Raw genomic sequence first — 57,212 nt, 5'->3', positions numbered from 1 at the left:
TTTGAATATGCTTTAAAAGCAAGAAACTTTATTAAAGAAAAAAGCGGTCTTTAATTTCCATTGTAAAAGATTTTACGTCTTTTATGTGTTTATGAAAGGAAAGGAGGAGAGGAAATGAAGCCAACCATTTATAGTGTGGCTGAAGAAGCAGGTGTATCAATTTCTACCGTATCAAAAGTCATCAATCAAACCGGTCATATTAGTGAAAGAACAAGACAAAAAGTAATTGAGGTTATGGCGCAGTTGAATTACCATCCAAGCGTCGTAGCATCTGCTTTAACAGGAAAACCCACTAAAACGATTGGGCTTCTCGTACCTGACATCTCCAACCCTTTTTTTGCCGATTTGGCAAGAAGCATAGAAGACCGAAGTCATGAGCGAGGTTTCCATGTTGTAATGTGCAATACCGATAACGATGCGGAAAAAGAGAAAAAATATCTATCGCTGTTAATACGTCAGAGAATCGACGGTTTAATTGTAGCTTCTGCTTTTCGCAATGCTAATCTTTTAAAAAATATGCTTAAGCAAGATATACCGATTAGCGTTATTGCTTCAGAAATTCCTCACATATCCGTTAATACAGTGACAGTGGATGACTACAAAGGGAGCTATTTAGCGACTGATTATTTGCTGTCTTTGCATCATAAAAAAATTGCGATTATTACAGAAAATGCAAAAAGTAATCACGCCCGTTTAGATGCTTTTCGAGAAGTTATGCAAGAAAATGGAATCATCGTGCCGCCTCAGCACGTTATTACGACCGAAGCAAGTATTCAAAAAGGATATGAAAGTGCTAAGCAAATTTTTTCAATGAAGGAGAAAGTGACGGCTATTTTTGCTTGTAACGATTTACTGGCTATCGGCGTTATGCAAGCCGCAAAGGAACTCAAAATTGATGTGCCGCAAGACTTATCAGTGATTGGCTTTGATAATACGGTTCTTTCTACTACCATCACGCCCATGTTGACAACGGTAGCACAGCCGACAAAAGAAATGGCTGTAAACGTAGTGGATTTGCTGGTTAGAGAAATGAAATATCCAGCGATGCATAAAGAACATTTGCTTCTTGAGCCAAAATTGATTGTTCGGAAATCAACGGCTCCGTTACGAAGGGAAGCCACAGCATCTACAAATAATTGAACACAATCAAGAATATTGCCGTTAATAAAAAATCCTCATAGTCACATATTCAAAAGAATTTAGAGAGTCTATGAAGAAAAAATGAGTAATTAGTAAATTCTTATTGCGCTACTACATAAAGGAGGAATTTAAGCATGTTAGGTAAATTAGGTGAATTAAATAAAGGATACAACGTACTTACAGAAATGACCGGTCAGCACAAAGATATGCTGATGGATATTGGGATTTATAAAATGGCCCAAGGAAAAGAGGAAACTTTACTAGACAGTAGCAGTGAAACGGCTATTCTTTTACTAGAAGGAAAGGTAAAGCTAGAGTGGGAAGGCCATTCGAAAGAAATTCAGCGCCAGTCCCTATTTGAAGAAGAGCCTTGGTGTTTGCACGTTTCAAAAAATGTGGAGGTTAAAATTACCGGGCTTGCCGATAGTGAAGTGCTAATTCAAAAAACGGATAATGAAAAAGAGTTTTCATCAAAATTATATACGCCTGAAGATTGTCAAAACACAGTGGCTGGTGAAGGAGTATGGGAAGGTACTGCTCAGCGTGTAATTCGAACAATTTTTGACTACAATAACGCTCCTTACTCTAACCTTGTTATTGGAGAAGTTATTTCTTATCCAGGAAGATGGTCGAGTTATCCGCCTCATCATCATGACCAGCCCGAAGTGTATTACTATCGTTTTGACAAGCCCCAAGGATTTGGCTGCGCAATGGTTGGAGAAGATGCGTACCGTGTAGTTGATAATAGTTTTATTACAATTCCTGGTGAATTGGATCATCCTCAAGCAACGGCTCCTGGCTATGCGATGTACTTCTGCTGGATGATTCGCCATCTCGACAATAATCCGTGGACAGACCGTATTATGGAAGAAGAGCATAAGTGGTTATTAGAACCGGATGCAAAAATTTGGCCTGAAAAATAAAGAAAGATCTTTATACGAAATGGGTTTCAAATGTTGAAAAACCTCGAATGAAAAATAATTATGCGTAAAATAATAGTTTATTTTTGTAAAATATGTTTTTATATGTTAAAATGTAGCTTGTATTAATATTCAGGCGATGATATCGCTCTTTGCTGCAGATTCCTTTTTAGGAGTCTCTTTTTTTTGGAAACTGAAGCAAAAGATACAGACGATTCGTATATAAATTAAAAGGAAAAGGAGATAAGCGTAAGCCGCTTATCTCCTTTTCTTTTTAGCGTTATCTAACGCTAAGTTCTTTTTCACTACTTTTTCTAAAGCAACTTCCACGTGAACATTTTTTTCATCGATGTCATTCACAAGCACGACGGTTCCTTTTCGTCCTTTAATCTTTAAATCATCACCCGTAGAAGGAATGTTTTCCCTCAGCTGGCTTAATAGAAGCTTTCTGTTTTCAAAAAAGTGGACAGCCACCATTTTATCTCACCTAATTTCATATGATATGTGTGATACAAAGATGTGTATATGAAATCCTTCCTATACATTATGTCGTCAGGGGTGGTTTTAGAACACATTGAATAGACAATTGTTGCATCGATATATGAAATAAATAGGAGGGCATAGTTATAAATCTCCTATCCTTGGACATACTTATACTACTAATCTAAAAAGGGGTGTGGATGAAAATGAAGGTGGCTATAGGATTAAGTGTATTTACGGTCGTTACAGGAGCAATTGCGTTAGGGTCGGTTTACTTTTTAGCAGGTATCTTTTCGTTTTTCTTAACGGTTTTTTCATAAAAAAATCCACCAAGAGGTGGATTTTTTTATTTAGCAGCGGCTTTTGTTTCATGAGGCGAATTGCCGATAAATCCAAATTTTCCGCCGACAACTTCTTTTACTTCGTGGATGACAATAAAAGAATTCGGGTCAATTTGCTGGATTTTCTTTTTAATTTTTAATAACTCGTTCTTTTTAATAACAACGTAAATAATACGTTTATCTTTGTTGGCGTAGTAGCCATATCCGTAAAAGATGGTAGCTGCATTTCCAAATTCACTGGTGATGACTTGTGCTATGTCTTTGTATTGATCAGACATAATCGTCATTGCTTTTTTGTTGTGGAAACCTTCAATAACGACATCTACGATTTTGGCACAAAGATAGACGAATATAAAAGTATAGAGTGTGTTGTTGACGCCAATAGCAAAAACCGATGCTAAAATAATGACGCTGTCCATATAGAACATGCTTTTAGAAATATTATAGCCTTTTGTATAGTTTAATAAATAAGCTAAAAGAGTTGTTCCACCGGTAGATCCATCTGCGATAAAAATGAGAGCAAGTCCTGTTCCCATTAGTAAAGCCCCGAATACAATTCCTAAAATCATGTCGTGAACGTGAAAAGGAATATAGCTGACTAGACCGAGGAAAACGGACGTCATGACGGCTCCTAGAATCGTATAAAGAATCGTTTTTTTGGTTAGAAATTTATAGGCTAAGGCAATAAATATAAGGTTTACAAGAAATGTGCTGATACTTGTAGGGATATGAAATAAATAATATAAAACAAGAGCAATACCAACTGTACTGCCGTCACCTAATTTATTTGGAATGACGAAAAAATCAATGGATGCAGCAACTAAAAGTGCTCCAACAATAATTAAGATGATGTCTTTATAGATTGTTTTCAATATACAAACCTCCTTGATTATTAGGATATTTTCACGTGGAATCTTGTTTTTACTAGTGTTTCACAAATAATGAAATAAAAAACGTCTTAGAAATTGTCTAGTTATAAAACTGATCAACTTCTAAGACGAAGAATTACGATACGTGTATAGGTCTTGATCCTGCTTTTCTATGCTTCGATGTCACCGATTATATAAACCCCTGACCGCTATGTCAACGCTGTGAGAGATGTTCAACTTTTCAAAAAATAGAAGGCGGTTTCCTACATAAAAAAAGAATCCTTTGCGATGGCGCAAAGGATTTTCAAATTTATTGGAATAGGGGGAATACGTTATTAGGATTACCATTTTCATAAATTAATATACCTTTATTTTTTAAAAAAATTTATTTGTTAATGACGATTGAAAGTTTGTAATTCACATGCTGATTTAGCTCTGTCAAAAAATCATTTAGTTCTTCATTTGAATGAAATTTGCATTCTAATAAGTAGCAGCCATCGCCGCTGATTTTAAAGTTGTTGATAACGTACTCCTGCTGACTTTCTAAAAATGTAAGGTAGGGGTGATGATGAATGCTCTGCGTATAGATATTTAAAAATGCATGGATGATGTAGCCGAGTTTTCGTTCATCAATGTTAATTGTATAGTCTTTGATAATGCCTTCATCTTCTAACTTTAATACTCTAGCAGAAGCGGCTTGTCCGGTTAAATGCACTTTTTCTCCTAGTTCTTTCATCTTTATACGTCCATTTTTTGATAGCTCTTCTAGTATGCGCTTATCTGTATTGTCTAACATCGCTACAAATCCTTTCGTATTTCAAATCAAAAGGGTTAACTACTTGATGTCACCTATGTATACTGATACGTCTTTTATTTTATACTAAAGAAAAGTAAGAAAAAAGAGCAGTCAATATGCAAGATATAGAAACCGGCAGTAGTTTGTAAACAGCTAGATTGACGAAAGCTTAAGCTTGCTGTATGATTCTTTGAGTGTTTACGTGGTTCGTAACCATCCCACGTTAAAAAACTAAGGAGAGAATAGTAAGATGAATATAAGAACACTTTGCGTCAACGGTCTTTTAGCTGCTATGTATATTGCTGTCAGCATGTTAATTCAGCCGTTTGGCTTCACCAATATCCAATTTCGTATATCGGAAATGTTCAATCACTTAATTGTGTTTAATAAAAAGTACGTGTACGGCATTGTGCTAGGAGTATTTCTGACGAATTTGTTTTTTTCACCAATGGTCGCTTATGATCTGGTGTTTGGGGTAGGACAATCCGTGCTATCATTACTCATTACCATTTTTTCTATGCGCTACATTAAAAATATGTGGGCTCGTATGCTTGTTAATACACTTGTATTTACGTTCACGATGTTTATTATTGCGTTTGAACTGCACTTAGCATTTGATTTACCATTTTTCTTTACATGGTTAACAACGGCTGTTGGTGAGTTCATTGTTATGCTTGTAGGAGCACCAATTATGGCGGCAATTAATAAACGTGTACAATTTAACAAGCTAGTTGAATAAAAAAGATGCGGCTGTGATAAATCTCACAGCCACATCTTTTTTTCTTTGTTATTCTATAGGTGTAGTGATAAACCCCTTATTTATTGAAGAGCTTTTCACGCATGGACAAATTACCCATATCTAGCATGTAAAAAGAGCAGATCGCGTTTGCGTTCTGCTCTTTTTGCTTAAGACAATAGGAAGTATCCGGTTAGATTATTTTGAAACAAGGAGTGACAAATCTCACAGCGCATTCTTTTTTCTTTTGTTACGATATACATATAGTTGGCAAACTCCTTATCGAAAAGTTTTTCGCACAACAACACATTACCTATGCGTAGCAATTAAAAAAGCAGACCGATGACGGTTTGCTTTTTTAATTGTATTTTTACCATTAAATAACTTTTTTGAGTTATGATTGTAAAATAACCTTTGTTACTAGAGAGGGGATTGTTTTTTGAATAGAAAGTTAGGAATTCTTGTTTTATTAGCGTTAGTCATCTTATTTGCCGGGTGTTCAAAAGAAGAAGACAACGTTCCTTTAAGAGAACTAGAAAAGATAAGTATTAACGTAATCAAAGAACAAAAAATGAAGCAAGGGATTTCATATGAAATGGAATTAGTAAACAAGAGCGATTTGACCATCAAACAAAATAATGTATTTTTATCGTATCCTTTAAAAATGAAAAACGGTTATTCTGATAATAAATTTAAGGTGTTAGCAGAAGGAAATAAATTAAATATCAAGCCAAAACAAAAGGTTAAGTTAACGGCATTTCTTCCTTATAAAGGAACTAATAAAGCAGCGTTAGCTATTGATGAGCCTGACGTAAAGTGCATAGGGTATTGGAATAAGCTTGATGACTACCATCAATTTTCTTTTGGAGGATCCTTGAAGCAAGAATAATATATAACTATTTGTTAAATGGTGGAACTGAGCGTAAGGGATTGATAAAGGTGGTGAATGAACAGTGAGTGTAGACACCGATAGATTGATTAGCTTCTTTATTTTATGGGGAACACCCGCTGTTTTTAGTATAGTAGATTACTTTAAACTGAGTAAAACTGAAAAAAAAGAAGCTATAAGAGACTTAACATCTGTAAAATCTATTGTAACAACAGGATTTATATTGACCGGAGGAGTTATGGCGAGTTTAGGCAAGCTGCAAGCTGTTATCTCTGCTGCCTCTGCACGTTATAGGTACTTTTATTTTAGTCATTGGTGGTGTCGTGGGCGCTATTGAAGCATGGAAGATAGAAAGAAAAGTATTGTTATCCTTGTTTTAATAGTATCTATGATTGCTCTTACATTTATAATATAAATTCTGCATGTAACAAAAGCTGCTCAAATTGTGAGCAGCTCTTATCAGTTTCTTACTTATTGTGTTTCAAGCTGCTGGTCTTTTTTCTTTAACGTAAGAGCGAGCAGGAACGAAACGACGGCGAAAGCGATGGCTACATAATAGACGGTATGAACCCCGCTTGTCATACTTTTTATTTGTAACAGCGTTTTATTCGTTTCATTTGATTGTTGAATAAAGTGCTGAGAAGCCATGGTCATAATACTTGTATACAAAGCGGGTCCAATCGCGCCTGAAACTTGGTTAATCGTATTTGAAATAGCTGAACCGTGAGCATGAAGCGGTTTTGGTACTTGATTTAAAGCAAGCGTCATCACGGGCCCGATGCTTAAACCTACGCCAATTGTAAAGGCTGCGTATAAGATGGCTGCAGTCCTCGTGCTTGTTCCGCTTGAAATAGTAGTGAACAAACTTAAGATAATTGTTAAAAGGACTAAGCCCGTTAAAAGCAGCGGTTTAAATCCAATTTTGTCAAACAAACGTCCTCCCACCATAGCTGTTAGAGCCAGCGTTACGCCGCCTGGAAGCATAAGAAACCCTGTTTGCAAAGGAGACAGTCCCGCAGCCGTTTGGAAATATAGCGGCAAAATTAACATCATTGAAAACTGAATCATCATAATAAGAAACATTAAGAAAATCGATCTTGAAAACACAGACGATCTAAAAGGCTTCATATTAATCATAGGAGAATTCAGCTTGCTTTGCTGTCTGACAAATAAAGCAAGAGCTATGACGCCAATTATGAGCGTAAGCCATACGATAGGATTACTCCATCCCGTCTCTTCACCAGCTGCGCTAAATCCATAAACAACTCCTCCAAACCCAATTGTAGAAAGAATCACAGATGGGATATGAATTGTTGGTTTAGATGTTTCAGAAACGTTACTGAGCTTGAAAAGAGCAAATAGGAAAATAAGCGCCGCTGCAATTAAAAGACCTAGAAATATAATTCGCCACGAATAATATTGAATAATTAATCCTGAAAGAACCGGTCCTATTGCCGGTGCAAATAAAATAGCTACGCTAAAAATCCCCATTACGGTGCCGCGTTTGCTAACAGGCACGAGTGTTAACATTGTGCTCATCACAAGAGGTAAAATAATGCCTGTCCCTAATGCTTGAATCATACGGCCCACAAAAAGCAGAGAAAACCATGGAGTGATAAATCCAATGAAGGACCCAATTAAGTAAAAGCTCATAGCCGTCACAAACAGCTGTCTTAATGTGAATCGTTGAATTAAGAAAGCAGACACCGGAACAGAGATGCCGATTACAAGCATATATCCGGTAGTTAACCACTGAGCTGAGCTCGTTCTAATGTGAAAATCTGAAATGATACTTGGCAAGGCCACGTTCATTACCGTTTCACTAATTAAGCATAAAAAATTTCCTAGAATCAAAATGAAAAGGATAAGCTTACTTTGTGTACTCATTTTTTCTTCTGTTTGTGTCATAAGTGACCTCCTTTTACTAAATTAATTTTTGTTTGCAAACAGCTTACCAATTTGGTCAGCTGCAATTTGCATAGGGACTGTACTATTTTTAGTTAATGAAAGAGTATAAGCACCTTCAATCCAAGACTGTATAGCTGAACCTAGCTGTCTTGCTTCCTCTTGTTCATAACCTGAACAAACTAACTTATCTGCATAAACTTGCTCCCACTCGTTATACACGTCTTCACAGGCCATACGAAGCGTTTCGTTTGATGACCATACTTCACTCGACATAGCAGCGAGAGAGATATCCGCTTCATTTTCCACTTGTTCAAACATTCGATCAGCCATCATTTTTATATGATATTGAATAGCTGCCGCGGCATCTTCATGAGAAGCGAGGGATTTTTCGATATAAGCTTTGACTCTTTCTCCCGTTTTTTGAATAGCTTCTTTTGCTAACTGTTGTTTTCCATCCGGAAAATAATAATAAATAGATCCTCTCGGAGCGCTGCTTTCTTTTGTAATTTGACTTAGACTGGTGGCGTGATAGCCTTTTTTGCGAAAAAGTTTAGCAGCTGCGCTTAAAATTTTTTCTTTTGAATTGGTTGGTTCCATGAAAACAGCTCCCTGATATAATTACTAGTTGATCGGTCAGTATAATGGTAGCAACTCTATACTGATCAGTCAATCCAGACGTCTAGGTCTTGTATATAAGTGAAGATTGATGCAAGCTTCACAGGTGTAAGCATTGATTGAAATGTTAAGAATAAGGTTACAAAGTATTTTGGAGCTATACTTCTATTACTGTTAAAAAAATATGATTAAGTAATGAAATTAAAAGCAGACGAGAAGCGTATAGCATGTTACGATAGGGACGGTATAGAAATTGGCATATGTCTGTTTCTAATAGAAGAGACAAATTTTAAAATTTTTAAATGTAAGGTTGTGATTCACCTGAGACTGAATAAATTTATTAGCGAATCTGGAAAGGCGTCAAGACGCGGGGCAGATAAGTTAATTAGTGAAGGAAGAGTAACCGTTAATGGAAAGGTTGCAAAAGTCGGAGATCAAGTTAAGCCTGGCGATGATATTCGAGTAAGCGGCCAACAGCTTCGGATTGCTCGAAATAATGTATATATTGCGCTTAATAAACCAGTCGGCATTACAAGTACGAGTGAAAAAAAAGTAAAGGGAAACATCATTGATTTAGTCAATCACCCTTTGCGTATTCACCACGTTGGACGACTTGATAAGGATTCAGACGGCTTAATTTTACTTACAAATGACGGCGATATTATTAATGAAATTTTACGTGCAGAAAACAAGCATGAAAAAGAATATATTGTTGCAGTAGATAAGCCAATTACACCAGAGTTTATCAAAAACATGTCTGAGGGAGTAAAAATTTTAGGCACAAAAACGCTTCCTTGTGAAGTGACACAGCTGTCTAAGTATGAGTTTCAAATTATTTTAACACAGGGTTTAAATCGTCAAATTCGCCGTATGTGTGAAGTGCTCGGATATGAAGTATACCGCCTTCAGCGTACGCGTATTATGAATATCCATTTAAACAACTTACCTGTTGGGCAATGGAGAGATTTAACGAAAAAAGAGCGTACGCAGCTATTCAAAGAATTAGACTATGAACCTAAAGAGTGGTAAATAAAAAGACACCAGCCTGTTAGACTGGTGTCTTTTTTATTCGCATACAACTACTTGTCTAGAAAATACGCTTTTGCGCGCTACGCAGCGATCTGAAATAGAAAAGCCAGCTTCATGAATCATATGGTCAATCGTATCTACTGTAATCACGACTACTTTATCCGCAAAGCGGCGAGCGTGTTTTAAAATAGAAAGCTGATCTTCAGGCGTCGCGTGGGTGTAGAGATTGTAAGGCATGTCGATGATAGCTACATCATAGTGAGTTGTAACATCTGAAATCGGTCCAGTTTTGACATCACCGCTTAAGCCGAAATGCGCAATATTTTCACGAGATCCGTCGGTCACAAGTGGATTGATATCGCGTCCTACAATATCAATGCCCATTGAAAGGGCTTCTACAAGGACTGTACCGATACCGCAGCATGGATCAATCGCTTTGATTCCTTCAGGGTTTGGAACGGCAATGTTAGCTACAGCTCTTGCAAGGCGGGTACTGAGTGCTGTAGAGTATTCACGCGGTTTCTTCAAATGATGCAGCCATACCGCTTCGCTTTTTTGATATTTCCCAAAATACCAGCGTCCTTCAAATGGAACAATGCCAAACAAATGGTCAGGGTTATGCAAGTCTGCTTCTGCTACAAAATGCCAACCCACATCACGTTCAATAGCACGCTGACCTTTATAACTTATTTTTTGATCTTTTTCCAAGTCATTAATTTTCATGAAAATGAGTTTAAATGTTTTGTCTCCAAGGTCAATATCTTCTACTTGTTTACAAATATCTGCAAGGTCATCTGATTCATACATAATATCTAATCGCTCTTTGATAAAAGGGCTTCTGCTTGGATCAATTTTAACGGCACTTTTTATGATAGGTTTCTCAGTTTCAATTTCAAAAAGAGAGCGTCTCTCTAATTGACATAGTGAGAGTTCCTCTTCGCTGCATGCGTATGTGTAAATATACTGAGGCAGCTGCGTATGGTTATTCAATATCGTATCATCCTTTATCGTATCTAATTATCCTTCTTCTCAAACAATAGCGAGAAAAGAAGAGAAAAGCAACGAATTTAAATATATTTGCCCGTGAATACTAAATTGAAGCGCTACATAGTCCACTTATTTGACAAAACATGCTAAAATAACTGGTGATAACCTGCATGTGCTGCTGTCTATACAAAAGAACTGGATCAAGGTTTCTCAAAAATCATTTACACACTGCTGACATTTTGATGAATAGGAGAGGCTACGTGATGTCTAAAAGTGATCATGAAAAGCAACAGATGAGTCGGGCTGATATGAAAAAACAAGCCAAAACATCCTCGCAAAACCTTGTGATGAACGTACTCATTGCCATTGTATCTGTATGTATTTTAGCTCTTATTATAAATGTTTTTGTACTAATGAAATGAGCCGTTATGCTGCTCATTTCTTTTTATTAGGTTCAGCTTTTATTGAAGCGTTTGAGGTCTCTTTCACTAGAGAGCACATTGTGAATAGCATATCTTTTTTTAACAAATGATAGTTGTGATATGATGAAGCAATAATACATTAGACAAAAAGCTGGAGGTTACTTAGTATGCCATTACTTAGATTTGATTTAATAGAAGGAAGAGATGAAAAAGAGTTAAAAACATTACTAGACGCTGCTCACCGAGCGATGCTAGAAGCCTTTGGCGTCCCGGAGCGCGACCGTTATCAAATTGTACATCAGCATCCTGCTCATGAAATGATTATTGAAGATACAGGTCTTGGCTTTGAGAGAAGCAAGGATTTGGTTATTATAAGTGTAACGAGTAAACAGCGGACAGAAGAGCAAAAGCAAGCTCTTTACAGATTAATTGTAAAAGAGCTTGGAGAGAGCTGCGGCATTCAGCCAAACGACATTATGATTTCGATTGTTGAAAACGGTAATGCTGACTGGAGCTTTGGCATGGGAGAAGCTCAATTCTTAACTGGGAAATTATAAAACGGTTTATTATCTAGAGAAGCCCTTATTTCTAAGGGCTTTTTCTCATTTTGTCTATAAAAATATTATTCTCTTAGTCACATCTTACTCAAAATTAAATACAGACATCTGTCAAATGAATGATACAATAAGCTTATATGCCATTTTGAGTGGAAAAACCATAAAAGAGTTCGGCGTACTAATTTTAGAACAACAATAAATTTACATAAAGATGTAAAGATTTAAAGGTTAAAAGAGAAGTGTATAAAATCTGTAAAACAAAAGAACAGTTACGCGTTAAACATAGGAGTAAAAGGTTCTTCACGTGTTTTTTCGGATAATAAGAGAAAGTAATTTTGATCATTGAGGAGGAACTTAGAATGTTTGGATTTGATGCAGATGTATCGCCACTAGTGCGAATTAAAGTAATTGGGGTCGGCGGTGGAGGAAATAACACCGTTAACCGTATGATTGAACACGGTGTACAAGGAGTAGAATTTATCGCCGTTAATACGGATGCTCAGGCGCTTAACTTATCTAAAGCAGATGTGAAAATGCAGATTGGTGCGGCCTTAACGCGAGGATTAGGTGCAGGAGCTAATCCAGAAGTGGGAAGAGAAGCAGCCGAAGAAAGCAGAGAACAAATTCAAGAAGTACTGCAAGGCGCAGATATGGTATTCGTAACAGCTGGCATGGGCGGAGGAACCGGTACTGGAGCAGCTCCGGTTATTGCCCAAATTGCTCGTGAACTAAATGCTTTAACAATTGGAGTAGTCACTCGCCCGTTCAAGTTTGAAGGAAATAAACGTACGAAGCAAGCAGTAGGCGGTATTACTGCGATGAATGAATCGGTAGATACCCTTATTGTGATTCCAAACGACCGCTTGCTTGAAATTGTCGATAAAAAGACGCCTATGCTTGAAGCATTCCGTGAAGCAGATAATGTTCTTCGCCAAGGTATTCAAGGTATTTCAGATTTAATCGCTGTTCCGGGGCTGATTAACCTTGACTTTGCTGATGTAAAAACCATCATGTCTAATCAAGGATTTGCGCTTATGGGTATCGGACGAGCTTCCGGATCAGACCGGGCAATTGAAGCAGCGAAAAAAGCGATTTCTAGTCCGCTGCTAGATGCATCGATTGATGGAGCAAGAGGCGTGCTGTTGAACATTACGAGCGGCAGCAGCTTGAGTCTTTACGAAGTACAGGAAGCAGCAGATATTGTCACGTCTGCTTCTGATCAGGACTTAAATATGATTTTTGGGTCCGTGATCAATGAAGATTTAAAGGACGAAATGATGGTAACCGTTATTGCCACTGGATTTGATGATGAAGATGTTTCACCATCAGCTTCTACTTCTAGAGTTTCAAGAGCACGCTACTAAATTAAATAACCAGCTTTTATGGTGGCAATTGTTTTTCAATTGCCTTAAAAGGGAATCCGGTGCAAATCCGGAGCGGTCCCGCCACTGTAACAAGGAGCCTTATGTCAAAAAAGCCACTGTCTATTTAGAGACGGGAAGGCGGTATAAGGCAGTGACTTGAAGCCAGGAGACCTGCCATAAATCGCAGCACACAATAACCTACGAGGATAGGGAGGTGTTTTGGCAGAACCAAAAATAGGATAAACAAGGGATACGTTTATCTGAATTTGTTGTGAAGACAAGCACTTCTTTTTAGAAGTGCTTTTTTGTGTATTAAAATAGAAGGTGGAAAAATCAATGATAAATAATAAAAAACTCGTATCTATGATATTTCTTGTGTTACTTTGCCTCACTGCTTGCGCTCCTAATGAAGAGAGCATAAGTATAAAAGAAAGAAAGAAAACGGATAAAAGTGTGACGTTTTTATTTAATTTTACATCTGCAACGCTTGATCCTCATACGGATGATAATTATACAGCAGTTCGTGCGGGAGTAGGGGAGACGCTTGTTAAAATCAGCAATGATTTAAAAATAAAGCCCTGGCTTGCTGAAAAGTGGGAAACGAAAGATAACGGTCTTACGTGGACATTTACGATAAGAAAGAACATTACGTTTCAAAATGGCAAAGCGCTAGATGCAAATGCCGTTAAGTCTTCTCTTCAAAGAACGATAGATCAAAGTTATGCGATGAAAAACGCTTTAAATATTAAAGAAATGAAAGCGAACGGTCATGCGCTGACAATTACATTAAAAGAACCAATGCCTAAATTTCCTTCTGAGTTAGTGCATCCAAACACAGCTATTATAGATGTTGATGTTTCTAGTATAGCTAAGAAGCCCATTGGCACAGGGCCATTTCACGTTTTGACTTTCGATCAAGGAAATCAAGTGAAGTTAGAAAGATATGAACATTATTGGAATGGGAAAGTAAAATTGAAAAATGCGATCTTTGCATTTAACGAAGATGCTAATGCGCGAGTTGCGGCTCTTCAGTCCGGGACAGCCGATATTATTTATCGCCCGCCTTTAGAAAGCTTGAGCACTTTACAAGCGAATTCGTCTTTCAAAGTAAGTGGAGTACCTAGTGTGCGTACTCATTTATTGCTTTATAACCAAACCAATGACGCATTAAAAGACGAAACTGTAAGAAAAGCTATCGATACCTTACTGAACCGGAAAGAAATTGTCAGCAGCATAATGAACAATCAAGCGGCAGCGGCTCGAGGTCCATTTTTACCCCAATTTCCTTTTGCTGATAATACTGCTAGTGAGACAAAAGGAATAGCATATGCTAAAAAATATTTAGAGAAAGCAGGCTATCAACTCAAAAATGGCAAAGTAATCAAAAATGGAAAGCCATTATCCCTCTCTCTTGTCACATACAGCTCATTGCCAGAACTTCCTTTGATTGCTCAGCTTATACAGTCTAATGCGAAAGAGTTAGGAATTAATATTAAGATTCACCTAGTTGAAGACAGCGATGAATATGTAATGGCAAAAGATGATTGGGATTTAGCATTGTACAGCCTTATCACAGCACCTAGAGGGGATGCCAGCTATTATTTAAGCACGAACTATTTGCCGGGCGGTGGTTTAAATGCCAGCCGGATTAATGACGATACGCTAACAAAAATGATAGAACAGTTAAATTCAACAGTAGATGACGCAAAACGAGATCAGCTAGCCAAGCAAGCAACCGCTTTGATTAATGGGGAAATGCTGACGTCATCGATTGTACATCCAAACATTGTTGTTGCTTATAATCAAAAAGTGAAAAACTGGACAACAAATCCAAGCGAGTATTATATGCTGACTCAGCATTTAGACGTAACGCCATAGTCAATATTGTTGTTCCTATAGGAAAAAGAGAAAGGATACAATGATAGATAAAAGGATGTGACAGTAAACGTGCAAGAAGTACAAATGTATCAAATTAAAGAAGTAAAAGAAAAGGATGCTGAAGTGATTCAGTTTGTCATGAATATGCGGAATGAGCTATTTCCTATGCTGGAAAAAAATCAGCTTTCTGTGGATTTGCTTCATTTTAATGAACATTATGTTCAAGCGAAAGGCGCTGCTTTTTTTGCAGCTGTCACGGAAAATCAACAAGTAATTGGAACAATTGGTTTATACGCTTACGATGGAAGGTTTCATGCATTAAAAAAGCGATATGAACATAAAACTGCAGCCGAGATTGTAAAATGCTATGTCGATCCAGCATACCGGCGTCTAGGCATTGGACAGCAGCTGTTAAAGGCAGTGGAACAATTTGCTCAAAATCATTTTTATGACACGTTGTATCTGCATACTCATCCTTTTTTACCGGGGGCTATCCCATTCTGGATTTCACAAGGTTTTATCGAAAGGCTTGCTGAACAGGATGAGCCATGGAATACGCTGCATATGGACAGAAAAATACAACCGGTCGTAATGTAACGATATTATACAGTAATTACCATGGGATCTAGATAAGAGCTAATGCTATAATGAACGTACTTACATTTATAGCCTGTAGGGCAAGTCCTTACAGAAAAGAACCACGTTTCGAATTGGCTGAAACGTGGTTTTTTTCTATGAAAAACAAATAACAAAATATTTTTGAAAATATATATGAAATCGCTTTCAAAATAATGAAATATATTATATAATTACTAGTGTTGTGTTGTACTTTGTTAGTGTTAAATCAATATCCTACATGTGTGAGCCGATTGCCTTATGGTAGTCGGCTTCCTTTTTTATGGTAGGACTCTAAAGGGAAATAGCATTTGTTAAAATGGCTGTAATTGTCATGACAATAGTTGTCCCAAAGGCCCACTTGAAAAGAAACTTTTGATGCTCGCCGAAATCTACTTCAACCAATTAATTTATATTATAGCATTAGAATTAATGTTAAAGTTTGGAATTTTTAAATAAGATAGCTTCAACCTAAAACTAAAAAAGCCGCCTTATAGGCGACTGGTTTAAGCTAGGTCAGCTGTTATGGACTGCTTTTGAAGGTGATCAGACAGCAGGCTGTAAGCAATAATTTTCTTTTTATACTGTTTTACGACATCGACATGATCATCATAACTGTATACGCATAATCGAACATCTTTTTTTCCTTTTTTCGTATCGATAACCAGTGGAGTTTCACTGTCTTCTAGGTGTTTATAATAGTCCTTATTTCCTTCATGGACATAATATTGTTTTAAAAATGTTGCTTTATTAAAATAATCAATCACTTGCATTTTGTCTTTGCCTTCTAAATGTTTCCCATCAACTGTGACAGTAACGTTTTGATCATCAAGTGTTGGGTGTAATTGAAATTTAGTCATAAGCCATTTGACCACTGGAGTTGGAAGACACGTTACTAATATTTTGAGTGCACTTACAAGAATGATGGAAAGTAATACAATCCACGTCATAGTTAATCATCTCCGCTATAGTTTAAATGAAATAAGATTACATACTTATTTTACCACAGAGAACATGAGTACTTTTTGTACATTATGTGAACCTTCCTTAGTGAAAAGATGTATATGAAATGCGTTTATTTATGCACATTTAGGGAAATATAGAATTATAACAAATACTACATATAAAAAAGGAGAAAAAATTATGTTGTGGACGATTATTGGACTTTTATTTATTTTTTGGTTATTAGGATTAGTTTTTCATATTGGCGGCGGCATCATTCACATTCTTCTTGTCATTGCAGTGATTGTGCTAATCGTAAAACTTGTGAAACGAATTTAGATATAAAAGGCCTTTCCTTAGGGAAAGGCCTTTTATGTGGAGAGATTATAAAAACAAGACGTATTTTGATATAAAAAATCATATGCTTCCGTTCCAGAAACTCCTTTGAGACGTGCTATTTCCTCAACGGACTGATGTATCATTGATGGAACCGTTGTCTGGTTTTGAAAAGGTCCTTCAAATGGCCACGGACCATCTGTTTCGACCATCAAGTAGTCAAGAGGGTATTCCATGGCAAGCGCTTGGATTTTAGGCTTATATACAATATCAGGTGTAACTGAAATATAGTAACCGTTGTTTTTCATTCGTTCAACGGTTTTTTTAGCTCCTTTGAACCAGTGGAAGTGAGCTTTAGACACGGAATGTTTTTCTAGTAAGTCACACACAATTTCAGCGTCTTCATATACAGCGTGAAGAATTAACGGTTTTCCCCACTTTTTTGAATGAATAATAAAAGCTTCAAGCAGCTCCAAATAGGGCTCTAGAGAAAGAGTATAGGTCTGATTTAAGTAATAAGGTAGACCAACCTCACCAACAGCTATCATTTCTTCATTGTTTTGATCAATCCAGGCAAACAGCTCCGCTAATTCATTTGGAGAAGGCAGTATTTGTTCAGGATGAAATCCGTAGGCGGGTTTCACACAGGAATACAATTGGCTGATTTTTTGATTAAGTTGGCAAGACTGTAATGTGGAAGATACAGAAATAAGCGCTTGTAACGAAGGATCCTTCTCTATTATGTCCTTCCAGCTTTTCGGTTCATATTGATCGAGGTGAATATGAGCGTCAATGATTTGTTTCATAAGTATCGCTCCTTTCAGCCCAATTTGTTTAGAAATAATACGTAAGAAAATGTATGCTTCTGTTAGGCTTCCATCTTATTTTTTATGTGTTTTTTGTTCCCCCATTTAGTAATAGATGAAAACGTATAAACAATAAGAGCTAACCAAATAAAACTAAAAGCAATAACATGAGCTTTTGTTAGCGATTCATGGTATAGAATTACTCCTGCTAGCAGAGATAAGGTTGGTGAAATATATTGAAGAATACCAAGCATTGATAATGATACTTTTTTAGCACTTTTTGTGAATAATAAGAGTGGTAGAGCTGTGACCATTCCACTTCCCATTAATAAAAGACTTGTTGAAAAAGAATCAAAAAACTGCAAGTGTGATTGAAACGTGAGGTAGCCTATGTATGCTAATGAAATAGGGGAGATGACCATCGTTTCAAGAGTTAATCCGATTGTCGAATCAGCTTTAATCTTTTTCTTTGCCAAACCATATAATCCGAAAGTAAGAGCTAAACTAAGCGAAATCCAAGGAACAACACCATAATGAAGACTGAGTGTTAATACGCCGATCCCTGCTAGTATAAATGCAAAAATTTGAGCTCCGCTTAATCTCTCTTTTAAGACAATAACACCTAATAAAACACTTGTTAGGGGATTAATATATTGTCCAAGGCTCGCTTCTACTATTTTTCCATCAATGACAGCCCACATAAAAATGCCCCAATTTGCACTAATAAGTACAGACGCAGTAAAAAGGGACCAGAATAAGGATGGTTTTTTCATTATTTCTTTTACAAACGTAATGTATGTACGCCATTTCTTTGTTATCAATAAAAGAATAAGCATAAAAATAAAAGACCAAAAAACGCGCTGAGCTAAAAGCTCCCCTGGTGCTACGGGGTGAACCAGCTTCCAATAAATTGGCGTAAGCCCCCACATAAGATAAGAAAGGACTGCATACGTTACACCATCTTTGTCATGATTTAAGTTCATTTAAAACCTTCTTTCTAACATGAGATAAATTTGGTAGTAAGAGTGATAGATTAACATAAAAAAACAGCATAAACGATTATATCACAGAGAAAAACGATTCTTCACATGTTGAATGGCTCAAAAAAGCGCTATGCGCAAGGTCATTGCTTTTCCATGTCTAAAATAAAATCAAATTGCATGTTTCTAACAAGGTAAGTGCTTACACAAGTGTGCATGATAAGCGCTCCTTCAGCTTATATTCAAGTGGTTATGAAAAACAGTTGATTTCCCCATTAGAAACTGTCAAGCTTAAGGAAGAAAAAAATCTTAGAGGAAAGAATATATAGGTGACGAATATGATCGAAATAAAAGTGTCTGCGATAAGCGACGGAGAATTTAATAGAGGTGTATTTGCTAAGCAAGATATTAAAAAAGGAACGCTTATTCACGAAGCTCCTGTTATCGCTTATCCTAATAAAGAGCATGATTTTATTGAGAAAACAACACTAGCGGATTATGCTTTTGAATATGGAGTGAATCATACGGCTATTCTTTTGGGATACGGTATGCTGTTTAATCACTCGTATACACCCAATGCTACGTATGAAATTAATTTTGACAATCATACCTTTGATTTTTATGCATATACGGATATCCAAGCAGGAGAAGAAATTCTCATCAACTATAATGGAGATGAAGATGATCAAGAGCTCCTTTGGTTTGATCGTGAAGATGAAGAAGAACAAAAGTAAAAAGTTAAGCCCATCGAAAATCGATGGGCTTTTTATTATGCTTTTTTATCTGGATACATAGTAGAATTCAAACGGATGAATTGATAAATATGCGTAATAATAACTTTTAAAACGGCATATCCAGGGACGGCTAAAATAATACCGATGATTCCGAATAAGTTTCCGGCGGTTAGAATGACAAAAATGACTGTAATCGGGTGAATGTCTAGGCTTCTTCCCATAATTTGCGGAGATATTACTTTACCTTCAAGCAATTGAACAACTGCCCAGACAATGGCTAGTTTTACAAGCATGAAAGGAGAGGTAATAAACGCAATAATAATTGCTGGTATGATGGCGATAATAGGACCAAGGTAAGGCACAACATTGGTTACCATGGCGATAATCGCTAAAAGTAATGCATAGTCTAATCCAATAATCAGATAGCCAATGAAAAGCAGTACACCTATACAAATTGCAACGAAAATTTGCCCACGAATATATGCGCTTAGTGCATGATTCATATCGGCTAAAATAAACTTAGCCTCAGAACGAGAACGATTTGGAAGCAGCTTCACAATGTAATTAGGAAGATTTTTTCCATCTTTCAACAAGTAAAAAAGAATAAAGGGTAAAACGGCAACCGATAATATTATTTCTGTGATGGTTCCGACAAAATTAACGATACCGCTTGAAAATCCAGAAACATATTTACTCAAGTGTTTGGAAGCATCTTTTGAAAGCTTGTCTAGGTCCGTGTTGGCCGACTGAAGACCCTGCTCGACATATCGGTTATTTGAAAGATTCGTCACCGCATGCTGAACGTCATGCGTCAGCTCTGGGATATTATCAATAAGACGGTCAACTTGATTTTTTAGAGGCGGAATAACCGATGAAATAATAATGGCTAATGCGCCGATAATCACTATGTATAAAACAAGAATGGAAATAATTCGTTTTACACCTTTTCGTTCTAAAAAGTCAACAAGCGGATTAAATAAATAAAAGCAAATTCCTGCTAAGATAATCGGCAGTGCGATTGTTTTAATAAAAATAGAGATAGGAATTAAAATAAATCCGATTTTTGATAACGAAAAAATAGTCATGCTGAGAATAAAAATAATAATTGTATATACAACAAATTTATTATTTAAGATTTTTTCTCGGAAAAAAGTTCCTTTCTGAGGTCTAGGTTCCAAGCTGTTCAACTCCTTTAAAAAATAAATGTATAGTTATCATACCCTGATTTAGACTAATTTAAGAGGGTTTTTTACAAAGAAGTGTGCATACTAGTAGAAAATCTTCTAGAAAGAAGGGGTGAAATCATTGAAAGAACAAAAACCGTATGATGATTTCTCTACAGTAGAAAAAAGCCACGAGTATATAACCGCTGAAGAATTTCCAGACGGTCCTTTCGGCTCTCCTGTTAATCAAAAACTTGGGAAATCTACTTCATGGGAAGAAGGGCAGCGAACGTATAGCGCATTTAATTATGAAAACAAAAATCTTCATGAAAAAGCGCAAAGATTATTTCCAGGCGCGCATCCTGTACATGATAACCCAGAGGAACATGAACAAAATCCAAGTTAATGTCTTTATTATGCTCTGAATATATTGCCCTATCTTTTTGCTGAATTATGTTGACAATAAGCAATTTAGCCTGTAATATAAAACGTAACTTATCACTGTTTCTACAGGATTCGACAAAATTTGATTTACTTAAACTTGTGATCTCAACTTCTATTTACAGCTATTAGAGCGCTGTAAGTAGAAGTTTTATTTATGTTATCGATAAAAAAGAAAAAAGCAGGTCTGCTCAAGCAGGCCTGCTTTTTTTATTATTGAACAGCGTCAAATTTATTTACTTTCCACTGAGAATTAGATTTATAGAATGTGACAGTGCGTTTTACGCTGCCGCCATCTACAGTTGGAACTGTGAATTCATAAGAGCGAACTGTTGCTGTTTGATACACAAGCTTTGTTTTTGCTTTTGACCACTCTAACATGCTGAATCCGTCGCCGATTGGATGTGCAAGTTTGCCGTTATATGTGATATAGCCGTAATTTGTTAATCCTTTTTCTACTGCACTATTTGTAAATGTCTCAGATAAGTAGCTTGATAGCTCAGCTTTTGTATCAAATTCAGGGCAAAGATACACGTACTCAGTTCCTTTATATTCAAATGTACGTTCTGTACATGGTTTGTTTTTATAACCGTGCAGAGCACTCCAGAAATGATTGCTGGCACTAGCTGCAATTTTGACAGCATTTGCATCCGTTAGTGTTGTAGATGTTGTTTGTGCTGTAACTCCAGTGCTTAGTGTAAAGAAAATAGCGATTGATGATAAAACTAGTCCAATTCTTTTCATTTCTAACTCACTCCTAATTAATTAACCTTATTTATGTAACAATTATGTGTTTTATATTTCTTTTGTTACATTTATATTACAATAAATCTGTAACAAAAGAAAGTGTTTTGTCTTTTTTTTCTTAAATTTTTTTAGTTTTTTACTAGTTTCTAAAATAGATATAGTAAGGGAATTACCAGTTAAATGTTGATTTATCAACGTTTTCAGGCGTTTCTTTCTACTTTTTAATCTTTTTGTTACAAAAAAATTGTTTGTAACAAAACTGTAATAAAAGAAGCTTAATACCTTTACGATACAGAAAAATAAAGATAAAACGGTGAAAAAGTGAATGTGAAAACTGTTTTTTTTCCTTTTTTAGGCATATTCCTTTTACCATTTTCAGCTTTTTAGTAGGGTAGATTAAGAGGAGGCGAAATGATGAAAGGCATTATACATAGTGAAAAAAGTGGAATAGCAGGCATGAAGTACAGAGATCTTCAGGAGATGCACCCTCAAAGAGGAGAAATTCAGAATAAAAAAATCCCCAGCGCTAACTGGGGACTTTTTTATATAATCAAACGTTTGTTTAAATGAAAGAAACAAGGTAATAACAGGATTTTTAGCAGTTTTTTATCATAACCACCAAGCTAACAAAAAGGTAACAAATCCCCCTAGTATCAAAAATCCCATGCTGTATTTGAGCGTGTATTTGAACAGTTCACTTTCTTTTCCAGCCAGTCCCACTGCTCCGGCAGCGACGGCAATTGATTGAGGAGAAAGCATTTTAGCCATCACTCCGCCGGCAGTATTGGCCGCTACAAGAATAATTGGCAAAACATTAATTTGCTGAGCTGTAGTTAGCTGCAAGTTGCCGAACAGCGCATTATTTGATACGACAGACCCCGTTAGAAATACGCCGATCCAGCCAAGAAATGGAGATAAAAATGGAAAATAAGCAGCTGATGTAGCGAGCGCTAATCCAAGTGTAGAAGACTGTCCTGAATAATTTGAAATAAAAGCAAAAGCAATGACCATCATAATAGTAATAATAGGTCTTGATAATTCTTTTACGGTTTCTAAAAGAGTGGTCCATGCCACTTTTGGCGATACGTTAAGCAAGAAAACTGAAAGGATACAAGCAATAAGAATTGCTGTACCTGTTGCTGCAAATACGTCTATTTTTAAGACAGCAGCGTAAGGCGTAGGATCCTTTACTAAAGGCGCTGCTTTAATTACGTGATTGTGTAAAAATGGGACGTTAATAAGCAGGTTCATATGTTCAAGCATCGTTTTGACAAAAGAAATGCTCCAAGCCGTAACGAGTATCGTTAATAGAATAAAAGGAGACCAAGCCTTTAAAATCTGTTTTGGTGACAGGCTGAAGCTTTTAGCTGCTGCCGGGCTTGTTCGTTTAATATAAAAAGCAAGAGCAAGCAAACTCACAATAGAAGATGTGATATTTGGAAGTTCAGGGCCGATGTATGTAACAGTTAAATACTGTGTCAGTGCATAGGAAACGGCTGTGATGCTCGTTGCTTTCCATACGTCTTTTAATCCTTTTATCCCATCCATAATAAAGACAAGTAAAAAAGGGATAAGAAAAGAAATAATCGGAAGCTGCGTGCCAAGAAAATGAGCAATTTCTTTTGGATCTATGCCAGATACTTGTCCTGCAACAATGACAGGAATCCCCATGGCGCCAAACGCTCCTGAAGCTGTATTAGCAATTAAACATAGCGCCGCTGCTTTTAACGGTTTGAACCCAAGTCCAACTAGAAGCGCTGCTGTAATGGCAATTGGAGCTCCAAATCCCGCTGCCCCTTCTAAAAAAGCATTAAAAGAAAAAGCAACAAGCAGCATTTGCAAGCGGGGGTCATCGGTTATTGAAATAATAGATTGTCTGATGGTAGTAAACTGTCCGCTTTTGACAGTTAGCTTATATAAGAACACCGCTCCGATAATAATATAGCTGATGGGCCAAAGTGCATACAGAAACCCATAGCCTGTGGCTCCTAAAACCATTGAGGCAGGCATATCATAAAAATAAATAGCAATAATCATAGAAAGAAGCACCGTAATACCGGCAGCAATGTGTCCTTTTAATTTCAAAAGAGTTAAAGCAATAAAGAAAAAGATAATGGGAATGAGTGCAATTAGTGCAGAAAGCCAAATATTATCTAACGGATTATATACCTGAGTCCACGTCATATTCATACACCTCTACTACATATTTAAAACAAGGTAGCGGGGGAGTCCCCCGCAAAAATCTTTAGATGTTACACAAAAGCTCTGTCGCGAGTTTGCTTAAGAATGCTAGCAGAGTGCTCGAGCTGCTGCTGTTCGTGAGGAGTTAAATTCAATTCAATAATTTGACGCACGCCGTTTTTATTAATGATAGCTGGTACGCCGATATACACATCAGAAATACCGTATTGTCCTTCTAATAAAGCAGATACTGTTAAAATAGAATTTTCATCATCTAAAATAGCCTTGGTAATGCGTACAAGCCCCATTGCAATTCCGTAATAAGTCGCTCCTTTTCGATTAATAATATGGTAAGCCGCATCGCGGGTTTGTTCGAATAGATGCTGCATATCCGGTTCTTTTTCAATAGCGGCAGTATTGATAAAATGTTCGAGCTTCACACCGCCAATTTGCGCGTGGCTCCAAACAGGAAATTCCGTATCTCCATGTTCCCCCATAATATAAGCGTGGACGTTGCGAGAATCTACTTCGAAATAGTCGCTTAACAAGTAGCGGAAGCGAGCTGTGTCAAGAATCGTTCCTGAACCAATTACCCGTTCGTTTGGTAATCCTGATACTTTTTGTGTAACGTGTGCGAGAATATCAACTGGATTTGTTGCCACTAAAATGATGCCGTCAAATCCGCTGTTCATAATATCTTTTACAATGCATTCGAAAATTTTAACGTTTTTTTCAACTAGATCTAAGCGTGTTTCCCCTGGAGCTTGATTAGCGCCTGCTGTAATAACTGCTAAATCAGCGTCAGCACAGTCTTTATAATCTCCAGCCCAGATTTTCATCGGTGTGGCAAATGGCATTCCATGATTGATATCACGTGCTTCACCTTCTGCTTTTTCTTTGTTCATATCGATTAACACTAATTCATTGGCAATACCTTGATTCACCATTGAAAAAGCGTAGCTTGAGCCAACAAAACCAGTTCCGATAACGGCAACTTTTCGTGTTTTTGGTGTAAATTGTGTTTTCATTTGTATCATCCTTTGAATTTAATTTTGTGATGTTTTTCACAATGTTAGTGTAACAAGAATAAATAGCTTCAGCTGTGATAAAAATCACACCTTTAAAAAATAGTAAACAATTTTACAGGGTGATTTAAAAAAATGTCCTTCTACATGAAGTGCCACATTTAGAAAGATCTTAAACGTTTAAAGTGTTGAGTAAAGGCAACTTGTTTTGCAGAAAGCTAAAGAGTTTAACATTCTCTATTTGTATGTTAGCAGCCAATAATGTTTCTATAGACCCACACGAAATCCATTTGTTACACTAAGTTTGCTTATTTTGAATAAAGGAGTGGAAAGGATGGAGAACTACTATGAGCAAGCCCAAAAAGGTGCTTGGGTTAGTATCTTATCATATATCTTTTTATCAGCATGTAAACTTATCATTGCGGGTGTCACCGCTTCCTCTGCATTAAAAGCCGACGGTCTTAATAATGTTACAGATATTATTGCATCAATTGCCGTCTTAGTCGGCTTAAAAATCTCTAAAAAACCTCGTGATAATGATCATCCCTATGGACATTCCAGAGCGGAACATATCTCTTCACTTATTGCTTCTTTTATCATGATGGTCATCGGACTAGAAGTATTGGTCGATGCGGGTCAGTCATTATTTATGGACAAATCTGAAGCGCCTAATTTACTGGCTGCTTGGGTAGGTCTTGGAGCGGCTGCTGTTATGGGTGGTGTCTACCGATATAATATTAAGCTTGCTAAAAAACTTGATAGCCAGTCCTTATATGCGGTTGCTAAAGATAATTTGTCCGATGCACTTGTGAGTATAGGGGCTGTTGTGGGAATTTTCGGCTCACAGTTCGGCCTGCCCTGGCTGGACGTGGTAGCTGCTTTTGCTGTGGGAATTATTATTTGTAAAACAGCCATCGAGATTTTTAAAGAAGCGGCTCATTCCTTAACAGACGGATTCGACGAAGAGAAGTTAGGGCACTACAAAGAAAGCATCGAGCTTGTAGAAGGTGTAAAAGAAGTAGAAGATGTGAAAGCGCGCAAGCTTGGTAATCAAGTCGTGATTGATGTAACTGTTAAAGTAGATCCCCATTTAAATGTTATCAAAAGCCATGAAATTGCTGATCAAATTGAACATATGATGAACGATGAGCATCAAATTAAAGATACGCTTGTTCATATTGAACCTGATGCATACGAAAAGCAAAAATAAGACCAGCACGTTCTTTCGTTATGAAAGGATGCGCTGGTTTTATTTTGCGGGAATTTGAAATAAATCACAAAAACTTCTTCAAAAATGAAAATGAAAAGCCGTTATTAGTAATATAAAGATTTTTGTAGAAGGGTGAGGGAATGAAGAGGTTAAGTGCAAAGCTCGTAGTATTTTTTAGTATTTTTATAGCTATTTTATTATTAGTTGTTTCAGGGGCTGTTTATCAATTTACCAAAACGCAAATAGAAAAAGATGTAGAAGTACAGTCTCAAAGTCAAGTGAAAGAGTTAAAAGAAACGATTCATACGTACTTAGACATGTATAGTCGTTCTTTGCTGACGTATAGTGAAAACGATGTAATTGTTAATTTTGTTAAGCAGGAAGGAGATCAAACAAACCAAGAGAAAAATCCGTATTTTACATGGAACACAGTTCAAAAAGAGTTTACACAGTTTAAAGAAAAGTATCCAAACCTAGCACTTGAATACATAGGCACTAAAAATAAAGGAATGTATTCTGTTCCTAAACAAGAGTTTGGTTCAAACTATGATCCGACTTCAAGGGTATGGTACAAACAAGCAGTAGAATCACCTGAAGAGGTTATTTATACGGATCCATATGAAGATGCAGCAACAAAAAAGACGGTCGTGACAATTGCAAAGGCTATTTTAGATCCAGATACTAAAAATGTGCTGGGCGTTATAGCTACTGATTTAGACTTAGATGCATTAAAAAACATGGTAGGTAAAGCAGAAGTAAATCACGGTGGGTATGCATTTTTATTTGATCAAAATGGCACAGCGCTCGTTCATCCAACAGAAGCTGGGAAAAATTTAATGAATCAGCCATTTATGAAAAAAATGTACGAAGCAGACCGGAATAGAGATTTCATGAAGTATACCTTTCAAGGTGAAGAGAGAGTGATGGCATATGATACTCTCGAAGGGACGAATTGGAAGATAGGAAATGCCTTTATTTATAATGAAATGCTCTCAAGCGCTCATCATTTACTGACTGTTATTGTCTGGATTGCGTTAATTGGCATCTTATTATCAGTGGTGTTAACCATCTTTTTCTCAAGAATCATTACTAATCCGATTCGCCGCTTGAAAAATGAAGTAGCCAAAGTAACAGCTGGCGATTTAACGGTTCAGGTGAAGACGAAGTCAAAAGATGAAATTGGTGAGCTTACTCATTTATTTAATGATATGGTAGCCAAAATGAAAACATTGATCGGCACGGTTCAGACGTCTGTTGAGACAGTGAAAACGTCTGTTGAAGACTTGAGCGCCGTATCTGAAGAAGCAACTGCATCCAGTGAGGAAATTGGCCGGGCTATCCATGAGATTGCGAGCGGTGCCACGCAGCAAGCTTCTGATGCTGACTCTACTAATCATAAAACGATGAGTTTATCTTCGCAAATTGAAGAAGTCATTGAACAAAACGCACAGATTAATAAAATGACGATTGAAGCTGTAAGCATCAATGAAAAAGGTTTAAAACAGATGCAGCTCCTTCGCAACCAAACCACTGAATCGTCTCAAACGATTCACGCTGTTCAAGCTGTAATGGAAGAATTAACAAATAAGATGAAAAAAATTGAATCTATTATTTTCACGATTAATAGTATTTCAGATCAGACAAATTTACTTGCATTAAATGCTAGTATTGAAGCAGCTCGTGCAGGAGAACATGGCAAAGGATTTGCGGTAGTAGCTGAAGAAGTGCGAAAACTTGCTGAACAGTCCTCTCAGGCCACTGAACAAGTTCGCCATACGATCGGAGCGATTCAAGGGGAAGTCGCTGCTGCGCGTGAAGAATGCAACCGTACAGAAGAGCTTTCAAAGTCTCAAGACTTTGTGGTAGGAGATACAGAACGAGCTTTTCATGAAATTGCAACTACGATTGAACAAGTAGCAGCGGCTGTCGAACATGTGACAAGCAGCATGGACAGTATCGATGAGCATAAGGAAGACGTGGTAGCGGCAATTCAAAGCATAGCAGCTATTGCACAGCAATCAGCAGCGGGAACTGAAGAAATTACCGCTTCTACAGAAGAACAAATTAGAGCTATTTCTACTGTTTCTCAATCAGCTGAACATCTGCAAGAGATTAGTGAAGAATTGGCGAACTTGATTCGTCAGTTTAAAATTCAATAGAAAAAAAGAGGCTAGGACAAAAGTATTTTAGTTAAAGGAAAATCCGAACGATGAATTGAGATTCTTGATAAAGAATTCAACTCGTTCGGATTTTTTTATTGATATGGTGAACGCAGGTTTCATGTATGTTGCTGCTTCTAGCTGGTGATTGGAGGGCAAGACGAAGACTCCGGCCGCCCGCGGAAAGCGAAGTCTTGCACGGAAATCAGCAGCGGTGTCTCAAGCGACCCATATGAGCATATTTCTCCTATTTGTTTGCCTTTAGCTGGTTGTGTCTTAATCTCTCTTTTATGTTTAATAGGAAAGCAACTTGCTGTAAGGCAAAAAGACTTGCTGAGTTGGAGGTGCAACAGCTGACACGCGCTGATGTGTAAACGGATGTATAAAAGAAAGCTTAATGGCGTGTAAAGCTTGCTGCTGCTCTTTTAATCTCTTTCCTCCATAAAGCGTATCGCCAAGTAATGGATAGCCGATGTGACTCATATGAACACGAATTTGGTGAGTGCGTCCGGTTTCGAGCGAAAGTTCAATAAGCGTTTCGTTTTTTGCCGTATTGCGTTTTAACACCCGATAACGTGTTTTGGCAGCTTGTCCCGTTCTAGATACTCTTCTTCTTGTAGCATGATGACGATCGCGTCCAATGGGTTCATTGACGATTCCGTCCTCTTTTTTTATGATTCCTTGGACGAGGGCAATATAAGTCCGATTAATTTTACGTTCAGCCAGCAGCTGATCAAACACAGAGCTTGCTACAAAATGCTTCGTGAATAAGATAGCACCTGATGTATCGCTGTCCAAACGGTGAACGTGTCTAGGCTTTGTTTTGAGGCCTATTTTTTGAAAATAAGCAGCTACAGCATTTAAAAGAGTTTTTTGGTCTTGCTCTGATGAAGGATGAGTATCTAGGTTTATTGGTTTGTTTACGATTAGTACGTGCTCATCTTCAAACAAAATCTCTATATCAACATTGTAAGGTGTTATTTCATTAGGCTCTGCTTCAAAAAAAGGGAGTGACATTTTATCATGTTCCTTAAGCGTGTTTCTCCATGGTAAAGGCTCACCGTTTATAAGGACATTTTTATTCATCCGAAACTGATGCAACGTTTTTTTAGGAATACGCCATTTCGTTTTTAAATAATCTTCAATTGTTTGCCCTGCATCATTTTTTGCGATTTTATCTTCTAGCCATTGGCCGTGTATACTCATATTTAATCCCTTCCTTACATACTAGTAAATATCCTTTAATCTTTTAAAAGAACTTGTAAATAATTAGGAGGAAATAACTACCTGAAGTTCTCGTTTTATGTTTATGTTATGCTAAATAAAGAGACATAAGTTAAGAGAAAAAAGGGGGGGTAACCATGAAAATTGCCCAAGCAGCTCCGCCAGAAATGGAGAATTACATAGAAGAGTTGACTGAACAGCTTCGCTATGACTTGTTACCTCGGTATGTATCTGTAGATAAGCTTAATCCTGATGAATTATTAAACCCAGATTATTGTACAGACCATTTATATAATGGCTTACTCGATGAAGCATTGCAAGTCATTAGTAGCCTTCAGACAATAATTGCCGTGATTGAAGCGATTCAACATCGGCCGATTGAAGAAAGCGACTGCGAGCAATTCGAAAAAAATATTTCAATTTTAAAAAAATACGGGTTCTTATTTCCTGTTTCCATTGAGTGTTTTGCAAAAGAAAACAATTTGATTACGTATTCGTATGAATCGTTTTATAATTCATACATAAATTGAAAAGAAAAAAGCATGATTATCCCATGCTTTTTTCTTTTTTTTTTTATGAATTTCGGCTTTCAATTGGATAAAAAAAGAACTTGTGATATCGTTAAGCTCGTATAAAGTTCTTATAGAAATATGAAATCAAATACTATCGTTTTTCATATAACAAATAAATTGAAATAATACAGATGTATAACGAACTGTAAATTATGTAAATCATACTAAATAATGTTATGATTAGACAGGCCGTATAAAGAAGAGCATTTATCTTTCATAAGATTACAAAACGTTTCAATCTTATTACATATGTTTAAAATTAGCCTAAATGGTTTCTTTTTACGCCTATATCATATACAATGCCCCCTAGATGATTTTTTCGAATAGCTAATAATCGTTTGGGATTATGAAAGGAGATTAATCATGAAAAAACTGATGTATACATTGCTCATTGGGTTAATTGCTGCAGCTTTAACAGCATGCGGTTCAAACGATGATGCAAAGCAATCAAAAAGTGATGATCAGAAAACTGCACAAACTGAGAAGCAAAAAGAGGCTCAGGAAAAGCAGGAAAAGCAAGCAAAAGAAATGCAGAAGAAATTAGATAAACAAAAAGTAGATGAGAAGAAAACCGTAGCAGTTGTAAACGGTAAAAAAGTTTCTGGTGAAGAATATAATGCAGCCCTGGCTACATCACAAAATCAGTACCAACAAATGGGACAAGACCCAACATCTAAAGAAGCAGCTAAACAAGTAAAGCAGCAAACAATTGACAATTTAGTAGGTCAAACGCTGCTATTGCAAGAAGCTGAAAACAAAGGCTATAAAGCAACTGATGAAGAAGTAAATAAAAAGTTAAAAGAAACGAAAAAGCAGTTCAAAACAGATAAACAGTTTAAAGCGGCTTTAAAAGATGCAGGACTAACTCAATCACAATTAAAGTCTGAGCTGGCTGACAGCATTAAATATCAGCAGTACGTAGATAAAGACATCCAAACACCAGAAGTAACAGATAAAGAAATTCAAGATTATTACGATCAATTTGCAAAACAAAGCCAAAGTCAAGCAAGCGGCGGTAAAGAACAATCTCAAATGCCAAAGCTTGAAGACGTAAAGCCACAAATTAAGCAGCAGCTTGAACAACAAAAGAAACAAGAAGCATTGGAGAAAAAAGTTGAAGAACTTAAGAAAAATGCAAAAGTTGAAGTGAAGCTTTAAATACAAATGAAACGGCTCTTTAAAGGGCCGTTTTTTTGTTATGTACATTTATTGTTTCTTGTCAGTAAAAAGGGGTGCGTGAAAGATTTTATTGTATTTTGACTTATAAGGTAAAAAGTGTTCTGATGGTTTGCCTTTCATCCTATACTTTTCTTATATAGATATAAGAGAAATTGGGGGAGTCGATAAATGAAAAAGGTGGCTGTTTTTTTTGTTGGGCTTGTTTTTTTACTCGCGGGGATGGGTCTGACAGGCAATGCGTCTGCGGCGTCAAATCAACTTATTATTATTAACAAATCTACTAACACCCTTGCTTTTTATGATAGAGGAAAATTAGTAAGGACGTTCAAAGTTGCGACGGGGAGGCAGATGAGTTATACACCAGAAGGTACCTTTAGCATTGTGAATAAAATTAAAAACCGGCCTTATTATAAAGACAACATTCGGGGAGGAGATCCTAGGAATCCGCTAGGTGATCGCTGGCTAGGATTAAATGCGCGCGGAACATATGGAACGACGTATGCTATTCATGGAAATAATAATCCAAGTTCTATCGGGACTTACGCAAGTTCTGGGTGCATTCGTATGTATGATGAAGAGGTACGCTGGCTGTTTGACCGTGTTCAAACCGGTACAAAAGTGGTTATTGGTCAATTCCATTCTCAAAGTTTTGATTCAATCGCTGTTAAAAACAAATACAAAATAAGCAGTGCTCCAGTCGCCCAGAATCTTTGTAAAACGAAAAAGCTCTCAAAAGGCCAAATTGGTTTTGTAACGATTCAATCACCGATGGTTTTATTGAAGGAAAAAAAAGGAAAATGGGTAAAGATTCGTACGTTAAATCGCGGTGAACGCTATAATGTATATAAAATAGATGGCATTAAAGTCTCTTTAGGGCCAGGATTTATTGAAAATTATCCTAATAAAAAAACATCCATAAAATTAAATATTTGCAAATAGAAAATACCGTTCATATAGCTGACTATATGAACGGTATTTTTTGAATTTTTAATAATGTTTATTATAATAAAAAACAGGGAAACTAATTGCCTAATGAAGAGAGAGAAAGGGTTGTTTGAGCGTATGTCTACAATAGATTTATCAAAATTCGAGAAAAAAATGATTATTCGTAACATCAAACCGGACGATATAGATGAAATTTTAGCACTTCAAAAGCTATCATTCCCGGGAATGGATCCGTGGAAAAAAGAACAGCTTGAAAGTCACCTGGCCATTTTTCCAGAAGGACAAATATGTGCAGAGTACGACGGGGAAATTATCGGATCTTGTTCAAGCTTGATTGTGAACTTTGATGAGTACGATGATCAGCATACGTGGGACGATATTACAGACGAAGGATACATTACAAATCATAACCCGGAAGGCTACAATCTGTATGGAATTGAAGTAATGGTTCATCCAAAGTATCGCGGCATGAAAATAGGACGCCGCTTATATGAAGCGCGTAAAGATTTAGCACGTGAATTGAACCTGAAAAGTATCATCATTGGAGGAAGAATTCCTAATTACCATAAGCATTCAGCTGAAATGTCGCCTAGAGAATATGTAGAGCAAGTTATTCATCATAAAATTTATGATCCAGTGCTATCTTTTCAGCTAATGAACGGATTTACGCTTATGCGTATAAACCCTGGTTATCTTCCTGATGATCTAGCTTCTAATAAGTATGCAACGTTAATGGAATGGAACAACGTAGATTACGTTCGCCGTTCAAAACGCCATTTTAAAACATCATTCCCAGTGCGTATTTGTGTTGTTCAGTACATGATGAAACAGATCAATTCATTTGAAGAGTTTGCAACACAGGTAGAATATTATACAGATGTTGCTTATGATGCAAAAGCCGACTTCTGCGTATTCCCGGAAATTTTCACAACTCAGCTAATGTCTTTCTTGAATGAAAAGATCCCAAGCAAAGCGGTTCAGCGCGTAGCAGAATATACGGAAGAGTACATTGAGCTATTTACTAACTTAGCGGTTAAATATAACGTAAATATTATTGGAGGATCCCACTTTGTCGAAGAAGATAATGGAGATATCTTTAATATTGCCTATCTATTCCGCCGAGATGGAACAATTGAAAAGCAGTACAAAGTGCATATTACACCTAATGAAAGAAAATGGTGGGGAATTAGCCCAGGAGATAAAGTTGAAGTGTTTGATACAGATTGCGGTAAAATTGCGATCCAAATTTGCTATGACATTGAATTTCCGGAGCTTGCCCGTATTGCTACCGATAAAGGTGCAAATATTATTTTTACACCATTCTGTACGGAAGACCGTCAAGGTTATCTGCGCGTAAGATACTGCTCTCAGGCGCGCGCGATCGAAAACCAAATTTATACGGTTATCGCAGGTACAGTTGGAAACTTGCCTGAAACAGAAAACATGGATATTCAGTATGCTCAGTCTGCTATTTTTGCACCGTCTGACTTTGAATTTGCACGAGACGGTATTGTAGGAGAATGTAATCCTAATATTGAAATGGTAGTTATTGGAGATGTAGATTTAGAAATTCTTCGTCGCCAGCGTCAATCGGGAACGGTTCGTCAATTAAAAGACCGACGCCATGACGTTTACAATATTAAATATAAAAAATAACGCAGTTTCTAAAAACATCATGCAAATGCATGGTGTTTTTTATTTCAACTTTTGCCATAATAAAAACTATTACAATGAATTTTGTGGACTAACCATGGAAAAGAGGGGAAAACATGAGTTTTCATGGACAATCGGTATTACCCGCTGTTCGAGATATGAAGCAATTGGAAAAATTTTTAGTAAGTAATTATGAGTACGGAGTTCTTTTAGACAATCAAGTGGGCATGCTAAAAGGAATTATGAAAGAGGTCCATAAGCATGAAAAGAAGCTAATCATTCATTTAGATTTAATTCATGGCTTAAAGCACGATGAGTATGCGGTTGATTTTTTGTGTCAGGAGTTTAAGCCTGCGGGAATTATTTCGACAAGAACAAACGTTATTTTAAAAGCTAAACAAAGAGGGATTTATGCCATTCAACGGGTCTTTTTATTGGACAGCACAGCTTTGAAGAAAAGCTATGAGTTAATGAAGAAAGTAAAACCGGATTATATTGAGCTTCTTCCTGGAATTGTGCCCACTTTAATCCAAGAAGTTAAAGCTGAAACGGGCATTCCGGTGTTAGCTGGAGGCTTAATACGAACGGCAGAAGAAGTTCATAATGCTTTAGAAGCCGGGGCTTCTGCTGTTACAACATCAAATAGAGAACTGTGGAGTATTTCAACTTAAAAAAACTGTTTGACAACGCTTTCATCATCTAGTAAACTTCTAGATAAGTTAATAGATGTGAGGGAGAATAGGAGATCCACGGTATAGCCTTTTAATGATTTTATTAGGGGGATGTATTGTGGATTTTCTTATTTTCTTGTCATTTTAATCGTTTTCATACAAAGGGGAGGTTATTTATATGCAAGCATTCTTAGGAGAAATAATTGGAACAATGATTTTAATTATCCTTGGCGCTGGTGTATGTGCGGGTGTCAATTTAAAAAAATCGTTTGCTGCTAATTCGGGATGGATCGTTATCACAATGGGATGGGGAATGGCAGTAGCGATGGCAGCATATGCGGTTGGTAATATGAGTGGGGCACACTTAAATCCAGCGTTAACCGTAGCGCTTGCTATTACAGGTGATTTTCCATGGTCACAAGTACCGATGTACATCTTAGCTCAGTTTATTGGAGCCATTCTTGGTGCAACAGTTGTTTATTTACACTATCTTCCACACTGGGAAGAAACAAAAGATGCTGGTACAAAATTAGGCGTATTCGCAACGGGGCCAGCAATTGCTAACCCATTTGCAAACGTTTTAAGTGAGGCGATTGGAACGTTTGTATTAGTAGTAGGAATCTTAGCAATTGGAGCAAATAAATTTACAGATGGATTAAATCCTTTAGTAGTAGGATTTTTAATCGTAAGTATTGGTTTATCATTAGGAGGAACAACAGGCTATGCCATCAACCCTGCTCGTGATTTAGGACCTCGTATTGCTCATGCTATCTTGCCCATACCTGGCAAAGGCAGCTCGAACTGGAAATATGCTTGGGTGCCAGTAGTGGGTCCTTTAGTAGGCGGATCAATCGGGGCAGTATTTTACCAAGCGGCATTTTTAAATAAAATGTCAAGCAGCTTATGGGTTGTTTTAAGTCTAGCGCTGATTGTTTTAGCAGTTATCTACGCTGTTTCTAAACAAAAGGCAGCACAGATTCAATCAGCAGTAGTACCGAAAAAATGAATGAGCTTTACCATCTAACTATGTACAATAAAGAAACGACAATATACAGAGAATAGGGGATATTGATATGGAAAAATTCATTTTATCTTTAGACCAAGGAACAACAAGCTCACGAGCAATGTTATTTAATAAAAAAGGTGAAGTTGTACATGTAGCTCAAAAAGAGTTTACACAGTACTTTCCAAAACCAGGTTGGGTAGAACATAATGCAAGTGAAATTTGGGGTTCTATCCTAGCAGTTATCGCATCTTGTTTATCTGAGTCAGGTGTTCATGCGGATCAAATCGAAGGAATTGGGATTACCAATCAGCGTGAAACAGCAGTAGTATGGGAAAAAACAACAGGGAAGCCGGTGTACAATGCAATTGTATGGCAGTCTCGACAAACGTCTGGTATTTGTGAAGAATTAAAAGCAAAAGGATTAAACGATACGTTCCGCGACAAAACGGGATTATTAATTGATGCATACTTCTCTGGAACAAAAGTGAAGTGGATTTTAGATAACGTAGAAGGTGCACGAGAAAAAGCAGAAAACGGTGAATTGTTATTTGGAACAATTGATACATGGTTAATTTGGAAGCTATCAGGCGGAAAGGCGCATGTAACGGATTACTCAAACGCATCCCGCACGCTTATGTTCAATATCTACGATTTAAAATGGGATGATGAACTGCTAGATATCTTAGGGGTACCGAAATCAATGCTTCCAGAAGTAAAGCCTTCTTCTGAAGTATACGCCCATACAGTAGATTATCATTTCTTTGGTAAAAACATTCCAATTGCTGGAGCAGCAGGGGATCAGCAAGCCGCTTTATTTGGACAAGCGTGCTATGAAAAAGGAATGGCGAAAAACACCTATGGAACAGGCTGCTTTATGCTCATGAATACGGGTGAAAAAGCAGTTAAGTCCGATCACGGCTTATTAACTACATTAGCATGGGGGATTAACGGTAAGGTAGAATATGCGCTTGAAGGCAGTATTTTTGTAGCAGGATCTGCTATTCAGTGGCTTCGCGACGGTTTAAGAATGTTTAAAAATGCGGCTGAAACTGAAAACTATGCAACGCGAGTAGAGTCTACAGACGGTGTATATATTGTGCCAGCTTTCGTAGGACTTGGAACACCTTATTGGGATAGCGATGTACGGGGAGCGATGTTTGGGTTGACTCGTGGTACAAAAAAAGAACACTTTATCCGTGCAACGCTTGAATCACTGGCTTATCAAACAAGAGATGTATTAAGTGCGATGGAAGCAGATTCTGGAATTACATTAAAAACATTGCGTGTAGACGGGGGAGCAGTTAAGAATAATTTCTTAATGCAGTTCCAAAGTGATGTGTTAAACGTTCCGGTTGAGCGTCCTCAAGTGAATGAAACAACGGCTCTTGGGGCAGCATATTTAGCGGGTCTTGCGGTCGGCTACTGGAAAGATTGCGATGAAATTGCGCAGCAGTGGAATATGGAAAAATCTTTCGAACCAAATATGGAAGAAGAAAAGCGTGAAGAATTATATAGCGGCTGGAAAAAAGCCGTACATGCAACAATGGCTTTTAAGTAATTATTTGATGAAAACACTTTAATTAAAAGTGCATGCATGATATAATTTAATCAAGTTAATAAATTGGTTGGAGAATCGGAGAGACCACAGATCCATATATAGACATACTATATATGTGATTTGTGGTCTCTCTTTTTTGTATATTGGAAAAATTTGATATCTTTAAAAATTGAAAGGGGAATGACGTATGTTTTCAAGTCAAACACGTTCGAATAAATTGGTAGACATGACACAAAATCAATATGATTTACTAGTAATTGGTGGGGGAATTACTGGGTCAGGTATTGCGCTTGATGCGACTCATCGAGGCATGAAAACGGCATTAGTTGAAATGCAGGATTTCGCAGCAGGAACATCTAGTCGTTCAACGAAGCTTGTTCACGGCGGTCTACGCTATTTAAAACAGTTTGAAGTTAAAATGGTAGCCGAAGTTGGTAAAGAACGTGCCATCGTATATGAAAATGGGCCTCATGTAACGACTCCGGAGTGGATGCTGTTACCTTTCCATACGGGTGGAACATTCGGTAAATTCTCAACTTCAATTGGACTGCGCGTATATGATTTTTTAGCTGGTGTAAAACGCTCAGAGCGCCGCAAAATGTTTAGCGCAGAAGAAACGCTTAGCCGCGAGCCATTGGTGAAATCTAAAGATTTAAAAGGCGGCGGTTACTACGTTGAATATAAAACAGATGATGCACGTTTAACGATTGAAGTAGCTAAAGAAGCTGCCGCAAGAGGAGCAGACTTAGTCAATTACACAAAAGTGGAAAACTTCATCTACGATAAAGGAAAAGTAGTAGGGGTTGTTGTTCGTGATCAGCTTACGAATAAAGAATATAATATTTATGCAAAAAAAATCGTCAACGCTGCAGGTCCATGGGTGGACACGCTGCGTGAAAAAGATAATTCAAAAAAAGGCAAGCAGCTTCAATTAACAAAAGGAATTCACTTAGTTATTGATCAAGAGCGCTTTCCATTAAAACAAGCCATTTATTTTGATACACCTGATGGACGTATGGTGTTTGCAATTCCGCGTGATGGAAAAACATATGTGGGCACAACAGACACGGTCTATAAAGAAGACGCTAGACATCCGCGTATGACTGTAAAAGACCGTCAATATGTTATTGATGCGATTAACTATATGTTCCCAACGGTTGATATTACAGTAGACGACGTAGAATCAAGCTGGGCGGGTGTTCGTCCACTTATTCACGAACAAGGAAAAGATCCTTCTGAAATCTCGCGTAAAGATGAAATCTGGACATCAGAATCAGGTTTAATTACAATCGCTGGAGGGAAATTAACTGGGTACCGTAAAATGGCTGAAATTGTCGTAAATCGCGTAGCTGAAGATTTTAAAGCAGAAGGACGCGAATTTGAAAGCTGTCAAACTAAACATTTACCTATTTCTGGAGGTAATGTAGGCGGTTCAGGTGGGTTCCCAACGTTTGTAGAGCAAAAAGTCAAAGAAGGCATCAAACTAGGGTTATCACGTGCCGCTGCTGAAAAGCTTGTAAAACGCTATGGTTCAAACGTAGATAAAGTATACCGCTACATGATTGAACGTCCCGATCAGCTAAAAAACAGCGACCTTCCAGCTAGTGTATTTCTGCAAATTCAATATGGCATAGAAGAAGAAATGGTTTCAAAACCAGTGGACTTCTTCATTAGACGTACGGGCGCTTTATTCTTTGATATCAACTGGGTAAGAAGCTGGAAAAAACAAGTGATTGCTCATATGGCCGAAGAGTTAAAGTGGACGCCTGAGCAAACAAAAGCTTATACGGATGAATTAGAACAGCACCTTCATGACGCAGTTGTACCAGTAGATGAAAAAGTTAACCGTATGACAGGTATTTCATGATAAAATAAAAAAGTACCTCAAAATTTGTCAATACAGCCATAATATAATAGCAGGAAGTCAAATTTGGACGAAGAAATATAATATGACTGTTAAAAAAAGAGAAAGACGATTACTCGTTTTTCTCTTTTCATACATATTTACATTTATATAAGGGGGCTTTTTTTTATGAGTTGGAAAGAAACATATACATCTTGGATTAATCATCCAAATTTAGATCCTGAATTACGTCAAAATTTAGACGCAATCAAAGGTGATGAAAAACAATTAGAAGATAGTTTTTACAAAACATTGGAATTTGGAACAGGCGGAATGCGTGGGGAAATTGGAGCGGGTACAAACCGTATGAATACGTATACAATCCGAAAAGCTTCCGAAGGCTTTGCTGAGTACATTAAACAAGCTGGTGAAGAAGCTATCAAGCAAGGCGTAGTCATTGCGTATGATTCTCGCCACAAATCGCCTGAATTTGCGATGGAAGCAGCAAAAACATTAGCAAGTCACGGAATTAAAACGTATGTATTTGAAGAGCTAAGACCAACACCTGAACTTTCATTTGCAGTGCGTGAGCTAAACGCATTTGGAGGTATTGTTATTACAGCGAGCCACAATCCTCCTGAATATAACGGATACAAAGTATATGGTCCAGACGGTGGTCAGCTGCCGCCAAAAGAAGCTGATGAACTAGTTGGCTTTGTAAATGCTGTGGAAAATGAACTTACATTAGCTGTTCAATCTGAAGCGGAGCTAAAAGAAAAAGGTCTTATTGAAATGATTGGTTCAGCGATTGACGAAGCATACAATGAGAAACTAAAAACGATTTTAATTAATCCAGAGCTAGCTTCTGAAACAGGTAAAGACTTAAAGGTAGTGTTTACACCTCTACATGGTACAGCTAATAAGCCAGTTCGCAACGCGCTTCAATCCATCGGTTACGAAAATGTCGCGGTTATTGAAGAACAAGAACTTCCTGATCCAAATTTCTCGACGGTTAAATCTCCGAATCCTGAAGAGCCGGCTGCATTTGAATATGCTGTTCGTAAAGGAAAAGAAATTGATGCAGATATCTTAATCGCAACGGATCCAGATGCAGACCGTTTAGGAATTGCTGTCAAAGATCCAAGCGGCGAATATGCGTTATTAACAGGAAACCAAACGGGTGCTTTATTGCTTCACTATTTGCTTTCTCAAAAGAAAGAAAAAGGCGTGCTGCCTGCTAATGGCGTTGTGTTAAAAACGATTGTAACATCAGAAATCGGCGCACAAATTGCTCGTTCATTTGGACTGCAAGTTGTTGACACTCTAACAGGTTTTAAATTTATCGGTGAAAAAATTAAGCAATATGAGCAAACGGGCGAGTATACATTCCAATTCGGTTATGAAGAAAGCTACGGCTATTTAATTGGTGACTTTGCTCGTGACAAAGACGCTGTACAAGCAGCCATTCTAGCAGTAGAAGCTTGTGCTTATTATAAAAAGCAGGGCATGACGCTATATGAAGCGCTTCAGCAAGTGTTTACTAAATATGGCTTCTATCGTGAAGGTCTGAAATCTTTAACGCTTAAAGGAAAAGAAGGATCTGAGCAAATTCAGCATATTTTGGCTACATTTAGAAATGAACCTCCTACTGACATTGCAGGATTAAATGTTTCGGTTGTAGAGGATTATACATTAAGCGAGCGTCAGCAGATTAAAGCAGGAAAAGTAGAAGAAATTACATTACCAAAATCAAATGTATTAAAATATATCTTAGAAGACGGTTCTTGGTTCTGCCTTCGTCCGTCTGGTACAGAGCCAAAGGTGAAGTTCTATTTTGGCGTCGTGTCAGAAGATGAAGCAACGAGCATTGCCCATTTAGAAGCTGTACAAACAGCTGTAATGGGTGAAGTAGAACGGGTATTAGATAAAGTGAAAACGGTATAAAAGTAAAGCCTGCTCAAACTTGAGCAGGCTTCTTTTATGATACTTTATTTGATTGCGTATTTGACAAATACGAAGAAGATCGTAGGGCTTTATAAATTCTCGGAGCAAGCATAGCCCCAAGGACAGTAAAAATAAGATCCTTTACCGCAAACCACGACATAATCTTCCAAGCGGCTGCATATGTCATTGCAGGAGCTTCAAGCCAGTAATTAACCGCTACATACATATACGTAGTACCAATTAAATAAATAACGGCAATACCAACTAGCGATGAAATTAAAAAGATAGAAAAAGTTGGCTTGCCGCGCATTTCCATAATTTTGCCTGTGATAAATGCTGCTACAATATAAGAAAGCAAAAAGCCGCCGGTGCTTCCAAATAAAATACCAATTCCTGCTTTAAATTGAGCAAATACCGGAGCGCCGGCAATGCCAATTAATACATATACAATCATCGAAATAGAACCCATTCGGCTCCCAAGTAAAAGTCCTGCTAATATAACAAAAAAAGGCTGAAGTGAAAGAGGCACGCCGCCTACTTGTAAAAAAGGTGCCCAAGAAGTAATGTTTGCACCAATAGCCATAAGAGCCGCAAACATACCGGCTAGCGTTAAATCTAAAGTGCGAAACCTTTTAGTACTCATATATGTTCCTCCCAGTATGTACTGAAATATCTTAGCGTATGTACTGAAGATTGTACGTCGAATTCACTTTTATGTCAACGGTAAAAATAAATATGTTTACATATATTATTTAATGGTTTTTGAAATAAAGTATGCATATTTTTAGTGCAACATAAAAAAATAAAGAAGGGAATTCATCCCTTCTTTGTCCAAGTGTGTGTATCAAAAATACTAGTACAATGATTCTTCCAGAAGCTCCGGGTTGTGCTCCGAATATTCCGTTGCATGATCAATGTAGCGTAGTAAAGAATAAAGCTCTTCTTGAATGATGCGGTAGTTTCGTTCAAAATTGTAGGCGTGCAAAAAATGTTCAATCTTTTTTGAAAGAAAATCGTCGTCTGTTCGAACCATTAAAATTAATAAGTTATCCCATTGTGAACGGTGTGTGTAATACAAAGCTCGATCATAATCAATTACATCCATTAATAACGTTCCTCCTTTTGAGGAGTTGAAATTAGTGTATGATATTTGCGGGAATTCTTACGCTGTAAATGTTGGGCAAAAGACCAGTGCATAATTAAAAGAGGTTGTAGTCATTATGCAAGAAGAATAAACGTACAGCACCGGATAAATGATAAGAAAGGCAAAGAATGATGCAGCATAACAGTTATATTACATCCATTATTTAAGACAACTAAATAAAAATCCCCTTTTCTTGAAAAAATAAAGCTTCTTTTTGATGAAAACACATGAATTGACATGTTTGTACATAGATTGAAGTAAGGAGTGAAAGGGGGAGCTGTCGTGAAAGAAGCAGATTATAAGCAATTATACCGTGCGATTGATGAAATTACGGAAATAGCTAGCGGTTTCGGCTTAGATTTTTATCCGATGCGCTATGAAATTTGCCCGGCAGATATTATTTATACGTTTGGTGCATATGGGATGCCAACTCGTTTTTCACATTGGAGCTTTGGAAAACAATTTTACAAAATGAAATTACACTACGATCTTGGATTGAGTAAAATTTATGAATTAGTTATCAATTCAGATCCTTGTTATGCATTTTTATTGGATTCCAATGCGCTTATTCAGAATAAATTAATTGTAGCTCACGTGTTAGCCCACTGTGACTTCTTTAAAAATAACAGCCGTTTTGCCAACACTAAACGGGATATGGTAGAAAGTATGGCAGCGACCGCTGATCGAATTAAAGAATACGAAGTAAAGCACGGTAAGCGTGAAGTAGAAAAGTTTTTGGATGCTGTCCTATCGATTCAGGAACATATTGATCCGTCTCTTATGCGTGCCAAGCTTTCTTGGAGCATAGATGATGTAGAATCATCGGAAGAAGAAATCATTTCTCCTTACGATGATTTATGGAATTTGGATTATAAAGAAAAGAAAAAACCAAAACCTCCAAAGTCTTTTAAAAAATTTCCGCCTCAGCCTGAAAAAGACATCTTATTATTTATTGAAGAATACAGTCCTTATTTAGAGGATTGGCAGCGGGATATTTTAACGATGATGCGAGAAGAAATGCTTTATTTCTGGCCGCAGCTTGAAACAAAAATTATGAATGAAGGCTGGGCTTCTTTCTGGCATCAGCGCATTATTCGAGAAATGGACTTAACGAGTGATGAAGCGATAGAATTCGCCAAGCTAAATGCAGGGGTTGTGCAGCCGTCTAAGACGGGAATCAATCCATATTATTTAGGATTAAAAATCTTTGAAGACATTGAAGAACGCTACAATAATCCAACAGAAGATATGATTCGCCGGGGCGTGGAGCCTGGATCAGGAAGAGAGAAGATGTTTGAGGTACGTGAGGTTGAATCAGATATTTCCTTTATCCGCAATTACTTAACAAAAGATTTAGTCATGCGGGAGGATATGTACTTATTCCAAAAACAAGGAAAAGACTATAAAATCGTCGACAAAGAGTGGACAGAAGTTAGAGATCAGCTTGTTAATATGCGCGTAAACGGCGGATTTCCTTACATCACAGTAACCAATGGAGACTATTTAAAAAATGGAGAGCTCTATTTAAAACACTGGTATGAAGGAATTGAATTAGATGTCAAATACTTAGAAAAAGTGGTACCGTACGTTCATCAGCTTTGGGGCCGCCCCGTTCATTTAGAAACGGTAATGGAAGGCAAGCCAATCGCCTTTACGTATGATGGAAAAACAGTGCATAGAAAACATTTGTAAAAAAGAAGACCGCTTAAACAGCGGTCTTTTTGGGCTTCTGTAATTTATCCATATAAATTGAAAAAATAAAATTACTGTGCAATAATCGAATGAGAATTACTTTCATTTAGAAAGGAAGATAAGATGTTTGTTGTAAACGCAAGTTTTGAAACAGAAAAGAAATTTGAAGAACAGCTCAAGCAAAAAGCTAACAAAAACAAAGCAGAAATTGAGGCAGCCAAAGGAAATTTATCGTTCGAATGCTGGAAAAAATATTCCGCAGATAAAGTTGAATATGTCCTTGTATCCAAGTGGGAAGACAAGCAGTTCTTTCAAGCGTGGATCTCAAGAGAAGAACATGTGAACGAACATAAAGAAGCGAATAAAAAGAAAATGAAAGCATGTTCTGAAGCTATGGAAATCAAGAAAATGCTGCGCTTTTATGAGGCGGTAGAAGAGGACATTCTTTCCTAAAAAAGCATGCTTGACTTTCATAAATGTTGTAACTATAATGATTACAACAAAATAGGAGTGAGAGCAATGAAAATTAGCAGTCGATTCACCGTGGCCGTTCACATACTATCTTTAATTAAAGTAGATAGCAGTCACCCTAGTACTTCAGAGTGGATTGCTAGCAGTGTAAATACAAATCCTGTTGTTATAAGACGAGTAATTGGGATGTTAAAGAAAGCTGGACTCGTGGGTGTAAAAGCCGGAGCTGGCGGAGCTTATCTATTGAAAGATTTAGAAGAGATAACGTTGTTAGACGTTTATCGAGCGGTGGCGGCAGTGGAAGAAGGAGAATTGTTTCAAATGCATGAAAATCCGAATGTGGAGTGTCCTGTAGGAGCCAATATTCAAAGTGTCCTTGAATTGATTTTAAAACGTTCTCAAGATGCCATGGAACAAGTCTTAGCCGATGTGACCATGAAAGAATTAGTGACGGATTTAATAGCAAAAATAGATGTATAATAACATGCTTCTGTTCGTAAAAAAACGGAGAAACCTAGGTTTCTCCGTTTTTTTATAGCTTCACAATTGTTCGTCCTCGAGCTTGTCCTTTTAATAAAGTCGGAAGTACCTCAGGGAGCTGTTGTAGTGAAATTTCCTGCTGAATGAAAGGTTCGAAGCTTTCAGGCTTAAAGTCATTAGCGAGTCTATTCCAAATTTCTTTTCGAGTAGGCATTGGACAGTAAACAGAATCGATACCTAATAAATTAATCCCTCTTAAAATGAAGGGAAAGACGGTTGTTGGCACTTTGCCTCCAGCTGTTAGCCCGCTGACAGCTACAGAGCCTCCGTACTGAATTTGACTGAGAACAGAAGCTAGAGGCTCTCCGCCCACAGGATCCACGGCAGCGGCCCATTTTTGCTTGCCTAATGCTTTTAATTTGCCGTTATAAACGTCTTCACGCGCTACAATAGAGGAAGCGCCAAGCTCTTTCAAATAAGCTGCTTCCGAGCTTTTTCCCGTACTTGCTTCCACTGTGTAGCCTAATTTTGAAAGAATGGCAACCGCAAAGCTTCCTACACCTCCCGTAGCGCCTGTTACAAGCACAGAGCCATTAGATGGACTAGTATGGTTTTCCTCTAAGCGATGCACAGATAAAGCAGCTGTAAAGCCAGCTGTGCCGATAATCATTGCTTCTTTTAACGTTAAATTTTCAGGAAGAGGGACAATCCATTCGCTGCGTATGCGCGCATACTCACTATAGCCTCCAAAGTGTGATACGCCAATGTCATAGCTTGTTGCAATGACACGATCACCTTCTTTAAAATCAGGGCTGTCAGAAGATACAACAACTCCTGCTAGGTCGATTCCTGGGACAAACGGATAGCTTGTCACAATATTGCCGTTTGCGATGCTGGCTAAGCTATCTTTATAATTCACCCCTGAATAATGAACGCGAATAAGTACATCGCCTTCTGGCAAATCGTTTAGCGTCAGTTCTTGGACGGACGCCTCCACTTGGTCTTCCCTTTTTTTATCTACCACTAATGCTGAAAATGATTGCTCCATTTTATTTCTCCTTTCTATACTGAGATGTATATGTCTATACATAGATTACCTTATTTCTATACCCATTATAGAAAATAGTAAAAGAAGTTCATAATACTTTGATTACGAAACGAGTCATTTCATTATAAAATAGCGGTATAGCTAAACATTAGTTAGCAATACATAGGAAAGAGGAGAAGAGAAATGAGTACAAACATATATTTTAACCATGATGCAGGTATTGATGATTTAGTATCCCTTTTTTTACTGCTGCAAATGGATGATGTAAAGGTAACAGGGGTATCTGTTATTCCCGCTGACGGATACCTAGAGCCAGGTATCAGCGCAAGCCAAAAAATTATTGATCGTTTTGGAAGTTATGATATTGAGGTAGCCAAATCTACTTCACGCGGTATGAACCCATTTCCAAAGGAATGGCGCATGCATACATTTTATGTAGATGCACTGCCGATTTTAAATGAAAAAGGGGAAGTGCAAACAAAAATAAGTCAGCTGCCTGCTCACGATCATTTAATTGAAACATTACAACATACAGCCGGAAAAACGACTTTATTATTTACAGGACCATTAACTGATTTGGCAAGAGCACTTGAAAAAGCGCCGGAAATAGAAGAGAAAATTGACAAGTTAGTGTGGATGGGCGGTACATTTCAAGAAGTAGGAAATGTACAGGAGCCTGAACATGATGGAACGGCGGAATGGAATGCTTTTTGGGATCCAGAAGCAGTAGCAAAAGTATGGGAAAGCAGAATTAAAATTGAGATGGTTGCTTTAGAAAGCACGAATCAAGTTCCATTAACACCGGCTATTCGTCAAATGTGGGCTTCACTTCGCAGGTATGAAGGAGTAGACTTTGTAGGGCAGTGCTACGCGGCCTGTCCGCCGCTTGTGCATGTTGAAACCAATTCAACATATTATTTGTGGGATGTACTCACAACAGCATTTACAGGGAATTCAACACTTGTGAAGGTAAAAACCGTTTCGAGTATTGTGCATACAGAAACACCGAGCCAAGGAAGAACAGAAATTTCCCAAGAGGGACGACCTGTAGATGTCGTATATGATGTCACAGCTGAAGCGTTCTTTACGTACATTACAGATTTAATGAAAAAAGCAGTAGCCAAATAAAGAAAAAGGTTGCACATGAAAGTGTGCAACCTTTTTAATGAATCATATTCAAGAATTGACGTGTCCGCTCTTGTTGAGGATTTGAAAATATTTGATCCGGTGTACCTCTTTCCATAATGACACCTTGATCCATAAAAATAACTTCATCCGCTACTTCACGGGCAAAGCGCATTTCGTGAGTTACCACCACCATCGTCATTCCTTCTTTTGCTAAGTCTTTCATCGCTTGAAGAACGTCTCCTACAAGCTCAGGATCAAGAGCTGAAGTAGGCTCATCAAACAGCATAACTTTTGGGTCCATCGCCATTGCTCTGGCGATGCCAACACGCTGTTGTTGTCCGCCTGATAGTTGGAAAGGATAAAAGTCAAGCTTGTCTCCTAAGCCAACTCGTGTTAATAATTCTTTCCCTCTTTTTTCTGCTTCTTGAGTAGAAACGCCTTTTACAATTACAGGACCTTCCATAACATTTTCAAGCGCACTTTTATGAGGAAACAAGTTATAGTTTTGAAAGACCATACCTGTTAGGCTTCGAAATGAAGTAATGTCTTTTTTACGAACAGGTTTGGTGAAATTCATGCTTTTTTTATCAAGTTCAATCGTGCCGTCTGTTGGGATTTCTAAAAGATTTAAGCAACGTAAAAAAGTAGTTTTACCCGATCCAGAAGGACCAATCAATACAATTACCTTGCCCTGTTCAACTTTTAAATCAATTCCTTTTAATACTTGCAAATCACCGAATGATTTATGCAAATTTTTGATATTAATCATATGAAAAACTCCTTTAGCTACTCGAAACGGTTATTTAGATACGTAACGATCTAGTCTTATTTCAATGCGTCCTTGGATAATGGATAAGATTGTGCACATAATCCAGTACAAGAGCGCTGCCTCACTATAAAGAAGTAAAAATTCATAGTTAGTCGAAGCAATTTCTTGAGCTTTACGGAACATCTCAGAAACAAGAATGAGCGATGCAAGTGACGTATCTTTAATAAGGCTAATAAAAGAGTTAGATAATGGCGGAATCGATACACGTGCTGCTTGCGGTAAAATAATCCGTCTTAACGCCTGGGAATAGGTCATACCAAGTGAGTAACCAGCTTCCCACTGTCCTTTAGGAATAGATTGAATCGCTGCTCGGATAATTTCAGATGCATACGCACCTACACTTAATGAAAATCCAATAATAGCAGAGATAAATGGATCAATTGTTATATCTAAATTGGGTAAGCCGTAGAAAATAATAAATAATTGCACAAGCAGCGGTGTACCTCGAATAATCGATACATAGATGCGCGCAATTATATTTAAAACTTTTATAGATGATAAACGAGCCAAGGCTGTTAAGACAGCTAAAATGATACCGAGTACAAACGTGATTAATGTTAGTGGAATAGAATATTGAATAGCTCCCTTTAGCATTGGTAGGAGAGATGATTGAGCGATTGAAATCAATTGATTCAATCGCTCTCCATCAGGAAAAATATTATTTAGGAGAAACATCTTCGCCAAACCATTTCTTAGAAATTTTTGCGTATGTTCCGTCTTTTTTCATATCTTTCAATGCTTTGTTTACTTCATCCACTAACTTACCGCTGTCTTTTCTAAACATAAAGCCGCTTGCAGCACCATCGGATTTTTCATCCGCGATTTTGATAGGTGCGTTAGGGTGCTTTTTCTTATAGTCAAGGAACGATAATTTATCGTTGATTGTAGCATCAACACGGTTTGCGCTCATTAGTTCTACTGCTTGAGCAAAACCTTCAGCACTCGTAATGTTTGCACCATAAGATTGAGCCATGTCTTTATAGTTACTTGTTAATGACTGCGCTGATTTTTTTCCTTTTAAATCTTTAAATGATTTGATATCTTTTTCGTCTTTACGAACAATTAATACAGCGCCTGACTGGATGTATGGGTCAGAGAAATCGTATTTCTTTTGACGATCTTCACGAATACCCACTTCATTAGCAATCATGTCAAAGCGTTTAGCATCTAATCCGGCAAACATGCCATCCCACTGTGTTTCTTTGAACTCAGCTTTTACGCCAAGACGTTTAGCTACTTCTTGAGCCAATTCTACATCAAACCCAGTTAGCTTTTGTTTGTCATCATGAAAAGTGAACGGAGGGTATGTACCTTCAGTTCCAATTGTTAATACACCATCTTTTTTCACTTTATTATATAAATCCCCTTGTGAAGATTTATTGTCTCCATTGTTTGCTTCATTTTTTGAGCTAGAACCGCATGCGGCAAGCACAACTGTGAAAGCTAATAGTAGCGACAAAAGTGCAGCAAATTTCTTCATTTTCTAAACCCCCTAGTATTCTGATAGGAAATGATACTCTGTGATACTAAACAAGAACACAGCAAAAGTCAACAAAAAAAACTTATACGATTAATGTGACTTAAAATAAGGGAAATATACCTTCTATACACGGTTTGTCATAAGGATACAGAAAGATTTTAAAATTTGGATTAAGTGGATTTTTAAGGGAGATTTGAGGAGTAAAAAGGAAGTTTCATGCGACGATTTTCTCTTTCATTTTTTCATGACTTTTGGTGCAATAAACATATAGTTAAATGTTAAGGTAGAAATAAATTCCTTATGGTACACTTAAAGAAGAATTTATGAAACGGAGCGATATGATGAAAGCCATAAACTTAATCTCAATTGCCTTTGGTGCTATCGCTGGTACATATGCACGTTATTTGCTGAATCTTTCCTTATTATACACGGGCTATCCAATAGGAACGGTAATTGAAAACCTATTAGGAAGCTTCATACTAGGCCTATTAACAGGATTTTTTGTGTGGAAAAAGCCAAAAGAATGGATAAAGCTTGGACTAGGAGTTGGCGTGTGCGGTGGTTTTACAACGTATTCAACGTTTGCAGGAGACGTCATTTCTCTCACTCAGCACCATTTATTTTGGGGAGCCATTTATGTAATTGTCTCTTTAGTAGGTGGAATCCTTCTTGCTTTAGCAGGCTATCTATGCGGTGAAGCGGCAGGGGGAAATTTAGTGAAAGTACATGAGGTGAAGTAAATGAGCATAGTGAGCTTGGCACTTGGCGGGGCAGCTGGAGGGATATGCCGTTATCTTTTGGGTTTAAAAGTTACAAAAATAGTTTCAAACCCTCCTTTTCCAGTATCAATGCTGTTTGTAAACTTGCTCGGTGCGTTTGGCCTTGGTCTTTTTTACGGTAGTTATTATGGAAAGGTTCCGAGTCATGCTTATGATGATTCAATATTTTTAATGATTGGCATTGGGTTTTTTGGTGCCTTTACCACTTTTTCAACGTTCAGTGTGGAAACCGTACAGTTAATTCGAGAAAAATCTTATCGAAAAATGTTGGCGTATGTGGGGATTTCAGCATTTGGAACAGTTGGTTTATTTACAGTCGGTTTACTGGCAGGAACGTTTTTATTTAAGTAAAGAGAACGTTTCTAGTAGGGAAAAACAAAAAGACGGAGAAGTAGAGAATGGATAGAAAAGCAGAAGTTTGGAAATACATTTTGTTGATTGTAGCTGTTGCAGGTCAGATCATCGGTTTTTTATTTTTATTTATAAATGTTGTCGCGGCATTTATTTTTTACGGTTTTTATATTCTAACTTTTATTATGTTACTCCTGCTGTTTATATGGGATCGGAAAAAGGAAAAAGACAAAGAAGAATTTGACGACTATACCGATTACTAACCATATAAAAAGCAGAATGATGCGGTGCGCCGGGCCTCTTACTTACTAAAGAAGCTTAAAAGATACATCTATAAAAGGAAGAGAGCCGTAAGAGCATAAAGAGATATTGTATTTACATCTAGTTGTGTTATAATTTTAAGTGCGAAAACAAAATCAATAAATAGCAATCACTAGGGGAGCTTTTTGAAGCTGAGACGAATGTATTTCGGACCCTTTGAACCTGATCTGGTTTGGACCAGCGTAGGGAAGTGGTGATCATGTTTACATAACGATGCATGCTAACCACTCTACGTTGTAGAGTGGTTTTTTGTATGTAATAAAACCCTCTACACAAGATGAGGTGATTGAAATTTCTCTTTATTCTGAATAGAAAGGTTTCGATCATGTGGATATTCCTAAATTTCATGTCATTACAACAGATAAGCAGCCAATCGAAGAGCTTCAAAAAATTTTAACGGCTATCGCGCCTTTTGCGGGCGCCGTTCATATTAGAGAAAAAGAGAAAACGGCAAAGCAGATTCAATGTTTACTAGAAAGCCTGCCATTTTGTCGCTCTAAAATTATTTTGAATGACCGAGTTGATGTAGCGCATGCTTTAAAAGCAAAAGGCGTACAGCTTGCCTATCATAGTTTAGACGTTTCGGTTGTTATAGACGCATTTCCTTCTCTTATTGTCGGAAAATCAGTTCACTCTGTGGAAGAGGCTTTAGAAGCTGAAAAAGATGGTGCTCACTACATTCTATACGGACATATTTATTCAACACATTCAAAAAAAGGATTAAAAAGTCGAGGGATAGCAGCACTAAAAGAAGTAGTAGACGCTGTGCAGATACCGGTTATTGCCATTGGAGGAATTACACCTGTAAATGCCAAAGAGGTGCTTCAAACAGGAGCACACGGTATAGCTGTGATGTCTGGTGTCATGCTTGCGCAAGATCCCCTCAAAGCGATTAAACAATATTCTCATATATGGACATCTGGAGGTGGAGAAAATGAAGCAGCATTATGATGTACTGTTAATCGGAGGAGGTATAATCAGCTCTTCTATCGCTTATCATTTGTCAAAACAAGGAGCGTCAGTAGCTATTCTTGAACGCAATCAAATTGGTTGTGAAGCTTCAAGTGCAGCCGCTGGTATTTTAGGTGCTCAAGCTGAAATTGATGAAGAAGGTCCTCTTTTAGACCTTGCTATTAAGAGCAGAAGCATGTTTCCTGAACTGGTGAAGGAACTAAAAGAAAAAACGGCCATCGATGTAGAGCTCATTCAAAAAGGCTTATTAAAAGTCGCTGTAACAGAAGAAGATGCACACGTATTAAAGAAAAAAGCCGCTCAGCACCACCGGTGGGATGAACATGTAAGATGGATCGATGTAAAAGAAGCGCGTTTGTTAGAACCCGGGCTCTCTCCAGACATATACGGAGCCATTACAATACCGGGAGACGGCCAGCTAGCTCCGGCTAAGTTAACGCAAGCTCTTGCTCATGGAGCCTTGTATCACGGAGCAGATGTATTCGAATACTGTGACGTTCATTCTCTTATTATGGAAAATGAAACAGTAAAAGGTGTACAGACGTCCAAAGGCTCTTTTTATGGAGAAAAAGTAGTTATTGCAGCAGGCTCATGGGCTAAACGCTTTATTTCTTCTGAACATGTAGGTCAGGTGTTTCCCGTAAAAGGGGAATGTCTTGCTCTTCAAAGTCATAAGCCGCTGCTTTCTAAAACGATTTTTTTAGATGAAGGTTTTTACTTAGTGCCTAAGACTGGTGGAAGAATCGTAATCGGGGCAACTAAGCTACAGCATGATTTTACCAAGACGGTTTCTGCACAAGGTATTCAATTTTTGCTGAATAAAGCTTCTGCGCTTCTGCCGGCTATTAAAGAAGCCACATTTGAAAAAGCATGGGCTGGTCTTCGTCCGCAAACAAATGATGGCTGGCCTTATTTAGGAGAGCATCCTGAAATAGCGAATCTACACATGGCGTTTGGCCACTACCGAAACGGTATTTTATTAAGTGCTGCAACTGGAAAAATTATGGCTGATGCTTTGTTAGGGAAAAAGCCGAATCATTCATTTTTTACATCATTTCAGCTAACAAGAGTAATGGAGGGAGTTCATTGAATCTAATCATTAATGGTAAGACCGTTACTTTTGGAGATGAAATTGAAACGGTCGAGCACTTGTTGCAGGCTCAGAACCTGCATGAACGAGTGGTAATTGTTGAGCTAAACAAGAACATTTTGCAAAAAGAAGAACATAGCGATGCATGCTTAGAAGATGGCGATATATTAGAAGTTGTTTCATTTGTCGGAGGAGGATGAAGAGTATGTTAAAAATTGGACAATATACATTTAATTCACGTTTACTATTAGGAACAGGGAAATTTCCGGACTTTACGACTCAGCGTCAAGCGGTAGAAGAGTCAGAAACAGAAATTTTAACATTTGCTGTGAGACGAATGGATATTTTTGATCAAAATCAGCCTAATTTATTAGAAGCGCTTGATGTGAAGCGTTTCACTCTTTTGCCTAACACTGCTGGAGCAAAAAATGCAGAAGAGGCCGTACGTATTGCTAAATTAGCAAAGGCTTCTGGACTTTGTGACATGGTGAAAGTAGAAGTAATTGGATGTGATAAAACGCTGCTTCCTGATCCAGTTGAAACATTAAAAGCCAGTGAAGAACTGTTAAAAGAGGGCTTTACCGTTTTACCTTACACATCAGATGATGTTTTACTTGCGCATCGTTTAGAGGAGTTAGGCGTACATGCCATTATGCCAGGAGCTTCGCCTATCGGTTCAGGTCAAGGTATTATTAATCCGTTGAACATGCGTTTTATCATTGAACAATCAACTGTTCCAGTAATTGTAGATGCAGGTATTGGAACGGCGTCAGACGCAGCTCAAGCTATGGAGCTAGGAGCAGATGGTGTGTTATTAAATACAGCTGTTTCAGGAGCAAAAGATCCTGTGAAAATGGCTCGTGCTATGAAGCTAGCGATTGAAGCAGGACGAGCAGCATTTGAAGCAGGACGTATTGAAAAGAAACAATATGCAACGGCAAGCAGTCCAACAGAAGGGATGAGCATCGGTTGATTAATCGTTATTCCCGCCAAGAATTGTTTCAACCTATTGGAAAAGGCGGACAGCAGCAAATTCAAGAAAAGCATGTTCTGATTGTAGGAGCAGGCGCTCTTGGAACAGGGAACGCCGAGGCCCTTGCGCGAGCGGGGGTAAAGAAAATAACGCTCATTGACCGGGACTATGTAGAGTGGAGCAACCTTCAGCGGCAGCAATTGTATAGTGAAAAAGATGCTGATAAAAGAATTCCAAAAGCAATTGCCGCTAAAAAACGGCTTCACGATATTAATCATGATGTAAAAGTAGAAGCGCACGTAGCAGACGGTACCCCTCAAGTTTTAGAACAGCTTGTTGAGGGGGTAGATGTTATGATTGATGCAACCGATAATTTTGACACACGCCTTGTAATGAATGATTTATCACAAAAATATGATATTCCTTGGATTTACGGAGCATGTGTAGGAAGTTATGGAATTAGTTATACTATCATACCAAGTGAAACACCGTGTTTATCCTGTTTGCTTGAATCTGTACCGCTTGGAGGGTTAACATGTGATACAGTGGGGATTATTAGTCCTGCTGTACAAATGGTAGTCGCTCATCAAGTAACAGAAGTGTTAAAAATATTAGTCGGAGACTGGAATGCGCTCAGGAGGGAACTTGTTTCGTTTGACGTATGGAAAAATGAGTATACGAGCATCAATGTGAACGTGTTTCGCAAATCTGCTTGCCGCTCATGCGGCAGTGAACAAACGTATCCCTTTTTACAATATGAAAATCAAACGAAAACAGCTGTGCTATGCGGAAGAAACACGGTACAAATCCGTCCGGGCAAATCAGCCAAGCAGCCGCTGCAGTCTTTAGGTAAACGATTAAAAGAAAAAGGATATAAAATTGAACAAAATCCGTATCTGCTTTCTTTTTATGTAGATGATTACCGTTTAGTGATGTTTCAAGATGGGCGCGTCTTTGTCCATGGAACAAACAATATAGTAGAAGCAAAGTCACTTTATCATCGGTATATTGGGTAAGAAAGAGATGGAGGTTTCAGGCATGACAGTACCAAAAGCATTAACCATTGCTGGATCAGACAGCGGTGGAGGAGCAGGCATTCAAGCAGATTTAAAAACATTTCAAGAGCGTGACGTTTTTGGCATGTCTGTTATTACAGCTGTGACTGCACAAAATACAGTTGGCGTTCAAGGAGTTTATCCTTTAGCAGTAGAAGCAGTTGAAACGCAGTTAGATTCAATTGCCACTGACTTATTTCCTAATGCAGTGAAGACAGGTATGTTGTTCAGTGCTGATATTATTTACGCAGTGGCTCGTAAAATCAAACAGTACGGACTGCAAAATGTTGTAGTTGATCCCGTTATGATTGCAAAAGGCGGTCAGTCTCTTCTTCAAAGAGAAGCTGTACAGGCTCTAAAAGAATTATTGCCTCTTTGTGAAGTCATTACGCCGAACATACCGGAGGCGGAAGTCATCACGGGTAAAGAAATTCACACGATTGAAGACCGAAAAGAAGCGGCAAAACAGATGCATGAGCTAGGTGTAAAGCACGTGGTAATTAAAGGCGGACATGATCAATCTCATCAAGATATGATTGATATAGTATATGATGGTCATAAGTACGTTGAAATCACGCATGAAAAGATGAATACAAAGCATACACACGGAACGGGATGCACGTTTGCTGCTTGCGTCACGGCTGAATTAGCGAAAGGTAAAAGCGTGGTTGAAGCAGTTCAAACCGCTTCGGATTTTGTTCACTATGCGATTAAGCATACGCTTGAAATTGGTTCCGGACACGGTCCTACTAATCACTGGGCGTATAGAAAATACTTTCGTTCAAACATATAAAAAAAACGTGCCTACAATCTAGGCACGTTTTTTATGAAGAAGGAATATGTGTAGGAATCTCTCCATCGATGCCTAAATAATAATGTCTAAGGGGCTTTAAATTATCATCAAGCTCATAAACAAGCGGCACGCTTGTGGGAATATTCAAGTTCGCAATGCCATCAGGCGAAATGTTATCCAAATACTGCATCAGAGCTCTAATCGTATTACCGTGAGCGGAAATAATAACCTTTTTGCCAGCTTTAATAGAAGGAGCAATAGTTTCGTTCCAATATTCTAGAACCCGCTTTTCTGTATCGGCTAAGTTTTCCGTTACAGGAAATTGTCCCTTAGCTAATTCCTTATACTTAGGGTTGGAAGCTTCATAGCGAATATCTGTTGTCTTTAAAGCAGGAGGGCGTTCGTTCATCGACCTTCTCCACAAATGTACTTGCTCTTCTCCAAATTTTTTTGCGGTTTCTTCTTTGTTTAAACCTTGAAGAGCTCCGTAGTGCCGTTCATTCAACCTCCAAGATTTGTATATGGGAATCCACATGAAGTCCATTTGATGTAAGACAATCCATAGAGTGCGAATGGATCGTTTTAAAACAGAAGTATAGGCAATATCAAAAGTATATTCGTTTTTCTTTAGCACTTTTCCAGCTTCTCGCGCTTCTTGCAATCCATTTTTAGAAAGATCTACATCCGTCCAGCCTGTAAATTTATTTTCCAGATTCCACACGCTTTGTCCGTGCCGAATCAACACAAGTTTTATCATCGTGTTCTCCTTTCAACAGTGACTAAGGACTCTATTCTTTTTTATTATGAGAAGGAAAGAGTTTTTTATCCTAAAGCCGGGGAAAGGAGTTTTTATCATTTAGAAAAAGTGATGCTGAAAAGTAAAGCTTTAACTTTTTTACGCATATGATAAAAATAAAAAAGGGAAGGGAAGATAGTGGATGAGTGACCAAGAACGTCAGATTCAAGCGTTGCACAGCCAGATTGAAGATTTAAAAGAAGAAATGTATCAGATGAAGCTTGATATTAGCACATTAGAGAAAGAAAAAGGAAAGCCTGTTTTGACACCGGCTCTCGTTGGTCAAATAGGAAGTTTTGTTCTAGGTGGATTAGCTATAATTGGAATTTTCTGGATGTAGAACTTCTCGTTTTGAAAACGAAAAGTTCTCCTGATTTTTCAATAAGCAATTCCAACGCGGCATTTGGGAAATTTTTGAGCCCATATCTCATGATAGGTAAAGTGAGCGGTATCTCCCGTTGAAATTTTAACGGCATCAGCTGGTAAAATATCTTTTTCCACTCGATACGTGCCTGTTATTTCACCCTCAGGCAAGTATGTTGGGCATATAACCGTCCAGTTTAGATCACTTTCCTTCAAGTGTAAGTATCCTTTTAAATGATCTTCTGCTGCTCTGGTCGTTTTACGCTTTGATTCATTTGATTGAAAACGATACTTTTCTGGTTCTGTTCGTGATTGTAAGATGCCTGCAGTTCCAATAGTAAGAATACGATGAACGCCGTAATACTTCATGCTGTTTATAATAAGCGGCATACTTTTTGAAATCGTCTCTGCACCATCTGTATTTAACGCGCTGACTACGATATCTTGGTGCTTGAGGGCAAAGTTGATATTTTCTTGATGAAGTACATCGCCTTGTAAGATATGTAGGTTTGGATGACTAACCTGTAGCTTAGTGCGGTCTCTAACAAGTACAGTAACGTCGTTTTCATCTTTTAGCATCAT

63 protein-coding genes and 3 riboswitches (2 of these 66 cut by a window edge) are annotated in these 57,212 nt (G+C 37.7%); of the genes, 41 read left to right on the top strand and 22 right to left on the bottom strand.

Translation table 11 applies throughout. The features are described from left to right. The 3 genes from iolE to AC4NPH_RS26435 all read left to right on the top strand — a co-directional run. Positions 1-54: the 3' portion of a myo-inosose-2 dehydratase gene (iolE, locus tag AC4NPH_RS26445; RefSeq protein ID WP_013055224.1), read on the top strand. Its footprint begins 843 nt before the window's first position; only the last 54 of its 897 coding nucleotides appear in the window; its start codon lies beyond the left edge, outside the window; the stop codon is at positions 52-54. Between the two features lie 60 nt (positions 55-114). Continuing rightward, on the top strand, positions 115-1,140 hold the full coding sequence (locus AC4NPH_RS26440) for a LacI family DNA-binding transcriptional regulator (protein ID WP_013055225.1): 1,026 nt from the start codon (positions 115-117) through the stop codon (positions 1,138-1,140). 134 nt (positions 1,141-1,274) lie between these two features. After that, a complete protein-coding gene (locus AC4NPH_RS26435) occupies positions 1,275-2,063 on the top strand; it encodes a 5-deoxy-glucuronate isomerase (RefSeq protein ID WP_013055226.1) in 789 nt (262 codons plus the stop codon). 255 nt (positions 2,064-2,318) lie between these two features. Here AC4NPH_RS26435 and AC4NPH_RS26430 read toward each other — a convergent pair whose 3' ends face one another. The 3 genes from AC4NPH_RS26430 to AC4NPH_RS26420 all read right to left on the bottom strand — a co-directional run bounded on the left by AC4NPH_RS26430 (position 2,319) and on the right by AC4NPH_RS26420 (position 4,546). Continuing rightward, on the bottom strand, positions 2,319-2,537 hold the full coding sequence (locus AC4NPH_RS26430) for a hypothetical protein (protein WP_013055227.1): 219 nt from the start codon (positions 2,535-2,537) through the stop codon (positions 2,319-2,321). A gap of 349 nt (positions 2,538-2,886) precedes the next feature. Beyond that, a complete protein-coding gene (locus AC4NPH_RS26425) occupies positions 2,887-3,753 on the bottom strand; it encodes a YitT family protein (RefSeq protein WP_013055229.1) in 867 nt (288 codons plus the stop codon). Positions 3,754-4,135: 382 nt separating this feature from the next. Beyond that, positions 4,136-4,546: an Lrp/AsnC family transcriptional regulator gene (locus AC4NPH_RS26420; protein ID WP_013055230.1), complete on the bottom strand. Its 411-nt coding sequence runs from the start codon at positions 4,544-4,546 to the stop codon at positions 4,136-4,138. A gap of 196 nt (positions 4,547-4,742) precedes the next feature. After that, positions 4,743-4,787, top strand: a riboswitch (PreQ1 riboswitch). A gap of 9 nt (positions 4,788-4,796) precedes the next feature. Between AC4NPH_RS26420 and AC4NPH_RS26415 the strand changes: the two genes are divergently transcribed. The 3 genes from AC4NPH_RS26415 (at position 4,797) to AC4NPH_RS26405 (ending at position 6,508) form a co-directional block, all read left to right on the top strand. Next, positions 4,797-5,285, top strand: coding sequence for a QueT transporter family protein (locus AC4NPH_RS26415; protein ID WP_029320702.1), 489 nt, complete (start codon positions 4,797-4,799; stop codon positions 5,283-5,285). A gap of 436 nt (positions 5,286-5,721) precedes the next feature. After that, the gene (locus tag AC4NPH_RS26410; protein ID WP_025601723.1) at positions 5,722-6,171 is read left to right on the top strand and encodes a hypothetical protein; all 450 of its coding nucleotides are present in this window, start codon (positions 5,722-5,724) and stop codon (positions 6,169-6,171) included. A 64-nt stretch (positions 6,172-6,235) separates the two neighbouring features. After that, a complete protein-coding gene (locus AC4NPH_RS26405) occupies positions 6,236-6,508 on the top strand; it encodes a hypothetical protein (RefSeq protein WP_013055233.1) in 273 nt (90 codons plus the stop codon). 134 nt (positions 6,509-6,642) lie between these two features. On the opposite strand, the gene AC4NPH_RS26400 is transcribed toward AC4NPH_RS26405, so the two are convergent. Together AC4NPH_RS26400 and AC4NPH_RS26395 are read right to left on the bottom strand one after the other, a co-directional pair. Then, positions 6,643-8,079 (bottom strand): DHA2 family efflux MFS transporter permease subunit, encoded by a 1,437-nt coding sequence (locus AC4NPH_RS26400; protein WP_098197364.1) that lies wholly within the window; start codon positions 8,077-8,079, stop codon positions 6,643-6,645. Between the two features lie 21 nt (positions 8,080-8,100). Continuing rightward, positions 8,101-8,676 carry a TetR/AcrR family transcriptional regulator gene (locus AC4NPH_RS26395; protein WP_013055235.1) on the bottom strand — a complete coding sequence of 192 codons (576 nt, stop codon included), beginning with the start codon at positions 8,674-8,676 and terminating at the stop codon, positions 8,101-8,103. A 339-nt stretch (positions 8,677-9,015) separates the two neighbouring features. Between AC4NPH_RS26395 and rluF the strand changes: the two genes are divergently transcribed. Continuing rightward, positions 9,016-9,723 carry a 23S rRNA pseudouridine(2604) synthase RluF gene (gene rluF, locus AC4NPH_RS26390; protein WP_025601719.1) on the top strand — a complete coding sequence of 236 codons (708 nt, stop codon included), beginning with the start codon at positions 9,016-9,018 and terminating at the stop codon, positions 9,721-9,723. 36 nt (positions 9,724-9,759) lie between these two features. Here the strand turns inward: rluF and AC4NPH_RS26385 are convergent, their stop codons facing one another. After that, on the bottom strand, positions 9,760-10,713 hold the full coding sequence (locus tag AC4NPH_RS26385; RefSeq protein ID WP_013055237.1) for a TRM11 family SAM-dependent methyltransferase: 954 nt from the start codon (positions 10,711-10,713) through the stop codon (positions 9,760-9,762). A gap of 260 nt (positions 10,714-10,973) precedes the next feature. On the opposite strand from AC4NPH_RS26385, the gene AC4NPH_RS26380 reads away from it, so the two are divergent. From AC4NPH_RS26380 to AC4NPH_RS26360, 5 genes are all read left to right on the top strand, one after another. Further along, positions 10,974-11,132 (top strand): hypothetical protein, encoded by a 159-nt coding sequence (locus AC4NPH_RS26380; RefSeq protein ID WP_013055238.1) that lies wholly within the window; start codon positions 10,974-10,976, stop codon positions 11,130-11,132. Positions 11,133-11,299: 167 nt separating this feature from the next. Continuing rightward, the gene (locus tag AC4NPH_RS26375) at positions 11,300-11,689 is read left to right on the top strand and encodes a tautomerase family protein (RefSeq protein ID WP_098197363.1); all 390 of its coding nucleotides are present in this window, start codon (positions 11,300-11,302) and stop codon (positions 11,687-11,689) included. A gap of 359 nt (positions 11,690-12,048) precedes the next feature. After that, positions 12,049-13,053, top strand: coding sequence for a cell division protein FtsZ (gene ftsZ, locus AC4NPH_RS26370; RefSeq protein WP_013055240.1), 1,005 nt, complete (start codon positions 12,049-12,051; stop codon positions 13,051-13,053). A 2-nt stretch (positions 13,054-13,055) separates the two neighbouring features. Next, a riboswitch (cobalamin riboswitch) is annotated at positions 13,056-13,247 on the top strand. A gap of 142 nt (positions 13,248-13,389) precedes the next feature. Next, positions 13,390-14,931 (top strand): nickel ABC transporter substrate-binding protein, encoded by a 1,542-nt coding sequence (gene nikA, locus AC4NPH_RS26365; protein ID WP_057274963.1) that lies wholly within the window; start codon positions 13,390-13,392, stop codon positions 14,929-14,931. Positions 14,932-15,000: 69 nt separating this feature from the next. Beyond that, a complete protein-coding gene (locus AC4NPH_RS26360; protein ID WP_013055242.1) occupies positions 15,001-15,528 on the top strand; it encodes a GNAT family N-acetyltransferase in 528 nt (175 codons plus the stop codon). A 524-nt stretch (positions 15,529-16,052) separates the two neighbouring features. On the opposite strand, the gene AC4NPH_RS26355 is transcribed toward AC4NPH_RS26360, so the two are convergent. Beyond that, complete coding sequence (locus AC4NPH_RS26355; RefSeq protein ID WP_013055243.1) at positions 16,053-16,496, bottom strand: YfmQ family protein; 444 nt, start codon at positions 16,494-16,496, stop codon at positions 16,053-16,055. Positions 16,497-16,689: 193 nt separating this feature from the next. Here AC4NPH_RS26355 and AC4NPH_RS26350 point away from each other — a divergent pair, with 193 nt between their 5' ends. Continuing rightward, entirely contained in the window at positions 16,690-16,827 is a 138-nt protein-coding gene (locus AC4NPH_RS26350) for a lmo0937 family membrane protein (protein ID WP_013055244.1), read from the top strand. A 32-nt stretch (positions 16,828-16,859) separates the two neighbouring features. Here the strand turns inward: AC4NPH_RS26350 and AC4NPH_RS26345 are convergent, their stop codons facing one another. Further along, on the bottom strand, positions 16,860-17,630 hold the full coding sequence (locus tag AC4NPH_RS26345) for a TatD family hydrolase (protein WP_098315374.1): 771 nt from the start codon (positions 17,628-17,630) through the stop codon (positions 16,860-16,862). Between the two features lie 62 nt (positions 17,631-17,692). After that, the gene (gene rarD / locus AC4NPH_RS26340) at positions 17,693-18,613 is read right to left on the bottom strand and encodes an EamA family transporter RarD (protein WP_491939254.1); all 921 of its coding nucleotides are present in this window, start codon (positions 18,611-18,613) and stop codon (positions 17,693-17,695) included. Positions 18,614-18,948: 335 nt separating this feature from the next. On the opposite strand from rarD, the gene AC4NPH_RS26335 reads away from it, so the two are divergent. Beyond that, the gene (locus tag AC4NPH_RS26335; RefSeq protein ID WP_013055247.1) at positions 18,949-19,344 is read left to right on the top strand and encodes an SET domain-containing protein; all 396 of its coding nucleotides are present in this window, start codon (positions 18,949-18,951) and stop codon (positions 19,342-19,344) included. Positions 19,345-19,379: 35 nt separating this feature from the next. On the opposite strand, the gene AC4NPH_RS26330 is transcribed toward AC4NPH_RS26335, so the two are convergent. Continuing rightward, positions 19,380-20,522 (bottom strand): AI-2E family transporter, encoded by a 1,143-nt coding sequence (locus AC4NPH_RS26330; RefSeq protein WP_013055248.1) that lies wholly within the window; start codon positions 20,520-20,522, stop codon positions 19,380-19,382. Between the two features lie 127 nt (positions 20,523-20,649). Here AC4NPH_RS26330 and AC4NPH_RS26325 point away from each other — a divergent pair, with 127 nt between their 5' ends. Then, complete coding sequence (locus AC4NPH_RS26325) at positions 20,650-20,913, top strand: hypothetical protein (RefSeq protein ID WP_491939252.1); 264 nt, start codon at positions 20,650-20,652, stop codon at positions 20,911-20,913. A gap of 248 nt (positions 20,914-21,161) precedes the next feature. On the opposite strand, the gene AC4NPH_RS26320 is transcribed toward AC4NPH_RS26325, so the two are convergent. Next, positions 21,162-21,692, bottom strand: coding sequence for a DL-endopeptidase inhibitor IseA (locus AC4NPH_RS26320; protein ID WP_491939250.1), 531 nt, complete (start codon positions 21,690-21,692; stop codon positions 21,162-21,164). A gap of 414 nt (positions 21,693-22,106) precedes the next feature. Between AC4NPH_RS26320 and AC4NPH_RS26315 the strand changes: the two genes are divergently transcribed. Further along, entirely contained in the window at positions 22,107-22,265 is a 159-nt protein-coding gene (locus AC4NPH_RS26315; RefSeq protein ID WP_176532965.1) for a hypothetical protein, read from the top strand. Between the two features lie 39 nt (positions 22,266-22,304). Here the strand turns inward: AC4NPH_RS26315 and AC4NPH_RS26310 are convergent, their stop codons facing one another. Then, a complete protein-coding gene (locus AC4NPH_RS26310; protein WP_053486800.1) occupies positions 22,305-23,885 on the bottom strand; it encodes a lactate permease LctP family transporter in 1,581 nt (526 codons plus the stop codon). A gap of 62 nt (positions 23,886-23,947) precedes the next feature. After that, positions 23,948-24,904, bottom strand: a complete 957-nt coding sequence (locus AC4NPH_RS26305) for an L-lactate dehydrogenase (protein WP_013055253.1) — start codon at positions 24,902-24,904, stop codon at positions 23,948-23,950. 331 nt (positions 24,905-25,235) lie between these two features. On the opposite strand from AC4NPH_RS26305, the gene AC4NPH_RS26300 reads away from it, so the two are divergent. Both AC4NPH_RS26300 and AC4NPH_RS26295 read left to right on the top strand, forming a co-directional pair. Continuing rightward, a complete protein-coding gene (locus tag AC4NPH_RS26300; RefSeq protein ID WP_013055254.1) occupies positions 25,236-26,111 on the top strand; it encodes a cation diffusion facilitator family transporter in 876 nt (291 codons plus the stop codon). Between the two features lie 140 nt (positions 26,112-26,251). Continuing rightward, entirely contained in the window at positions 26,252-28,270 is a 2,019-nt protein-coding gene (locus AC4NPH_RS26295) for a methyl-accepting chemotaxis protein (RefSeq protein WP_098197360.1), read from the top strand. A gap of 294 nt (positions 28,271-28,564) precedes the next feature. On the opposite strand, the gene AC4NPH_RS26290 is transcribed toward AC4NPH_RS26295, so the two are convergent. Beyond that, positions 28,565-29,476 carry an RluA family pseudouridine synthase gene (locus AC4NPH_RS26290; RefSeq protein WP_098197359.1) on the bottom strand — a complete coding sequence of 304 codons (912 nt, stop codon included), beginning with the start codon at positions 29,474-29,476 and terminating at the stop codon, positions 28,565-28,567. A 155-nt stretch (positions 29,477-29,631) separates the two neighbouring features. On the opposite strand from AC4NPH_RS26290, the gene AC4NPH_RS26285 reads away from it, so the two are divergent. From AC4NPH_RS26285 to AC4NPH_RS26245, 9 genes are all read left to right on the top strand, one after another. Further along, positions 29,632-30,024: a YhcU family protein gene (locus tag AC4NPH_RS26285; RefSeq protein WP_013055257.1), complete on the top strand. Its 393-nt coding sequence runs from the start codon at positions 29,632-29,634 to the stop codon at positions 30,022-30,024. 405 nt (positions 30,025-30,429) lie between these two features. Beyond that, positions 30,430-31,224 (top strand): SurA N-terminal domain-containing protein, encoded by a 795-nt coding sequence (locus tag AC4NPH_RS26280; protein ID WP_025752999.1) that lies wholly within the window; start codon positions 30,430-30,432, stop codon positions 31,222-31,224. 189 nt (positions 31,225-31,413) lie between these two features. Then, the gene (locus tag AC4NPH_RS26275) at positions 31,414-32,184 is read left to right on the top strand and encodes a L,D-transpeptidase (RefSeq protein WP_098197358.1); all 771 of its coding nucleotides are present in this window, start codon (positions 31,414-31,416) and stop codon (positions 32,182-32,184) included. Positions 32,185-32,307: 123 nt separating this feature from the next. Then, positions 32,308-33,846 (top strand): carbon-nitrogen hydrolase family protein, encoded by a 1,539-nt coding sequence (locus tag AC4NPH_RS26270; RefSeq protein ID WP_013055260.1) that lies wholly within the window; start codon positions 32,308-32,310, stop codon positions 33,844-33,846. A gap of 113 nt (positions 33,847-33,959) precedes the next feature. After that, entirely contained in the window at positions 33,960-34,514 is a 555-nt protein-coding gene (locus AC4NPH_RS26265; protein ID WP_013055261.1) for a glycerol-3-phosphate responsive antiterminator, read from the top strand. Between the two features lie 178 nt (positions 34,515-34,692). After that, entirely contained in the window at positions 34,693-35,520 is an 828-nt protein-coding gene (locus AC4NPH_RS26260; protein ID WP_098197357.1) for an MIP/aquaporin family protein, read from the top strand. A gap of 67 nt (positions 35,521-35,587) precedes the next feature. Further along, complete coding sequence (gene glpK / locus AC4NPH_RS26255) at positions 35,588-37,078, top strand: glycerol kinase GlpK (RefSeq protein ID WP_057274975.1); 1,491 nt, start codon at positions 35,588-35,590, stop codon at positions 37,076-37,078. Between the two features lie 187 nt (positions 37,079-37,265). Further along, positions 37,266-38,945, top strand: coding sequence for a glycerol-3-phosphate dehydrogenase/oxidase (locus AC4NPH_RS26250; RefSeq protein ID WP_098197356.1), 1,680 nt, complete (start codon positions 37,266-37,268; stop codon positions 38,943-38,945). Between the two features lie 165 nt (positions 38,946-39,110). Next, a complete protein-coding gene (locus AC4NPH_RS26245) occupies positions 39,111-40,865 on the top strand; it encodes a phospho-sugar mutase (RefSeq protein ID WP_013055265.1) in 1,755 nt (584 codons plus the stop codon). Positions 40,866-40,899: 34 nt separating this feature from the next. Here AC4NPH_RS26245 and AC4NPH_RS26240 read toward each other — a convergent pair whose 3' ends face one another. Both AC4NPH_RS26240 and AC4NPH_RS26235 read right to left on the bottom strand, forming a co-directional pair. Continuing rightward, on the bottom strand, positions 40,900-41,508 hold the full coding sequence (locus AC4NPH_RS26240; protein WP_013055266.1) for a biotin transporter BioY: 609 nt from the start codon (positions 41,506-41,508) through the stop codon (positions 40,900-40,902). Positions 41,509-41,718: 210 nt separating this feature from the next. Continuing rightward, entirely contained in the window at positions 41,719-41,970 is a 252-nt protein-coding gene (locus AC4NPH_RS26235) for a YhdB family protein (protein WP_013055267.1), read from the bottom strand. A gap of 321 nt (positions 41,971-42,291) precedes the next feature. Here AC4NPH_RS26235 and AC4NPH_RS26230 point away from each other — a divergent pair, with 321 nt between their 5' ends. From AC4NPH_RS26230 to AC4NPH_RS26220, 3 genes are all read left to right on the top strand, one after another. Beyond that, positions 42,292-43,701 carry a SpoVR family protein gene (locus AC4NPH_RS26230; RefSeq protein WP_013055269.1) on the top strand — a complete coding sequence of 470 codons (1,410 nt, stop codon included), beginning with the start codon at positions 42,292-42,294 and terminating at the stop codon, positions 43,699-43,701. A 123-nt stretch (positions 43,702-43,824) separates the two neighbouring features. Further along, positions 43,825-44,154, top strand: coding sequence for an antibiotic biosynthesis monooxygenase family protein (locus AC4NPH_RS26225; RefSeq protein ID WP_061859890.1), 330 nt, complete (start codon positions 43,825-43,827; stop codon positions 44,152-44,154). Between the two features lie 66 nt (positions 44,155-44,220). After that, positions 44,221-44,652 (top strand): Rrf2 family transcriptional regulator, encoded by a 432-nt coding sequence (locus AC4NPH_RS26220; RefSeq protein WP_013055271.1) that lies wholly within the window; start codon positions 44,221-44,223, stop codon positions 44,650-44,652. 52 nt (positions 44,653-44,704) lie between these two features. On the opposite strand, the gene AC4NPH_RS26215 is transcribed toward AC4NPH_RS26220, so the two are convergent. Beyond that, entirely contained in the window at positions 44,705-45,700 is a 996-nt protein-coding gene (locus tag AC4NPH_RS26215; protein ID WP_013055272.1) for an NADPH:quinone oxidoreductase family protein, read from the bottom strand. 183 nt (positions 45,701-45,883) lie between these two features. Here AC4NPH_RS26215 and AC4NPH_RS26210 point away from each other — a divergent pair, with 183 nt between their 5' ends. After that, a complete protein-coding gene (locus AC4NPH_RS26210; protein ID WP_064471288.1) occupies positions 45,884-46,828 on the top strand; it encodes a nucleoside hydrolase in 945 nt (314 codons plus the stop codon). A 34-nt stretch (positions 46,829-46,862) separates the two neighbouring features. Here AC4NPH_RS26210 and AC4NPH_RS26205 read toward each other — a convergent pair whose 3' ends face one another. The 3 genes from AC4NPH_RS26205 to AC4NPH_RS26195 are packed head-to-tail and all read right to left on the bottom strand — an operon-like array spanning position 46,863 to position 49,137. Then, entirely contained in the window at positions 46,863-47,597 is a 735-nt protein-coding gene (locus AC4NPH_RS26205) for an amino acid ABC transporter ATP-binding protein (protein WP_013055274.1), read from the bottom strand. A gap of 30 nt (positions 47,598-47,627) precedes the next feature. After that, positions 47,628-48,332: an amino acid ABC transporter permease gene (locus AC4NPH_RS26200; protein WP_013055275.1), complete on the bottom strand. Its 705-nt coding sequence runs from the start codon at positions 48,330-48,332 to the stop codon at positions 47,628-47,630. Beyond that, the gene (locus AC4NPH_RS26195) at positions 48,316-49,137 is read right to left on the bottom strand and encodes an amino acid ABC transporter substrate-binding protein (protein ID WP_013055276.1); all 822 of its coding nucleotides are present in this window, start codon (positions 49,135-49,137) and stop codon (positions 48,316-48,318) included. The genes AC4NPH_RS26200 and AC4NPH_RS26195 overlap by 17 nt, the downstream gene beginning before the upstream one ends. 323 nt (positions 49,138-49,460) lie before the next feature. On the opposite strand from AC4NPH_RS26195, the gene AC4NPH_RS26190 reads away from it, so the two are divergent. From AC4NPH_RS26190 to thiD, 9 genes are all read left to right on the top strand, one after another. After that, a complete protein-coding gene (locus tag AC4NPH_RS26190; RefSeq protein WP_231101663.1) occupies positions 49,461-49,877 on the top strand; it encodes a fluoride efflux transporter FluC in 417 nt (138 codons plus the stop codon). After that, positions 49,878-50,267 carry a fluoride efflux transporter CrcB gene (gene crcB, locus AC4NPH_RS26185; RefSeq protein WP_013055278.1) on the top strand — a complete coding sequence of 130 codons (390 nt, stop codon included), beginning with the start codon at positions 49,878-49,880 and terminating at the stop codon, positions 50,265-50,267. It abuts the gene before it with no gap. Positions 50,268-50,314: 47 nt separating this feature from the next. Continuing rightward, positions 50,315-50,530, top strand: coding sequence for a hypothetical protein (locus AC4NPH_RS26180; protein WP_013055279.1), 216 nt, complete (start codon positions 50,315-50,317; stop codon positions 50,528-50,530). 162 nt (positions 50,531-50,692) lie between these two features. Next, positions 50,693-50,794, top strand: a riboswitch (TPP riboswitch). 121 nt (positions 50,795-50,915) lie between these two features. Then, positions 50,916-51,539 carry a thiamine phosphate synthase gene (locus AC4NPH_RS26175; protein WP_013055280.1) on the top strand — a complete coding sequence of 208 codons (624 nt, stop codon included), beginning with the start codon at positions 50,916-50,918 and terminating at the stop codon, positions 51,537-51,539. After that, positions 51,523-52,650: a glycine oxidase ThiO gene (thiO, locus tag AC4NPH_RS26170; RefSeq protein ID WP_098315378.1), complete on the top strand. Its 1,128-nt coding sequence runs from the start codon at positions 51,523-51,525 to the stop codon at positions 52,648-52,650. The genes AC4NPH_RS26175 and thiO overlap by 17 nt, the downstream gene beginning before the upstream one ends. Further along, entirely contained in the window at positions 52,647-52,850 is a 204-nt protein-coding gene (gene thiS / locus AC4NPH_RS26165) for a sulfur carrier protein ThiS (RefSeq protein WP_098197355.1), read from the top strand. Before thiO ends, thiS begins: the two co-directional genes overlap by 4 nt. A 5-nt stretch (positions 52,851-52,855) precedes the next feature. Beyond that, positions 52,856-53,623, top strand: a complete 768-nt coding sequence (locus tag AC4NPH_RS26160; RefSeq protein ID WP_029320752.1) for a thiazole synthase — start codon at positions 52,856-52,858, stop codon at positions 53,621-53,623. Then, entirely contained in the window at positions 53,620-54,639 is a 1,020-nt protein-coding gene (locus tag AC4NPH_RS26155) for a thiazole biosynthesis adenylyltransferase ThiF (protein WP_098197354.1), read from the top strand. The genes AC4NPH_RS26160 and AC4NPH_RS26155 overlap by 4 nt, the downstream gene beginning before the upstream one ends. A 22-nt stretch (positions 54,640-54,661) precedes the next feature. After that, positions 54,662-55,471: a bifunctional hydroxymethylpyrimidine kinase/phosphomethylpyrimidine kinase gene (thiD, locus tag AC4NPH_RS26150; RefSeq protein WP_013055285.1), complete on the top strand. Its 810-nt coding sequence runs from the start codon at positions 54,662-54,664 to the stop codon at positions 55,469-55,471. Positions 55,472-55,502: 31 nt separating this feature from the next. On the opposite strand, the gene gpmA is transcribed toward thiD, so the two are convergent. Then, positions 55,503-56,228: a 2,3-diphosphoglycerate-dependent phosphoglycerate mutase gene (gpmA, locus tag AC4NPH_RS26145; RefSeq protein WP_013055286.1), complete on the bottom strand. Its 726-nt coding sequence runs from the start codon at positions 56,226-56,228 to the stop codon at positions 55,503-55,505. Between the two features lie 181 nt (positions 56,229-56,409). Here gpmA and AC4NPH_RS26140 point away from each other — a divergent pair, with 181 nt between their 5' ends. Then, entirely contained in the window at positions 56,410-56,607 is a 198-nt protein-coding gene (locus tag AC4NPH_RS26140) for a hypothetical protein (protein WP_055989751.1), read from the top strand. A gap of 38 nt (positions 56,608-56,645) precedes the next feature. On the opposite strand, the gene AC4NPH_RS26135 is transcribed toward AC4NPH_RS26140, so the two are convergent. After that, positions 56,646-57,212 carry the 3' portion of an NAD(P)-dependent oxidoreductase gene (locus AC4NPH_RS26135; protein WP_013055288.1) on the bottom strand. It continues 54 nt past the right edge of the window, so the window shows 567 of its 621 coding nt (coding positions 55-621); the start codon falls outside the window, past its right edge — the gene reads right to left on this strand; the stop codon is at positions 56,646-56,648.

It is taken from the genome of Priestia sp. MDV22-iso46 (assembly GCF_058629175.1).
This window is presented reverse-complemented; position numbering and strand designations above follow the sequence as displayed.

Coding starts and splice junctions, on each gene's coding strand:
- AC4NPH_RS26210 (WP_064471288.1), top strand. CDS start 45,884: ATGAGTACAAACATATATTTTAACCATGATGCAGGTATTGATGATTTA.
- AC4NPH_RS26295 (WP_098197360.1), top strand. CDS start 26,252: ATGAAGAGGTTAAGTGCAAAGCTCGTAGTATTTTTTAGTATTTTTATA.
- thiD (WP_013055285.1), top strand. CDS start 54,662: ATGACAGTACCAAAAGCATTAACCATTGCTGGATCAGACAGCGGTGGA.
- AC4NPH_RS26395 (WP_013055235.1), bottom strand. CDS start 8,676: ATGGAACCAACCAATTCAAAAGAAAAAATTTTAAGCGCAGCTGCTAAA.
- AC4NPH_RS26275 (WP_098197358.1), top strand. CDS start 31,414: ATGAAAAAGGTGGCTGTTTTTTTTGTTGGGCTTGTTTTTTTACTCGCG.
- AC4NPH_RS26205 (WP_013055274.1), bottom strand. CDS start 47,597: ATGATTAATATCAAAAATTTGCATAAATCATTCGGTGATTTGCAAGTA.
- ftsZ (WP_013055240.1), top strand. CDS start 12,049: ATGTTTGGATTTGATGCAGATGTATCGCCACTAGTGCGAATTAAAGTA.
- AC4NPH_RS26305 (WP_013055253.1), bottom strand. CDS start 24,904: ATGAAAACACAATTTACACCAAAAACACGAAAAGTTGCCGTTATCGGA.
- AC4NPH_RS26245 (WP_013055265.1), top strand. CDS start 39,111: ATGAGTTGGAAAGAAACATATACATCTTGGATTAATCATCCAAATTTA.
- AC4NPH_RS26180 (WP_013055279.1), top strand. CDS start 50,315: ATGGATAGAAAAGCAGAAGTTTGGAAATACATTTTGTTGATTGTAGCT.
- gpmA (WP_013055286.1), bottom strand. CDS start 56,228: ATGATAAAACTTGTGTTGATTCGGCACGGACAAAGCGTGTGGAATCTG.
- crcB (WP_013055278.1), top strand. CDS start 49,878: ATGAGCATAGTGAGCTTGGCACTTGGCGGGGCAGCTGGAGGGATATGC.
- AC4NPH_RS26300 (WP_013055254.1), top strand. CDS start 25,236: ATGGAGAACTACTATGAGCAAGCCCAAAAAGGTGCTTGGGTTAGTATC.
- AC4NPH_RS26335 (WP_013055247.1), top strand. CDS start 18,949: ATGATCGAAATAAAAGTGTCTGCGATAAGCGACGGAGAATTTAATAGA.
- AC4NPH_RS26160 (WP_029320752.1), top strand. CDS start 52,856: ATGTTAAAAATTGGACAATATACATTTAATTCACGTTTACTATTAGGA.
- AC4NPH_RS26215 (WP_013055272.1), bottom strand. CDS start 45,700: ATGGAGCAATCATTTTCAGCATTAGTGGTAGATAAAAAAAGGGAAGAC.
- AC4NPH_RS26270 (WP_013055260.1), top strand. CDS start 32,308: ATGTCTACAATAGATTTATCAAAATTCGAGAAAAAAATGATTATTCGT.
- AC4NPH_RS26320 (WP_491939250.1), bottom strand. CDS start 21,692: ATGAAAAGAATTGGACTAGTTTTATCATCAATCGCTATTTTCTTTACA.
- AC4NPH_RS26400 (WP_098197364.1), bottom strand. CDS start 8,079: ATGACACAAACAGAAGAAAAAATGAGTACACAAAGTAAGCTTATCCTT.
- AC4NPH_RS26225 (WP_061859890.1), top strand. CDS start 43,825: ATGTTTGTTGTAAACGCAAGTTTTGAAACAGAAAAGAAATTTGAAGAA.
- AC4NPH_RS26260 (WP_098197357.1), top strand. CDS start 34,693: ATGCAAGCATTCTTAGGAGAAATAATTGGAACAATGATTTTAATTATC.
- AC4NPH_RS26440 (WP_013055225.1), top strand. CDS start 115: ATGAAGCCAACCATTTATAGTGTGGCTGAAGAAGCAGGTGTATCAATT.
- AC4NPH_RS26355 (WP_013055243.1), bottom strand. CDS start 16,496: ATGACGTGGATTGTATTACTTTCCATCATTCTTGTAAGTGCACTCAAA.
- AC4NPH_RS26200 (WP_013055275.1), bottom strand. CDS start 48,332: ATGTTTCTCCTAAATAATATTTTTCCTGATGGAGAGCGATTGAATCAA.
- AC4NPH_RS26435 (WP_013055226.1), top strand. CDS start 1,275: ATGTTAGGTAAATTAGGTGAATTAAATAAAGGATACAACGTACTTACA.
- AC4NPH_RS26420 (WP_013055230.1), bottom strand. CDS start 4,546: ATGTTAGACAATACAGATAAGCGCATACTAGAAGAGCTATCAAAAAAT.
- AC4NPH_RS26350 (WP_013055244.1), top strand. CDS start 16,690: ATGTTGTGGACGATTATTGGACTTTTATTTATTTTTTGGTTATTAGGA.
- AC4NPH_RS26375 (WP_098197363.1), top strand. CDS start 11,300: ATGCCATTACTTAGATTTGATTTAATAGAAGGAAGAGATGAAAAAGAG.
- AC4NPH_RS26430 (WP_013055227.1), bottom strand. CDS start 2,537: ATGGTGGCTGTCCACTTTTTTGAAAACAGAAAGCTTCTATTAAGCCAG.
- AC4NPH_RS26415 (WP_029320702.1), top strand. CDS start 4,797: ATGAATATAAGAACACTTTGCGTCAACGGTCTTTTAGCTGCTATGTAT.
- glpK (WP_057274975.1), top strand. CDS start 35,588: ATGGAAAAATTCATTTTATCTTTAGACCAAGGAACAACAAGCTCACGA.
- AC4NPH_RS26380 (WP_013055238.1), top strand. CDS start 10,974: ATGTCTAAAAGTGATCATGAAAAGCAACAGATGAGTCGGGCTGATATG.
- nikA (WP_057274963.1), top strand. CDS start 13,390: ATGATAAATAATAAAAAACTCGTATCTATGATATTTCTTGTGTTACTT.
- AC4NPH_RS26240 (WP_013055266.1), bottom strand. CDS start 41,508: ATGAGTACTAAAAGGTTTCGCACTTTAGATTTAACGCTAGCCGGTATG.
- AC4NPH_RS26285 (WP_013055257.1), top strand. CDS start 29,632: ATGAAAATTGCCCAAGCAGCTCCGCCAGAAATGGAGAATTACATAGAA.
- AC4NPH_RS26265 (WP_013055261.1), top strand. CDS start 33,960: ATGAGTTTTCATGGACAATCGGTATTACCCGCTGTTCGAGATATGAAG.
- AC4NPH_RS26250 (WP_098197356.1), top strand. CDS start 37,266: ATGTTTTCAAGTCAAACACGTTCGAATAAATTGGTAGACATGACACAA.
- rarD (WP_491939254.1), bottom strand. CDS start 18,613: ATGAACTTAAATCATGACAAAGATGGTGTAACGTATGCAGTCCTTTCT.
- thiO (WP_098315378.1), top strand. CDS start 51,523: ATGAAGCAGCATTATGATGTACTGTTAATCGGAGGAGGTATAATCAGC.
- AC4NPH_RS26310 (WP_053486800.1), bottom strand. CDS start 23,885: ATGAATATGACGTGGACTCAGGTATATAATCCGTTAGATAATATTTGG.
- AC4NPH_RS26190 (WP_231101663.1), top strand. CDS start 49,461: ATGAAACGGAGCGATATGATGAAAGCCATAAACTTAATCTCAATTGCC.
- AC4NPH_RS26220 (WP_013055271.1), top strand. CDS start 44,221: ATGAAAATTAGCAGTCGATTCACCGTGGCCGTTCACATACTATCTTTA.
- AC4NPH_RS26195 (WP_013055276.1), bottom strand. CDS start 49,137: ATGAAGAAATTTGCTGCACTTTTGTCGCTACTATTAGCTTTCACAGTT.
- AC4NPH_RS26290 (WP_098197359.1), bottom strand. CDS start 29,476: ATGAGTATACACGGCCAATGGCTAGAAGATAAAATCGCAAAAAATGAT.
- AC4NPH_RS26315 (WP_176532965.1), top strand. CDS start 22,107: ATGATGAAAGGCATTATACATAGTGAAAAAAGTGGAATAGCAGGCATG.
- AC4NPH_RS26280 (WP_025752999.1), top strand. CDS start 30,430: ATGAAAAAACTGATGTATACATTGCTCATTGGGTTAATTGCTGCAGCT.
- AC4NPH_RS26345 (WP_098315374.1), bottom strand. CDS start 17,630: ATGAAACAAATCATTGACGCTCATATTCACCTCGATCAATATGAACCG.
- AC4NPH_RS26140 (WP_055989751.1), top strand. CDS start 56,410: ATGAGTGACCAAGAACGTCAGATTCAAGCGTTGCACAGCCAGATTGAA.
- AC4NPH_RS26235 (WP_013055267.1), bottom strand. CDS start 41,970: ATGGATGTAATTGATTATGATCGAGCTTTGTATTACACACACCGTTCA.